Source organism: Mesorhizobium sp. M0060 (assembly GCF_040323155.1).
Taxonomy (GTDB): domain Bacteria; phylum Pseudomonadota; class Alphaproteobacteria; order Rhizobiales; family Rhizobiaceae; genus Mesorhizobium.
Map to the genome: position 1 here is coordinate 224,579 of NZ_JAMYUP010000001.1, position 57,671 is coordinate 282,249.

The 57,671-nt window shown below is 63.1% G+C and carries 48 protein-coding genes and 1 pseudogene (2 of these 49 running past the window's edge); 30 read left to right on the forward strand and 19 right to left on the reverse strand.

From position 1 onward, the window contains the following. The 8 genes from NKJ94_RS01070 to NKJ94_RS01105 form a co-directional block, all read right to left on the reverse strand. Positions 1 to 65: the 5' portion of an ABC transporter permease gene (locus NKJ94_RS01070; RefSeq protein WP_352522545.1), read on the reverse strand. 922 nt of this gene lie to the left of the window's left edge; only the first 65 of its 987 coding nucleotides appear in the window; the start codon lies at positions 63 to 65; the stop codon falls past the left edge of the window. Further along, positions 62 to 1,033, reverse strand: a complete 972-nt coding sequence (locus NKJ94_RS01075) for an ABC transporter permease (RefSeq protein ID WP_352522546.1) — start codon at positions 1,031 to 1,033, stop codon at positions 62 to 64. Before NKJ94_RS01075 ends, NKJ94_RS01070 begins: the two co-directional genes overlap by 4 nt. Continuing rightward, a complete protein-coding gene (locus tag NKJ94_RS01080; RefSeq protein ID WP_352522767.1) occupies positions 1,030 to 2,568 on the reverse strand; it encodes a sugar ABC transporter ATP-binding protein in 1,539 nt (512 codons plus the stop codon). Before NKJ94_RS01080 ends, NKJ94_RS01075 begins: the two co-directional genes overlap by 4 nt. Before the next feature lie 290 nt (positions 2,569 to 2,858). After that, positions 2,859 to 3,917 (reverse strand): ABC transporter substrate-binding protein, encoded by a 1,059-nt coding sequence (locus tag NKJ94_RS01085; RefSeq protein ID WP_352522547.1) that lies wholly within the window; start codon positions 3,915 to 3,917, stop codon positions 2,859 to 2,861. 48 nt (positions 3,918 to 3,965) lie between these two features. Beyond that, positions 3,966 to 4,880, reverse strand: a complete 915-nt coding sequence (locus NKJ94_RS01090) for a sugar phosphate isomerase/epimerase family protein (protein WP_352522548.1) — start codon at positions 4,878 to 4,880, stop codon at positions 3,966 to 3,968. 18 nt (positions 4,881 to 4,898) lie between these two features. Beyond that, entirely contained in the window at positions 4,899 to 6,440 is a 1,542-nt protein-coding gene (locus tag NKJ94_RS01095) for a mannitol dehydrogenase family protein (protein WP_352522549.1), read from the reverse strand. Further along, positions 6,437 to 7,219: an SDR family oxidoreductase gene (locus tag NKJ94_RS01100; RefSeq protein WP_352522550.1), complete on the reverse strand. Its 783-nt coding sequence runs from the start codon at positions 7,217 to 7,219 to the stop codon at positions 6,437 to 6,439. The genes NKJ94_RS01095 and NKJ94_RS01100 overlap by 4 nt, the downstream gene beginning before the upstream one ends. Before the next feature lie 58 nt (positions 7,220 to 7,277). After that, positions 7,278 to 8,192: a MurR/RpiR family transcriptional regulator gene (locus NKJ94_RS01105; RefSeq protein WP_352522551.1), complete on the reverse strand. Its 915-nt coding sequence runs from the start codon at positions 8,190 to 8,192 to the stop codon at positions 7,278 to 7,280. Between the two features lie 200 nt (positions 8,193 to 8,392). Between NKJ94_RS01105 and NKJ94_RS01110 the strand changes: the two genes are divergently transcribed. The 12 genes from NKJ94_RS01110 (at position 8,393) to NKJ94_RS01165 (ending at position 23,158) form a co-directional block, all read left to right on the forward strand. Further along, on the forward strand, positions 8,393 to 9,577 hold the full coding sequence (locus NKJ94_RS01110) for a Gfo/Idh/MocA family protein (RefSeq protein WP_352522552.1): 1,185 nt from the start codon (positions 8,393 to 8,395) through the stop codon (positions 9,575 to 9,577). A gap of 49 nt (positions 9,578 to 9,626) precedes the next feature. Next, positions 9,627 to 10,226: an ANTAR domain-containing response regulator gene (locus NKJ94_RS01115; protein ID WP_352483956.1), complete on the forward strand. Its 600-nt coding sequence runs from the start codon at positions 9,627 to 9,629 to the stop codon at positions 10,224 to 10,226. 2 nt (positions 10,227 to 10,228) lie between these two features. Then, positions 10,229 to 11,467, forward strand: coding sequence for a CmpA/NrtA family ABC transporter substrate-binding protein (locus NKJ94_RS01120; protein ID WP_352522553.1), 1,239 nt, complete (start codon positions 10,229 to 10,231; stop codon positions 11,465 to 11,467). A 357-nt stretch (positions 11,468 to 11,824) separates the two neighbouring features. After that, positions 11,825 to 13,141 carry a CmpA/NrtA family ABC transporter substrate-binding protein gene (locus tag NKJ94_RS01125; RefSeq protein WP_352522554.1) on the forward strand — a complete coding sequence of 439 codons (1,317 nt, stop codon included), beginning with the start codon at positions 11,825 to 11,827 and terminating at the stop codon, positions 13,139 to 13,141. A 73-nt stretch (positions 13,142 to 13,214) separates the two neighbouring features. Next, positions 13,215 to 14,111, forward strand: coding sequence for a nitrate ABC transporter permease (gene ntrB / locus NKJ94_RS01130; RefSeq protein ID WP_352522555.1), 897 nt, complete (start codon positions 13,215 to 13,217; stop codon positions 14,109 to 14,111). A 10-nt stretch (positions 14,112 to 14,121) separates the two neighbouring features. Then, positions 14,122 to 14,919, forward strand: coding sequence for an ABC transporter ATP-binding protein (locus NKJ94_RS01135; protein ID WP_352522556.1), 798 nt, complete (start codon positions 14,122 to 14,124; stop codon positions 14,917 to 14,919). A gap of 396 nt (positions 14,920 to 15,315) precedes the next feature. Continuing rightward, a complete protein-coding gene (locus NKJ94_RS01140) occupies positions 15,316 to 15,513 on the forward strand; it encodes a hypothetical protein (protein ID WP_352522557.1) in 198 nt (65 codons plus the stop codon). A gap of 58 nt (positions 15,514 to 15,571) precedes the next feature. Further along, complete coding sequence (locus tag NKJ94_RS01145; RefSeq protein WP_352522558.1) at positions 15,572 to 16,873, forward strand: MFS transporter; 1,302 nt, start codon at positions 15,572 to 15,574, stop codon at positions 16,871 to 16,873. A gap of 19 nt (positions 16,874 to 16,892) precedes the next feature. Then, complete coding sequence (nirB, locus tag NKJ94_RS01150; RefSeq protein WP_352522559.1) at positions 16,893 to 19,343, forward strand: nitrite reductase large subunit NirB; 2,451 nt, start codon at positions 16,893 to 16,895, stop codon at positions 19,341 to 19,343. Between the two features lie 63 nt (positions 19,344 to 19,406). Further along, the gene (gene nirD, locus NKJ94_RS01155) at positions 19,407 to 19,736 is read left to right on the forward strand and encodes a nitrite reductase small subunit NirD (RefSeq protein ID WP_352522560.1); all 330 of its coding nucleotides are present in this window, start codon (positions 19,407 to 19,409) and stop codon (positions 19,734 to 19,736) included. 3 nt (positions 19,737 to 19,739) lie between these two features. Next, complete coding sequence (locus NKJ94_RS01160) at positions 19,740 to 22,568, forward strand: nitrate reductase (RefSeq protein ID WP_352522561.1); 2,829 nt, start codon at positions 19,740 to 19,742, stop codon at positions 22,566 to 22,568. Positions 22,569 to 22,672: 104 nt separating this feature from the next. After that, complete coding sequence (locus tag NKJ94_RS01165) at positions 22,673 to 23,158, forward strand: hypothetical protein (protein WP_352522562.1); 486 nt, start codon at positions 22,673 to 22,675, stop codon at positions 23,156 to 23,158. A gap of 27 nt (positions 23,159 to 23,185) precedes the next feature. Here the strand turns inward: NKJ94_RS01165 and NKJ94_RS01170 are convergent, their stop codons facing one another. Next, a complete protein-coding gene (locus NKJ94_RS01170) occupies positions 23,186 to 24,217 on the reverse strand; it encodes a hydroxyacid dehydrogenase (protein WP_352522563.1) in 1,032 nt (343 codons plus the stop codon). Between the two features lie 177 nt (positions 24,218 to 24,394). Here NKJ94_RS01170 and NKJ94_RS01175 point away from each other — a divergent pair, with 177 nt between their 5' ends. Both NKJ94_RS01175 and NKJ94_RS01180 read left to right on the forward strand, forming a co-directional pair. Beyond that, complete coding sequence (locus NKJ94_RS01175) at positions 24,395 to 25,831, forward strand: aldehyde dehydrogenase family protein (RefSeq protein ID WP_352522768.1); 1,437 nt, start codon at positions 24,395 to 24,397, stop codon at positions 25,829 to 25,831. Positions 25,832 to 25,877: 46 nt separating this feature from the next. After that, a complete protein-coding gene (locus tag NKJ94_RS01180; protein ID WP_352522564.1) occupies positions 25,878 to 26,459 on the forward strand; it encodes a DUF1349 domain-containing protein in 582 nt (193 codons plus the stop codon). A 38-nt stretch (positions 26,460 to 26,497) separates the two neighbouring features. Here NKJ94_RS01180 and NKJ94_RS01185 read toward each other — a convergent pair whose 3' ends face one another. Continuing rightward, positions 26,498 to 27,250 (reverse strand): SDR family NAD(P)-dependent oxidoreductase, encoded by a 753-nt coding sequence (locus NKJ94_RS01185; RefSeq protein WP_352522565.1) that lies wholly within the window; start codon positions 27,248 to 27,250, stop codon positions 26,498 to 26,500. Between the two features lie 196 nt (positions 27,251 to 27,446). After that, a complete protein-coding gene (locus NKJ94_RS01190) occupies positions 27,447 to 28,376 on the reverse strand; it encodes a TIR domain-containing protein (protein WP_352522566.1) in 930 nt (309 codons plus the stop codon). Between the two features lie 227 nt (positions 28,377 to 28,603). Between NKJ94_RS01190 and NKJ94_RS01195 the strand changes: the two genes are divergently transcribed. Beyond that, on the forward strand, positions 28,604 to 29,875 hold the full coding sequence (locus NKJ94_RS01195) for an O-antigen ligase family protein (protein WP_352522567.1): 1,272 nt from the start codon (positions 28,604 to 28,606) through the stop codon (positions 29,873 to 29,875). Between the two features lie 118 nt (positions 29,876 to 29,993). On the opposite strand, the gene NKJ94_RS01200 is transcribed toward NKJ94_RS01195, so the two are convergent. Both NKJ94_RS01200 and NKJ94_RS01205 read right to left on the reverse strand, forming a co-directional pair. Further along, complete coding sequence (locus NKJ94_RS01200; RefSeq protein ID WP_502895987.1) at positions 29,994 to 31,274, reverse strand: polysaccharide biosynthesis/export family protein; 1,281 nt, start codon at positions 31,272 to 31,274, stop codon at positions 29,994 to 29,996. 113 nt (positions 31,275 to 31,387) lie between these two features. Then, positions 31,388 to 32,065: a sugar transferase gene (locus NKJ94_RS01205; RefSeq protein WP_352522568.1), complete on the reverse strand. Its 678-nt coding sequence runs from the start codon at positions 32,063 to 32,065 to the stop codon at positions 31,388 to 31,390. A gap of 355 nt (positions 32,066 to 32,420) precedes the next feature. Here NKJ94_RS01205 and NKJ94_RS01210 point away from each other — a divergent pair, with 355 nt between their 5' ends. From NKJ94_RS01210 to NKJ94_RS01245, 8 genes are all read left to right on the forward strand, one after another. Then, the gene (locus NKJ94_RS01210; RefSeq protein WP_352522569.1) at positions 32,421 to 32,942 is read left to right on the forward strand and encodes an exopolysaccharide production repressor protein; all 522 of its coding nucleotides are present in this window, start codon (positions 32,421 to 32,423) and stop codon (positions 32,940 to 32,942) included. A 452-nt stretch (positions 32,943 to 33,394) separates the two neighbouring features. Continuing rightward, positions 33,395 to 34,417 (forward strand): glycosyltransferase family 2 protein, encoded by a 1,023-nt coding sequence (locus NKJ94_RS01215; RefSeq protein WP_352522570.1) that lies wholly within the window; start codon positions 33,395 to 33,397, stop codon positions 34,415 to 34,417. Between the two features lie 270 nt (positions 34,418 to 34,687). After that, positions 34,688 to 35,089 (forward strand): hypothetical protein, encoded by a 402-nt coding sequence (locus tag NKJ94_RS01220; RefSeq protein ID WP_352522571.1) that lies wholly within the window; start codon positions 34,688 to 34,690, stop codon positions 35,087 to 35,089. A gap of 142 nt (positions 35,090 to 35,231) precedes the next feature. Next, a complete protein-coding gene (gene exoK, locus NKJ94_RS01225) occupies positions 35,232 to 36,098 on the forward strand; it encodes an endo-1,3-1,4-beta-glycanase ExoK (protein WP_352522572.1) in 867 nt (288 codons plus the stop codon). 61 nt (positions 36,099 to 36,159) lie between these two features. Further along, the gene (locus tag NKJ94_RS01230; protein WP_352522573.1) at positions 36,160 to 37,491 is read left to right on the forward strand and encodes a UDP-glucose dehydrogenase family protein; all 1,332 of its coding nucleotides are present in this window, start codon (positions 36,160 to 36,162) and stop codon (positions 37,489 to 37,491) included. 31 nt (positions 37,492 to 37,522) lie between these two features. Next, entirely contained in the window at positions 37,523 to 38,602 is a 1,080-nt protein-coding gene (locus tag NKJ94_RS01235; protein WP_352522574.1) for a glycosyltransferase, read from the forward strand. Between the two features lie 189 nt (positions 38,603 to 38,791). Beyond that, complete coding sequence (locus NKJ94_RS01240) at positions 38,792 to 39,961, forward strand: glycosyltransferase (protein WP_352522770.1); 1,170 nt, start codon at positions 38,792 to 38,794, stop codon at positions 39,959 to 39,961. Then, a complete protein-coding gene (locus NKJ94_RS01245; protein WP_352522575.1) occupies positions 39,958 to 41,421 on the forward strand; it encodes a lipopolysaccharide biosynthesis protein in 1,464 nt (487 codons plus the stop codon). The genes NKJ94_RS01240 and NKJ94_RS01245 overlap by 4 nt, the downstream gene beginning before the upstream one ends. 222 nt (positions 41,422 to 41,643) lie before the next feature. Here the strand turns inward: NKJ94_RS01245 and NKJ94_RS01250 are convergent. Beyond that, positions 41,644 to 42,696: pseudogene (locus tag NKJ94_RS01250) on the reverse strand (polysaccharide pyruvyl transferase family protein); the annotation flags it as partial. Positions 42,697 to 43,000: 304 nt separating this feature from the next. Here NKJ94_RS01250 and NKJ94_RS01255 point away from each other — a divergent pair. From NKJ94_RS01255 to NKJ94_RS01280, 6 genes are all read left to right on the forward strand, one after another. Continuing rightward, positions 43,001 to 44,173: a glycosyltransferase family protein gene (locus tag NKJ94_RS01255; RefSeq protein WP_352522576.1), complete on the forward strand. Its 1,173-nt coding sequence runs from the start codon at positions 43,001 to 43,003 to the stop codon at positions 44,171 to 44,173. A gap of 11 nt (positions 44,174 to 44,184) precedes the next feature. Continuing rightward, positions 44,185 to 45,180 (forward strand): glycosyltransferase family 2 protein, encoded by a 996-nt coding sequence (locus NKJ94_RS01260; protein WP_352522577.1) that lies wholly within the window; start codon positions 44,185 to 44,187, stop codon positions 45,178 to 45,180. Next, positions 45,180 to 46,130, forward strand: a complete 951-nt coding sequence (locus NKJ94_RS01265; protein WP_352522578.1) for a glycosyltransferase family 2 protein — start codon at positions 45,180 to 45,182, stop codon at positions 46,128 to 46,130. Before NKJ94_RS01260 ends, NKJ94_RS01265 begins: the two co-directional genes overlap by 1 nt. Then, entirely contained in the window at positions 46,120 to 47,070 is a 951-nt protein-coding gene (locus tag NKJ94_RS01270; RefSeq protein WP_352522579.1) for a glycosyltransferase family 2 protein, read from the forward strand. The genes NKJ94_RS01265 and NKJ94_RS01270 overlap by 11 nt, the downstream gene beginning before the upstream one ends. Before the next feature lie 75 nt (positions 47,071 to 47,145). After that, the gene (locus tag NKJ94_RS01275) at positions 47,146 to 48,042 is read left to right on the forward strand and encodes a UTP--glucose-1-phosphate uridylyltransferase (RefSeq protein ID WP_352522580.1); all 897 of its coding nucleotides are present in this window, start codon (positions 47,146 to 47,148) and stop codon (positions 48,040 to 48,042) included. A gap of 147 nt (positions 48,043 to 48,189) precedes the next feature. Next, the gene (locus tag NKJ94_RS01280) at positions 48,190 to 50,610 is read left to right on the forward strand and encodes a polysaccharide biosynthesis tyrosine autokinase (protein WP_352522581.1); all 2,421 of its coding nucleotides are present in this window, start codon (positions 48,190 to 48,192) and stop codon (positions 50,608 to 50,610) included. Between the two features lie 16 nt (positions 50,611 to 50,626). Here NKJ94_RS01280 and NKJ94_RS01285 read toward each other — a convergent pair whose 3' ends face one another. Then, positions 50,627 to 51,391 (reverse strand): metallophosphoesterase family protein, encoded by a 765-nt coding sequence (locus tag NKJ94_RS01285; protein ID WP_352522582.1) that lies wholly within the window; start codon positions 51,389 to 51,391, stop codon positions 50,627 to 50,629. A 181-nt stretch (positions 51,392 to 51,572) separates the two neighbouring features. Then, a complete protein-coding gene (locus NKJ94_RS01290) occupies positions 51,573 to 53,480 on the reverse strand; it encodes a propionyl-CoA synthetase (protein ID WP_352522583.1) in 1,908 nt (635 codons plus the stop codon). A 172-nt stretch (positions 53,481 to 53,652) separates the two neighbouring features. On the opposite strand from NKJ94_RS01290, the gene NKJ94_RS01295 reads away from it, so the two are divergent. Further along, positions 53,653 to 54,450 (forward strand): DUF2259 domain-containing protein, encoded by a 798-nt coding sequence (locus NKJ94_RS01295; RefSeq protein WP_352522584.1) that lies wholly within the window; start codon positions 53,653 to 53,655, stop codon positions 54,448 to 54,450. 284 nt (positions 54,451 to 54,734) lie between these two features. Here the strand turns inward: NKJ94_RS01295 and dhaK are convergent, their stop codons facing one another. The 3 genes in view from dhaK to ptsP are tightly spaced (at most 26 nt apart) and all read right to left on the reverse strand, a layout consistent with a single transcriptional unit that may run on beyond the window. Continuing rightward, positions 54,735 to 55,721, reverse strand: a complete 987-nt coding sequence (gene dhaK / locus NKJ94_RS01300) for a dihydroxyacetone kinase subunit DhaK (protein WP_352522585.1) — start codon at positions 55,719 to 55,721, stop codon at positions 54,735 to 54,737. 26 nt (positions 55,722 to 55,747) lie between these two features. Beyond that, positions 55,748 to 56,170: a hypothetical protein gene (locus NKJ94_RS01305; RefSeq protein ID WP_352522586.1), complete on the reverse strand. Its 423-nt coding sequence runs from the start codon at positions 56,168 to 56,170 to the stop codon at positions 55,748 to 55,750. Between the two features lie 8 nt (positions 56,171 to 56,178). Next, a protein-coding gene (ptsP, locus tag NKJ94_RS01310; protein ID WP_352522587.1) for a phosphoenolpyruvate--protein phosphotransferase crosses the window boundary here: on the reverse strand, positions 56,179 to 57,671 show its 3' portion. Its footprint extends 109 nt past the window's final position; 1,493 of the gene's 1,602 nt are visible here — the last part of the coding sequence; the start codon falls outside the window, past its right edge; it ends in the stop codon at positions 56,179 to 56,181.

Genomic DNA, 57,671 nt, shown 5'->3' on the forward strand with positions numbered 1-57,671 from the left:
CCCATGAAGCGCTTGACGCGGCGGCCGAAGGAAACTTGCGGGGTCATCGTTGCACTGCTGCTCATGATGCGCGGCTCCGCATGATGATGAAGGCTCCGAACATGACGACGGCGACCATGATGGCGCCCTCGACGATCGCGGTGACGTTGGGGTCGATTGCCATGAGCGTCAGGTCGGTGCGCACCAGGCGCAGCACGAAGACGGCAACGATCGGGCCGAGCATTCCGCCCTTGCCGCCGCCGAGGGCGACGCCGCCGAGCACCACCGCCGCGACGCTGGCGAGCAGATAGGGACCGGGGATGGGAGCGCCTATGCCGGTGCTCATGGTCAGTGCCAGCCCGCCCATGGCGGCGAAAAGCCCCGACAGGGCGTAGGCGATGATCCTGGTGCGCGCGACGGCTACGCCGCTGCGAAAAGCCGCGAGTTCGCTGCTGCCGATGGCATAGATGGACAGGCCGAGCTTCGAGCGCCTGAGCGGTATCCAGATGATGCACAGGCAAACGACAAGGAGGACCAGCGCTTTCGGTATCCAGGCAGAGATCTCAGGCAATGCCGGAATCGGGACCGTGCCGACGATGGCCGCCCGTAGCCATTCGGCGACAGCGCCGCCCGGTGCCTGGAGGACGAGCAAGGCAGCACCCTGCAGGACGAAGAGGGTGGCCAGCGTGACGACGATGTCGGGCACCCGGGTGACGACGATCAGCATTCCGTTGACGGCGCCCAGCACCAGCCCCATGGCCAGCACGAACGGCACGACGAACAGCGCATATTCCTCGCTGGCGCCGTCCATCATCGAAGCGGCGGTGACGCTGGTCAGCGCCATCATGGCGCCGACCGAAAGGTCAATGCCGCCGGCGATGACGACCACGGTCTGGGCCGCGACGGCGAAGGCGTAGGGCAACACCGCGCGCACCAGCGAGCCGAAATCGCCGCTGCCGTAGCCCGGCTGTATGAGCTTGGTGATCACGAACAGCAAGACGAACAGGGCGAGCAGGCCGGCAACCCAGCCCTGGTGGCGGATGAAGCGGATCAAGGCGTCACCGCCGGGCTAGAACGGACATCGGCGAGGATGCCGACATCCTGCTTGGCGTCGCGCGGCAGGCCATAGGCGGCGCGCATCAGCGCCGGCTCGTCGGCGAGCTCGGCTGCGAAGACATCGACGACGCGTCCGCCAAAAATGACGATGACACGGTCGCAGACGCGCTGCACTTCTTCGAGCTCGGATGTGTAGAACAGCACCGACTTGCCCTGGTCTGCGAGCTCGCGTAGCAGCTTGTAGATCTCCTGCTTGGTGCCGACATCGATGCCGCGCGTCGGATCGAAGCACAGGATGGTTCGTGCTTCGGCGGCGATCCAGCGGGCGATCGTCACCTTCTGCTGGTTGCCGCCGGACAGCCGCTGCACCTCCCGCTGGGCGCGCGTATCGATCTGCAGCCGCTCGATCGCCTTGACCACCCTGGAGCGCTCCTGCCGCATGTTGATTGGCCCCCAATTGCGCAAGGCGGCGCTGAAGGGCAGCGCGATGTTTTCGCGCACCGAGCGCTGCATCGCCAACGCCTCGGCCCGGTCGCCGGGCACATAGGCGAGGCCGGCGCCGATGGCATCCGCCGGATGCGCGAACTTGACTGGCTGCCCGTCCACTTCGATCGTCCCGCCGGAGGGGCGGATGGAGCCGGCAAGTGCTGCGAAAAGCTCGTCCTGGCCTTGGCCCTCCAGCGCGACAACGCCCGCGACCTCGCCATTCCTGAGATCGAACGACACGTCGTTGAGCTTGGTGCCGACACGAAGGTTGCGGACGCCAAGGCGCGGCCGGCTGGCTGCCGGCGAAGCGGCCTGGTTCGCCTGACGCGCCGCGACGCGGCTCTTTTCGATCCTGGCGCCGAGCATCAGCTCGACGATCTGCTCCTCGACGCCCGGCACGATATCGACGACGCCGACAGTCTCGCCGTCGCGCAGCACCGTGGCGCGGTCGCAAAGTGCCGATATCTCGACGAAGCGGTGCGAAATGAAGATCACCGAGCGGCCGCTGTCGCCTTGGCGGCGGACGACCTCGAGCACGCGTTCGGCAAGGTTAGCCGGCAAAGCAGCGGTCATCTCGTCGAGCAGCAGCACGTCGGGCTCGACGGCAAGTGCGCGCGCCAGATCGAGCACCCGCAGCACGGCAAGCGGGATGTCGCGCGCGGTGTCGCGTATGTCGAGGTCGGGAATGCCGAGCTCGCGCACCCAGGCCCGGAACGGCTCGACCGGCGTGCCGGTCAGGCGAAGGTTGGAGGCAACGTCGAGATCGGGGATGAGCGACGGCTCCTGATAGACCGGAAGCAGCCCGGTGCGGCGCGCATCGGCGGGCGAGCGCACGTCGCGCGTCTCGCCGCGGATCAGGATACGGCCGGCATCGGCGCGGATGGCGCCGGTCAGGATCTTGACCAGCGTCGACTTGCCGGCGCCATTGGCGCCCATCAGCGCGTGAACCTCGCCGGGCAGGACCGACAGCGAGGCATTGCGCAGCGCCGCCACGGCGCCGTAATTCTTCACGACGCCGGTGGCGTCCAGGAGGGGATTGGTGGTCAAACTGCGTGGTTCTCGATTCATGTGGCTCAAATCATTCCGCGCTGGCGCCGCCCCTCACCTGCCTGCCGGCTCCTCTCCCCGCATAGAGACGGGGAGAGGGGGGCTGTGATCGCCGGTTTCGCCAATCGTCACCGTCGCAGGAAGGGCGCCGAAGTTGCGGCCAGCCCCCCTTCTCCCCGTCACTATACGGGGAGAAGTGCCCGGCAGGGCGATGAGGGGCGGCGCCGACTTCGACAATTGGCCGTCTCCGCACAAGTGGGAAACGGTCATGGTCTGCAGCGAAAGCCCGATTATTCGCCCGGACCCTTGCAGGCGACGATCTGGTCCTTGCTGTAGGTGGTCCATTCCGGGATCGAGATCGAGACCGGCCATTCCGGGCTGAGCGACGGATCGGCGGCTCCCTTGAGCTTGGCCTTGCCCTCTTCGGTGGCATTTTCCCAGAGCTGCGGCTCGACCAGCACGGTCTGCTCCGCCGGCTTCTTGCCGTCGAGGATCTGCAGAGCGAGCGTCACGCCGGCGCCGCCGATCGAGCCCGGGTTAGTCACGGCTGCACCGACAAGGCCCTTGACCGAGTTCAGCTGGCCGACGAAGCCGGCATTGTCGGCACCGACCACCGGCACCAGCGGCGTCTGCGACTCGACCAGCGCATCGACGATCACATTGTCGATGCCGGAGGTCCAGATGCCGTTGAACGGCGTTCCGGTGGCGATGAAGTCGAGGATCTGCTGCTTGCCCTGGTCCTGCTGCCAGCCGGTGAAGACCTCGTGCACGACCTTCACATCCGGAAATTCGGCCAGCGCCTTCTTAAAACCCTTGTCGCGGTCGCTGTCGGCGGAGGCGCCGGCAGCGCCGCGCATATAGACGACATCGCCCTTGCCGCCCATCTGTCCGAACAGCCACTTGGCGCCGAGATAGGCGTATTGCTCCTGGTTGTTGGAGATGATGTAGGCCGACGGCTCGGTGACCGCCTGATCGACGGCGACGACGACGATGCCGGCCTTGGTGGCCTCCTCCAGGGCCGCCTTGATGCCGGCCGGATCGGCCGGGTTGACGACGATGGCGTTGACCTTGGCGCTGATCAGGTTGCGGATGTCCTCGAGCTGGCCTGCCGCGTCGGTGTTGCGATGGGCGATGTTCAGCTTGGTCACCTCGCCGGAGGCAAGCGCCTGTGCCTTGATCGCGCAGATCATCTCTTCGCGCCAACCATTGCCTTGCACGGTGTTGGAAATGCCGATCGTGTATTTGCCTTCGGCGGACGAGACGCCCACCGCGGCCATGAAAGCCGCGCCGGCAAGCACCGGAACCATTGCCAGATATTTCTTGTTACGCATGTAAGTCTTCCTCCACATTGACTTTAGGTTCAGTTCGAAAATCGTTTCTGGTCATCAGAAGGGGCGTCATTTCACAAAGGGGCGCAGCACGTCGCGGGCCAGCAGAAAGCCTCGCTTGACGTTGTCGTCGCTCCCTTCAAAGCGCCGGTCCTCATGCTCGATGATGACAGGCCCGTCATATCCGGCCCGGTAGAGCCCGGAAAAGATGATATTCCAATCGACATCGCCGAGCCCCGGCATACGCGGCACCTGCCAGCCTATGCCGGCCGAAAGGATGCCGCGCTCATAAAGGCCGTCGCGGTCGATCATCAGGTCCTTGGCATGCGCATGCAGCATATGCGGGCCGAATTCTCGGACAAAGCGCGCCTGGTCGATCATCTGCCAGACCAGATGCGACGGGTCGAAATTCATGCCGACATCGCCGCCCCAGGCCTCGAGAATGCGGCGCCAGATATAGGGCGAATAGGCGATGTTGTGCCCGCCCGGCCACTCGTCGTAGCTGAAGATCATCGGGCAGTTCTCGAAGGCCAGCTTGACGCCGTTGTCGCGCGCGTGGGCGATGATGGCGGGCCACACTTTGAGCGCCTCTTCCCAGTTGGCGTCGATGGTTTTTGAAGCATCGCCGCCGCAGAAAGTGTTGACCACCGGCACGCCCATATGGCTCGCCAGCACGATCACATTCTTCAAATGATCGATGACGGTGTTGCGGTGCCCGGCGTCGGGATGCAGCGGATTGGGGTAGTAGCCGAGGCCGGAGATCGACAGGTTCTTCTCCGCCAGTCCTGCCGCGATTTCCCTGGCCTGCGAGGCCGAAGTCGAAGCGGCGTCGATATGGCTGGTGCCGGCATAGCGCCGGGCGGCGCCCGAGAATTTCGGCCAGCAGGCGATCTCCAGCGCCTCGAAACCGGCCGAGCTTGCCCAGTCGGCAACCTCGCCGAGGGCGGTGTCCGCAAACGGTGCGGTGAGCAGTCCTAGCTTCATCCTGCCTCCCTTCTCCCACTATGCCGATTGTGCCGGCTGCTTCAACCGCGCGGACGCCGGCAATGCGCAGGCATGGCCGACAAAGCCCATCGGGTCGTTCGACAGCAGGCCGTCGAGCGCGGTGACAATGGTTGTGCGGAAATTCTCGTTCGCGGCGAGGCCGGGGTCGAAGATGGTGTCGATGGCGAGAATGCCGTCCGCTAGGGCTTTTGCATCGGCGCCGACCGCGTCGGCAATTTGAGCGACCTTATCGGCGTAAGGGTCCGATACTTCCCAGCTTCTGCCGAACCTCGCCGAGGCCTTAATCAGATAGGCCATCCAGCCGGCGACCGGAATCGACAATAGGGCGATGCTTTCACCCCGCCGCAAACGCTCGCGGATCGGGTTGAGCAGGCGCTGCACGATCTTCTGCGAGCCATCGGTGGCGATCTGGTGATTGCGATGACGGATTGCCGTATTTCTGAGCCGGCCGAGGCTCTGCTCGACATAGGCCTGTGGCGACACACCGGGCACCGGCGCCAGGGTCGGCAGCGTCTCCTCCACCAGCATGCGGCGAACGAAAGTCCCGAGCAACGGATCGGCGATGGCGTCCGACGTGTGCTCGTGGCCGGCCAGCACGCCGAGAGTAGCAAGCGTCGTCTGGGCGCCGTTGAGCACCCGCATCTTGAGATGCTCGAAGGGCGTGACGTCGTCGACGAAGCTTGCGCCGACCAGATCCCAGCGCGGCACCCTGCCGGCGAACTTTTGCTCGATCACCCATTGCCGGAACGGCTCGCCGACCACGACGGCGGCATCGCGGTAGCCGAAACGCTGCTCGACCGTCTCGATGTCGGCTTCAGACGTCGCGGGCGCGATGCGGTCGACCATGGCCGACGGGAAGGCGACGTTGGCGGCGATCCAGTCCGCCAGGCCATCGCCGCGCCGTGCTGCGATAGCCTGCACGACGTTCGCCAGGATGACGCCGTTGGTCGGGATGTTGTCGCAGGAGAGCAGCGTCACCGGCCGTCCATGCGAGGCCATGCGCAGTTCGAGCGCCCGCGCCAGAATGCCCGGCACGCTGCGCGGCGTTTGCCGATTGACGAGGTCGTGGACGATGTCCGGGTGAGCCACATCCAGCTCGCCATTGGACGGAATGTGGCAATAGCCTTTCTCGGTGACCGTCAGCGTGACCATCTCGATGCCGGCGGAGGCCAGTACGTCGAGCGCGGGGGCCGAACTTTCCTGGCTGTCGACCACCGAGACGATGCTGCCGATGACGCGCGCTTCGACCTTGTCGTCCTCGCGGATCAGGCGCGTGTACAGCCCGCCTTGCCGGCCCAGCGTCTCCGACAGGTTTGGCGGGCGGATGTTGAGACCGACCACGCCCCAGCGATCGAAACGGTGCGACAAGAGATCGTCGGTGTATTCGGCCTGATGGCAGCGATGGAAGGCGCCGACGCCGATATGCGCCATGCCTGGGGTGAGTGCTGTCCGGTCGTAGGACGGTTTTTGGACGGCGGAAGGGAGCCGGCTAAGCAGTGCCGGGCCGAGCGTCTCGTGCGATGCGGAACCAGCCTTCACCGGTTCGCCCCGACGACCCACTGCTCCTGGTCGATCAGCGCGCCGGTCATCGGCCCTGCGGCGTCGGAGAGCAGGAACACGGCAAAGTTCGCCACTTCTTCCGCCGCCAACAGCCGGCCGAAAGGCTGCGAGGCGTTGGCCGCGTCGATCCAGCCTGGACCGTGCCCCAGCGTCGCAGCCTGCATGACGCGTTCGGCCGGCGTGTCGGTCCAGCCGACATTGATGCCGTTGACACGGATGCGGTCGAAGCGGTGTGCGTTGGCGGCGTTGCGGGTCAGTGTCGCCAGCGCGCCCTTGGTGGCGGAATAGACGGCGAGTTCGGGCGAGCCGCAATGCGCGTTGATCGACAGGATGTTGACGATGGCGCCGCCCTCACCTTGCTTGCGCATCTGCGCGATTGCCGCCTGCATCAGGAAGAACGGGGCGCGGGCGTTGACCGCAAAGAGAGCCGCCCAGTCGTCGAGGCTTGCGTCGAGGAACGAGGCCCGGTCCGTCAGGCCGGCGGCATTGACCAGCGCGTCGATGCGGCCGAAACGGCTGACGCATTCTTCGACCAGTCGCGCCGGCGCCGTGGCGTCGGCCAGATCGGCGGCGATGAAGGCCGCCGGCGTGCCCATGCCGGAGAGCGACGCCGCCACTTCGTTGCCGCGCACCGGCTCGCGGCCGGTGACCAGCAGGCCGCCGCCACCGGAACGCGCCAGCGTCTCGGCGATCGCCCGGCCGATGCCTTGCGTCGCGCCGGTGACCAGCACCACCTTGCCGTCGAGCCGAATCTCCATTCCTCCTCCCGGAACAAAGTTTCTATTTTTCCGAATATGAAATGCCAATTCCCGATAGTCAATCGCCCGTGCGGCGCGCGACGACGCCGTGGACGAGCGCCATGCCGACCGCCAGCGACGCGGCAAGCGAGCGGAAGCCGGCAAAATCTGACTCAACCACCTCCAGCCAGGTGTCCGACAGCTCGACCAGCGGGCTGAACGTGCTGTCAGTGATGGTGACGATGTCCGCCTTCCGCTCATGCGCCACGGCGACAAGATCGGGGGTGATCGAGTTGTAGGGGCTGAACGACACCGCCAGCACAGCATCGCGCTCGCCGATGCAGCCGACCTGGTCCAAGGCGGTCGAGCCGACATTGTCGACCAGCACATTGCGCACGCCCTGCTGCGACAAAGTGAGCGACAGATAGGTGGTGACGGGGAAGGCCCGCTTGCTGCCGATCACATAGATCAGGTCGGCCGAAGCCAAAAGGTCGACCATCTTTTCGAAACTCTCGACGTCGAAGCCATTGTCGATGCGGCCGAGCGAGGCCTGCGAGGCGCCGACCATGCCGTTGAGAAAATGCAGATTGGCGTTGGGCTCAGCCGCTGCCCGCTCCTGCCCGTCGCGCGCCCGTCCCTCGGGCCAGGATGCTTTGACATGGTCCTTGAACAGGCCCTGGAAGTCGGAGAAGCCGGCATAGCCGAAGATCTGCGCGAAACGCACCAAGGTCGAAGGCTGCACACCGGCCTGCTCGGCGACCTGAACGATCGTGCCGAGCGCGACGTCGCTCGGATGCTGCCACAGGAAGATGGCGACCTGGCGCAGGCGCTTCGGGAAATGCACCGTGCCGGCCGAAAGCACGGCACGCAATTCCTCATAGGTCTGCGGCTTGGTGTAGCCGAGCGCGGCAAGCGAGCGGCCCTGTTTCTTCGCCATGGTCTCGTTGCGGCCGACGATCTCAGCACGACCCGGTGAGCTGCGTGCTCCGCTCATGGTACGAACGGGAAGGCGATTGCGACCATGCGCTGCTTCGTCATCCGAACCTCCTCCAGTTCAAATCGTTTTCACGCTAGCCCGCCATGATCGTTTTACAAAACGAAAATTGGAAATAATGTTCGAAAACGGTGACGGGTTCCTATGGGCCGGCGCACCCCGCAAAAAAGACCGTTTCCACGGGAGGGAGTTCTCAACTCATGGTCTACGCAATTGCCGACGGGTCGACACGCCAACGCTTGCGGGTCGGCATGGTGGGTGGCGGCCGCAACGCTTTCATCGGTGCCGTGCACCGGCTGGCCATGCGCCTCGACGACCAGATCGCGCTGGTTGCCGGCGCGCTGTCCTCGGATCCCGAAAACGCGGCCGCGTCCGCTGCCGAGATCGGCATCGCGCCTGAGCGCAGCTATGCCGACTACCGGGAGATGGCGCGCGCGGAAGGCGCCCGTCCCGACGGCATCGAAGCCGTCGTCATCGTCACGCCAAATTATCTGCACGCGCCGATCGCGACCGCCTTCCTCGACGCCGGCATCGACGTCATCTGCGACAAGCCGCTGTCGACGACGCTGGCCGACGCCGAGGCGCTGGTGAGCCTGGCGCGCGCCAAAAACCGCAAATTCATCGTCACGCTTAACAACACCGGCTACGCCATGGTCCGGCAGGCGCGCGAAATGGTGGCGGCCGGCGAACTCGGGCGGATCGTCTCCGTGCATGCCGCCTATATCCAGGACTGGCTGACCTTGCCGATCGACGCGGAAGGGCAGAAGCAGGCCGAATGGCGCACCGATCCGGCACGCGCCGGGCAGTCGGCTGTGCTCGCCGATATCGGCGTGCACGCGTTCAACCTGGCGAGCTTTATCTCGGGATGCCAGGCCGAGGAAGTTTCGGCCGATCTCTTCACCGCCGTGCCCGGACGCCGGCTCGATGACAACGCCCATGTGCTTGTTCGCTGGTCGGGCGGCGCGCGCGGCACGATCTTGGCAAGCCAAACCTCGCCCGGCCACTACAACGACCTCTGCGTCCGCATCTATGGCGACAAGGCCGGGCTCGAATGGTCCGGCACGCGGCCGGAAGAGTTGCGCTTTTCACCCTATGGCGAGGAAACGCGCACGCTGGTGCGCGGCGGCCATGGCGCATCCGCGGAAAGCCGGCGCGTGTCGCGCATGCCGGCAGCCCACCCGGAAGGCTATATCGAGGCCTTCGCCAATCTCTATTGCGACGCCGCCGACATCATTCGCGCCCACCGCTCGGGCGTCGCGATCGATCCGGCACGTGCTGCCCAAGTGCCCGACGTCATCGACGGCGCCCGCGGCGTCAAGTTCGTCGCGGCGGCCGTCGCTTCCAATTCCTCGGGCGGCGCGTGGACGCCGGCTTTGTTTCCGTGAATCTCGCCATGCCGCATTGCACAATCGCGTCGCCTGCGCAAAATGCGGCATGATCCGCAAATCCCTCACTGTCCTGGTGATCGATGAAAACCACATCCGCGCTTCCATAATCGAAGCAGGACTGCGGGAGGCTGGGCATCAGCAGGTCACGGTCATCCATGACGTCGCCGGCATAGCGCGACGGATCGCCGAGATCGAACCCGACGTGATCGTCATCGATCTCGAAAATCCCAACCGCGATATGCTCGAAAACATGTTCCAGCTCTCGCGCGTGGTGAAGCGGCCGATCGCCATGTTCGTCGACCGCTCGGACCAGGCCTCGATCGAAGCCGCGGTGGAAGCGGGAGTCTCCGCCTACGTCGTCGACGGCCTGCGTCAGGAGCGGGTCAAGCCGATCCTCGACATGGCGATCAGCCGCTTCAATGCGTTCTCGCGCATGGCGCGCGAACTGGAAGAAGCCCGCAGCGAGTTGGAGAGCCGCAAGGTGATCGATCGCGCCAAGGGCATCCTGATGAAGTCGCGCGGCCTGTCGGAGGACGCGGCCTACACGCTGCTGCGCAAGACCGCCATGAACCAGAACCGGAAGATCGGCGAAATCGCGCAGAGCCTGGTGACGGCGGCAGGCCTTCTGGATCCCGAGGAGAGTTGACGATGGCCGCTGAGCACCGGATCAATGCTGGCTTCATGCCGCTCTTCGACAGCGCTGTCCTTGTCGCAGCGAAGGAAATCGGCTTCGCCCTGCGTGAAGGCATCGACCTGACGCTCAACCGGGAAACGTCCTGGGCCAACATCCGCGACCGCATCGCCATCGGCCATTTCGATCTGGCGCATATGCTGGGACCGATGCCGATCGCCTGCAATCTGGGGCTGACGCCGCTCGCCTCCGATACGGTCGTGCCGTTCTCGCTCGGCCTCGGCGGCAACTGCGTGACGGTTTCGAACGCGGTCTGGGTGGGCATGGCCGCGCACGGCGCCCGACCCGACCTTGATCCGGCGCGGGCCGGCAAGGCCTTGGGAGCATTGATCCGCGAACGGGCGAACGCCGGCCGCGATCCGCTGCGCTTCGCCGTCGTCCATCCGCATTCCGGGCACAATTACGAACTGCGCTACTGGCTCGCGGCCTGCGGCATCGACCCGTCGCGTGAAATCGAAATCGTCATCGTGCCGCCGCCCTTTATGGCGGACGCGCTCGCCGCCGGCAGGATCGACGGCTACTGCGTCGGCGAACCCTGGAACAGCGCCTCCGTCGTCGCCGGCACCGGCCACATCGCCACGGTCAAGGCGGCCATCTGGAAGACCAGCCCGGAGAAAGTCGTCGGCGTGCGCAAGGCGTGGGCGGAAAAACAGCCGGCCGCACTTTCGGCCCTGCTACGCGCGCTTCATCACGCGGCGCGCTGGTGCCAGGATCCGGCAAACCGCGGCGAACTCGCGGCCTTGATGGCGCAGCCGGCCTTCCTCGGGCTTGCGCCGGCGCTGCAGATGCCGATCCTCAGCGGACATCTTGCGCTCGGCGGCGGCGCCGAACTGAGCGTCGGCGACTTCTTTCTGCCCTTCAACAAGGCGGCGAACTTCCCGTGGAAGAGTCATGCGCTGTGGTTCTATACGCAGATGGTGCGCTGGGGGCATGTCGCGCACACGCCGGAAAACCTCGCTATTGCCCGCGACTGCTACCGCCCCGATCTCTACCGCTCGGCGTTGAAGCCGCTTGGCGTGGCGCTTCCCGGTGCCAATGCCAAGGTCGAGGGCGCGCTGAAGGCCGCGACTCCGGTCGGTTCGGCGGGGGCAAGCCTGGTGCTCGGACCCGACGGTTTCTTCGATGGCCAGATCTTCGATCCCGACGAGATCGACGCCTACATTGCCGGCCAGAAATTGGCGCGCGCCGAAGCCTGATTATTTCCGCGCCATTCTTGTGCACTGCACAAAAAATGTGCGTGCAACTGCGCTAATGAACAATCTTTGGCTTGCTCGCCCAGCGGGCCGGCGCGCCGACGATTGTGGCATGTCATTGATCTCATTGATGTTTGTCATCCATTCAGAAACTGGCACGGTTCCTGCTTTGCAATAGGCAGACTCTTCTCGGGTCACGGAATAGGCGTCCAATGGCGGGCGCTACAGGCAAAGCTGCCGCTCAGGTCAACACGCGATCCCGGATGGACGGACGCGCGCGGCCTGGCCGGCGGCTTTTTGTTTTGACCGAACACGCAATCGACGGCGCTGATCCCAAGCAGTGCCCAACCGGAGACGACGATGACGAAACGCATTAAGAGCCATTCCGCCCAAACGGCGATCAGCCGCCGCGATTTCCTGAGGATCAGCGCTGCCACCGCGACAACGCTGGCGGCGGCGCGTGCGCTGCTGCCCTCCGGCGCCTACGCCGCGGCGGCCGCGCCGGAAGTCACCGGCGCTAAGCTCGGCTTCATTGCGCTGACCGATGCAGCACCGTTGATGATCGCCAAGGAGAAAGGCCTGTTCGAGAAATTCGGCATGCCCGATGTCGAGGTGCTCAAGCAGGCCTCGTGGGGCGCGACGCGCGACAATCTGGTGCTCGGCGGCGAGGCCAACGGCATTGACGGCGCCCATATCCTGACCCCGATGCCTTATCTGATGCACACTGGCAAGGTGACGCAAAACAAGCAGCCGCTGCCGATGGCGATCGTGGCGCGGCTCAACTACGACTGCCAGGGCATTTCCGTCGCCCAGGAATATGCCGGCACCGGCGTCGACCTCGACGCCTCCAAGTTGAAGGACGCCTTCGCTGCGAAGAAGGCCGCAGGCAAGGAGGTGAAGGCCGCCATGACCTTCCCGGGCGGCACGCACGATCTTTGGCTGCGCTACTGGCTGGCCGCCGGCGGCATCGATCCCGACAAGGACGTCTCGACCATCGTCGTGCCGCCGCCGCAGATGGTCGCCAATATGAAGGTCGGCAACATGGACGTGTTCTGTGTCGGCGAGCCGTGGAACGAGCAGCTCGTCCACCAGGGCGTCGGCTTCACCGCCGCCACCACTGGCGAGCTATGGAAGGGCCATCCGGAAAAGGCGCTCGGCCTGCGCGCCGAATTCATCGACAAGTACCCGAACGCCACCAAGGCGATCCTGATGGCCGTCATGGAAGCCCAGCAATGGTGCGAGGCCAAGGAAAACAAGGACGAGATGGCCGCCATCATCGGCAAGCGGCAGTGGATGAACGTGCCGGCAGTCGACATTATCGGCCGCCTCAAGGGCGACATCAACTACGGCAATGGCCGCGTCGCCACCGGCACCGATCTCTACATGAAGTTCTGGAAGGGCGGCGTGTCCTATCCCTTCAAGAGCCACGACAGCTGGTTCCTCGCCGAAAACATCCGCTGGGGCAAGTTCGCGCCGACCACCGACATCAAGGCGCTGGTCGCCCAGGTCAATCGCGAGGATCTGTGGCGCGAGGCGGCCAAGGATCTTGGCGTCGCTGCGGCCGATATCCCGGCCTCGTCATCGCGCGGCACCGAGACCTTCTTCGACGGCAAGGTCTTCGATCCGGAGAACCCGTCCGCCTATCTCGACAGCCTGAAGATCAAGGCGTCGGCCTGAGCCCGACATAGATGCGCGACAGGCGTTGGCAACGCCGCCGGTTGTGCACGTGCCGCCAAGGAGTTTTCGAGAAATGTCTATCCAAGCCATCGAGGACCGCAAGGTGAAGCCGTTCCCCGCGCCGGCGAAGCCCGCCGAAATCCTCGCCTTCACCGCCAAGGCGCGGCGTCGCTTCGACCCGGCCGCGATCGCCGGCAAGCTGGCCAGCACGCTGGTGCCACCGGTCATCGTTATCGCCATCATGCTCGTCATCTGGCAGGTCGCCTGTTCGTCGCCGACCGCCAGCCTGCCGCCCCCAAGCCAAGTATGGAACGAGGCCTATGACCTGATCGCGCACCCATTTTTCGACAATGGCCCGCAGGATATCGGGCTCGCCTGGCGGGTGCTGATCTCGCTGCAGCGCGTTGCCATCGGCTTCGGTCTGGCGGCAATCGTCGGGGTGGCGCTCGGCGCGCTGGTCGGCCAGTCGATCTGGGCCATGCGCGGCCTCGATCCGGTGTTCCAGATCCTGCGCACCGTGCCGCCGCTCGCCTGGCTGCCGCTGTCGCTGGCCGCGTTCCGCGATTCCAGCCCATCGGCGATCTTCGTCATCTTCATCACCTCGATCTGGCCGGTGATCATCAACACCGCCGTCGGTGTCCGCAACATCCCCGAGGATTATCGCAACGTCGCCCGCATTCTCCGGCTGAACCAGTTCGAATTTTTCGTAAAGATCATGGTGCCGGCAGCCGCGCCTTACATCTTCACCGGCTTGCGGATCGGCATCGGGCTGTCGTGGCTCGCCATCGTCGCCGCCGAAATGCTGACCGGCGGCGTCGGCATCGGCTTCTTCATATGGGACGCGTGGAACTCGTCGCGGCTGCCCGACATCATCGTCGCGCTCGCGTATATCGGCGTCACCGGCTTTTGCCTCGACCGCCTGGTCGCGGCAGTCGGCGCCTTCGTCACCCGCGGCACAACGGCAAAGTGAGGAAAGCGCCATGACGGCCTATCTGAAGCTCGACCACATCGACAAATCCTTCGCCCGTGGCGGCCATGTCAGCGACGTCCTGAAGGACATCCGGCTGACCATCGACAAGGGTGAATTCGTCTCCATCATCGGCCATTCCGGCTGCGGCAAGTCGACCTTGCTCAACCTGATCGCCGGGCTGACCAAGGTCTCGGCCGGCGCCGTCCTGCTCGAAGACAAGGAGGTCGATAGTCCCGGCTCGGAACGCGCCGTGGTCTTCCAGAATCACTCGCTGCTGCCCTGGCTCACCGTCTACGAGAACATCAACCTCGCGGTATCCAAGGTCTTCGGCGGCACAAAGAGCCGGGCCGAACGGCATGACTGGATCATGCGCAATCTCGATCTCGTGCAGATGGCGCATGCCAGGGACAAGCGCCCGGCCGAGATTTCCGGCGGCATGAAGCAGCGTGTCGGCATTGCGCGCGCGCTCGCCATGGAGCCGAAGATTCTTTTGCTCGACGAGCCGTTCGGCGCGCTCGACGCGCTGACCCGTGCGCATCTGCAGGATGCGGTGATGGACATCCATTCCAGGCTTGGCTCGACGACGATCATGATCACCCATGATGTCGATGAGGCGGTGCTGCTCTCCGACCGCATCGTCATGATGACCAACGGTCCGGCAGCGACCATCGGCGAGGTGCTTGCCGTGCCGCTCGCCCGGCCGCGCCGGCGCATCGAGCTTTCCTCCGACCGCACCTTCCTGCGTTGCCGCGAGGCGGTGCTGAAGTTCCTCTACGAACGCCACCGCTTCGTCGAAGCTGCGGAGTAAGGCCATAACCGGAAAACTCGTCATCATCGGCAATTGGCAATCTGCATCGGCAATTGGCAGTCTACCGCATTGCACAAATATTATGCTGCTGTGCAAGGCATTCTGACTAATCTTTGATCCGCTGCCGGGCTTGGTCAAAAGTCGCGCGGCTGCGGTTAACATTGATTTCATTCGATAATTCAGAGCGCTGTCGAATTGGCACGCTTCCTGCTTTTCAGAATGTAGGTCCGCAAGGGCCAAGTGACATGGCGTCCAATGGCGGGCGCCCCAGGCAAAGCTGCCGCTCAGGTCCACACGCGCTCCCGGAACCCCGGACGCGAAGACCTGGCCGGCGGCTTTTTTGTTTTGACGCAATCGACGGCGCTGGTCCCAAGCGGCGCCCAACCGGAGACGACGATGACGAAACGGATCGGAACTGGCGCGTCCCTCGCGGACTTCACACGCCGCGATTTTCTGGCCAGCAGCGCGCTGACGGCGGCGCTGTTCACCGCCGCGCTCCTTCTCTTTCCCGCTGGCGCCAAGACTGACGGCAAGGGTCTCGAAGTGACGGCGCAAAGATCGGTTTCAACCAGTTCGCCGATGCCGCGCCGCTGACAGTCGCGAACGAACAGACAAGGGCGGTGACTCCCACGCCGCAAACCGGAGCCAGAAAATGACCGCAAATCTCCCAGCCGCGCCCAGCCAGGACAGTGCTCCCCGGCAGGCGCTTGTGATGTCCACCATCGCCTTCACCGTCTGCTTCGCGGTGTGGACGATCTTTTCAATCATCGGCGTGCGCATAAAGCAGGAGCTGGGGCTGAACGAGACGGAGTTCGGCCTGCTCGTCGGCACGCCGATCCTCACCGGCTCGCTCGTGCGTATGGTGCTCGGTGTCTGGACCGACCGTTTTGGCGGACGGCTGGTATACACCGCGACCATGCTTGCGGCGGCGGTCGCGACCTTCCTGCTCGCTTTTGCGCACACCTACGGGCAGATGCTGGTCGCTGCGCTAGGCGTTGGGCTCGCCGGCGGTTCCTTCGCCGTCGGTGTCGCCTATGTCTCGCGCTTCTTCCCGGCCGGCAAGCAGGGTACGGCGCTTGGCATTTTCGGTGTCGGCAATGTCGGCGCCGCGGTCACCAAGTTCCTGGCACCGTTCGTGCTTCTCTCCTGGGGCTGGCAGTCGGTCGCGCTGATCTGGGCGGCAGCACTCGTCGTCATGGCCGCCGTCTTCTGGTTCACGACCGGCGACGATCCGGTCATCCGCGAGCGCCGCGACGGCAAGGCTGCACCCGCGAGAAGCTTCTTGCAGGAATTCGCGCCGCTCAAGAACCTGCAGGTCTGGCGTTTTGCCTTCTATTATTTCTTCGCCTTCGGTGCATTCGTGGCGCTGTCGCTGTGGCTGCCCCGCTACCTGATCGGCGTCTACGGCTTCGGGCTTGCGACCGCCGGCATGATCGGCGCGGCCTATTCAATTCCGGCAAGTATTTTCCGCGCCTATGGCGGCGTGCTTTCCGACCGGATCGGCGCCCGCACCGTGCTCTACTGGACCTTCGCTGTCAGTGCCGTCGCGACTCTCGTTCTGTCTCTCCCCTCGGCAGACTACGTCGTGCGCGGTATCAGCGGGCCGATCACCTTCCATTTCGAGATCGGCCCGCTCGCCTTCATAGCCGTTGCCTGTGTGCTCGGCTTCTTCATGAGCCTTGGCAAGGCCGCCGTCTACAAGCACATCCCGGCTTACTATCCGCAGAGTGTCGGCGCGGTCGGCGGCGTTGTCGGCATGATTGGCGGGCTCGGCGGCTTTATCCTGCCAATCGCCTTCGGCGCGCTCAACGACCTCACCGGCGTCTGGTCGAGCTGCTTCATGCTGCTCTTCGTCATCGTCGCCACCTGCTTTGCCTGGATGCATTTTTCCATCCGGCGGATGGAGCGCACGGCGTCTGCCGAAGCTTCAGGCCTTTCCTACGCGGCTGAGTGAGACCGGAGTGGATCAGGACATGACCGAGAAACTCGTCATCATCGGCAACGGCATGGCCCCTGGGCGGATGCTGGAGCACCTCTTCGAACAGGCGCCGGACCACTACCAGGTCACCATCTTCAACGCCGAGCCGCGGGTCAATTACGACCGCATCATGCTGTCGCCGGTTCTATCCGGCGAGAAGGCCTATGAGGAAATCATCATCCATGGCGACGGCTGGTACATCGCCAATGGCATTACGCTTTACAAGGGCCACAAGATCGTCGCCATCGACCGGACGGCAAAGACCGTCACCTCCGACCACGGCGTCACCGAGCCTTATGACAAGCTCGTCATCGCCACGGGCTCGGTGCCGTTCATCATTCCGGTGCCCGGCCACGATCTGCCGGGCGTGCTCACTTATCGCGATCTCGACGACGTCCAGGCCATGCTGCTTGCCGCCCAGTCGCGGGCCAAGGCCGTGGTCATCGGCGGCGGCCTGCTCGGGCTCGAGGCGGCCGCGGGCTTGAATTCGCAAGGCATGGACGTCACCGTGCTGCATGTCATGCCGACGCTGATGGAGCGTCAGCTCGATCCGGCCGCCGGCTATCTCCTGCAGCGTGCCGTCGAGCAGCGCGGCATCAAGGTCATCACCAAGGCCAACACCCAGACGATCACCGGCAACGGCAAGGTCGAGCGGGTGGAACTTGCCGACGGCACTGTCATTCCCGCAACGCTCGTCGTCATGGCGGTGGGCATCAGGCCGAACGCGGCCCTGGCAAAAGAAGCCGGCATTGCCGTCAATCGCGGCATCGTCGTCGACGCCGGCATGCGCAGCAACGACCCCGACATCTACGCAATCGGCGAATGCGCCGAGGTCAACGGCCAGGTCTATGGGTTGGTCGCGCCCCTTTACGAAATGGCGCGCGTCGCTGCCAGCCAGCTGGCCGGCGACGAGGCTGCCGCCTTCGTCCATTCGGACACGCCGACCAAGCTCAAGGTCACCGGCATCGACCTGTTCTCGCTCGGCGACTTCGCCGAGGGCGACGACCGCCAGGAGATCGTGCTGCGCGATGCCGCTGCCGGCGTCTACAAGCGCCTGGTGCTTAGGGATGACCGCATCATCGGCACCGTGCTCTATGGCGAGACGGCGGACGGCGCCTGGTTCAACGACCTCAAAAAGAAGCAGACTGACATATCTGAAATGCGCGACACGCTCATCTTCGGCCAGTCCTACCAGGGAGGCGCCCCGCTGGACCCTATGGCGGCCGTTGCAGCCTTGCCGGATGATGCGGAAATCTGCGGTTGCAACGGCGTATGCAAGGGAAAGATCACCGGCGCGATCACGGCCAAGGGCCTGACCTCGCTCGACGACGTGCGCGCCCACACCAAGGCGTCGGCGTCCTGCGGTTCCTGCACCGGGCTGATCGAAAAGCTGATGGTGCTGACCATCGGCGACAAGTACAACCCGGCGGCGGTCCAGCCGATGTGCGGCTGCACCACGCTTGGCCATGACGAGGTCCGCCGGCTGATCAAGGCCAAGAGCCTGAAGACCATTCCGGCCGTCATGCAGGAGCTGGAATGGAAGACCTCCTGCGGCTGCGCCAAATGCCGGCCGGCGCTCAACTATTATCTCGTCTGCGACTGGCCCGACGAATACGCCGACGACTACCAGTCCCGCTTCATCAACGAGCGCGTCCACGCCAACATCCAGAAGAACGGCACCTATTCGGTGGTGCCGCGCATGTGGGGCGGCGTCACCAATGCCGCCGAATTGCGCGCCATCGCCGACGTCGTCGACAAGTTCGATATCCCGATGGTCAAGGTCACCGGTGGTCAGCGCATCGACATGCTCGGCATCCGCAAAGAAGACCTGCCGGCAGTGTGGGCCGATCTCGGCCAAGCCGGCTTCGTCTCCGGCCACGCCTATGCCAAGGGGCTGCGCACGGTAAAGACCTGCGTCGGCTCGGATTGGTGCCGCTTCGGCACGCAGGATTCGACCGGCTTGGGCATCCGCATCGAGAAATTCATGTGGGGCTCGTGGACCCCGGCCAAGGTTAAGATGGCGGTATCGGGCTGTCCCCGAAACTGCGCCGAGGCGACCTGCAAGGATGTCGGCGTCATCTGCGTCGATAGCGGCTACGAGATCCATTTCGCCGGTGCCGCCGGTCTCGACATCAAGGGCACCGAGGTGCTCGGCCTGGTCAAGACTGAGGACGAGGCGCTGGAGCATATCGTGGCGCTGACGCAGATGTATCGCGAGCAGGGCCGCTATCTCGAGCGCATCTACAAATGGGCCAAGCGCGTTGGCATCGCCGAGGTCAAGCGCCAGATCATGGACGATGGCGAGAAGCGTAAGGCCTATTTCGACCGCTTCGTCTTTTCGCAGAAATTCGCTCAGGTCGACCCGTGGTCGGAACGCGCTTCCGGCAAGGACAAGCATGAATTCCGGCCGATGGCTTCGGTCGGTTTTGCGCAGGCGGCGGAGTAGGCGCGTGTTCCCGAAAAGTGGAAACCGGTTTTCGGTCAAGAACACGCGCAAAGGATGAGACAGATGAACTGGGTATCAATCGGCACGCTCTCGGACATCCCGCGTCGCGGCGCGCGCTGCGTTGCCACGCCGGAAGGCAAGATAGCCGTCTTCCGCACGGCCGACGATCAGGTCTTCGCCATCGACGACCATTGCCCGCACAAGGGTGGGCCACTCAGCCAAGGCATCGTCCATGGCACGGCGGTGACGTGTCCGTTACACAATTGGGTGATCTCGCTGGAAACCGGCAAGGCGCTAGGCGCCGACGAGGGCGTGGTGCGCACCATTCCGCTGCGGATCGACGGCGAGCGTCTGTTCATTGCGCTGGAAGCGCTCGCCAGCCGCGCAGCCTGAGCCATGGAGATTGATGAAGCGCGCGAGGTGAGGACCACCTGCCCCTATTGCGGGGTGGGCTGCGGCGTGCTGGCGAAGGTCGCTGCGGACGGCGAGATAACCGTTCGCGGCGACCCGGACCATCCGGCCAATTTCGGCCGGCTCTGCTCGAAGGGTTCGGCGCTGGCCGAGACCATCGACCTCGACGGCAGGCTGCTCCATCCGGAAATCCACGGTCGCCGCACCGACTGGGACGAGGCGCTCGACCTGGTCGCGTCGACCTTCTCGCAAACCATCACCGAGCACGGCCCCGATGCGGTCGCCTTCTACGTCTCCGGCCAGTTGCTGACCGAGGACTATTACGTCGCCAACAAGCTGATGAAGGGGTTTGTCGGCTCGGCCAATATCGACACCAATTCGCGCCTGTGCATGGCCTCGTCGGTCGCCGGCCACCGCCGCGCCTTCGGCTCCGACACGGTACCGGGCAGTTACGAGGATCTGGAGCTTGCCGACCTGATCGTGCTGGTCGGCTCCAATCTCGCCTGGTGCCATCCGGTGCTCTACCAGCGCATTGCCGCGGCCCGGGAAAAGCGGCCCGAGATGAAGGTGGTGCTGATCGACCCACGGCGCACCATGACATCAGATATCGCCGACATGCATCTGGCGATCGCGCCCGATGGCGACGTTGCTTTGTTCACAGGGCTGCTCGCCTACCTCGGCCAGCACAACGCACTGGACCGCACCTATATCACGGCGCACACGACCGGCTTCGGGCAAGCTCTTTTCGCCGCCTCGGCGCTCGACCTTGCCGGCATCGCCGCGGCCACCGGCCTTGGTGAGGATGAACTGGCCCGCTTCTACAGCCTGTTTGCCGCGACGGCGAAGACGGTCACCGTCTACAGCCAGGGCGTGAACCAGTCGTCTTCGGGCACCGACAAGGTCAACGCCATCATCAACTGCCATCTTGCTACCGGCCGCATCGGCCAGCCCGGCGCCGGGCCGTTTTCGGTGACCGGCCAGCCAAACGCCATGGGCGGCCGCGAGGTCGGCGGCATGGCCAACATGCTGGCCGCCCATATGGAGATCGAAAACTCCGAGCACCGCGACCGCGTGCAGCGCTTCTGGAACGCCCCAACCGTCGCCGAAAAACCCGGCCTGAAGGCGGTCGAGATGTTCCAAGCGGTGGCCGACGGACGCATCAAGGCGCTGTGGATCATGGCCACCAATCCGGTCGATTCGATGCCGGATGCCTATGCCGTCGAAGCGGCGATCAAGGCCTGCCCGTTCGTCGTTGTCTCGGACGTGCTGGGCGAGACCGACACGGTACGCCACGCTCATGTCCGGCTGCCGGCGGCGGCATGGGGCGAGAAGGACGGCACCGTCACCAATTCGGAGCGCCGCATCTCGCGCCAGCGGGCTTTTTTGGCGACGCCCGGCGAGGCGAAGCCCGACTGGTGGATCATCGGCGAAGTGGCGAGTCGGATGGGGTTCGGCGAGGCGTTTTCGCATACGTCGCCGGCCGATATCTTCGCCGAACACGCCGCGCTCTCGACATTCGAGAATGGCGGCGCCCGCGACTTCGATATCGGCACCTATGCAGGTGTCGACGGAAATGCCTATGAAGTGCTTGCTCCGTTCCAGTGGCCAGCGCCGGCCTCACCCTCCCCCTTGAGGGGAGGGTCGGCGCGCGCGTTGAGCGAAGCGAAACAAGCGGGACGGGGTGGGGTCGGTGGTGAAGTCTCGACCTCTCAGAGCCGCCTCAACGAGGTGGAGTCCAGTCGTGCCGACAAAGCTGGACGTCAACTAGAGGGTGGCGTTCAAGCTGAACATAGCTCAGCCAGCACCCGCTTCTTCGCCAACGGCGGCTACTACACGCCCGACCGCAAGGCACGCTTCATTGCCATCCGCCCAACCGCACAAACCCGCACCAGCCCGGACTATCCCCTGGTGCTCAACACCGGGCGCGTGCGCGACCACTGGCACACCATGACGCGGACCGGCAAGAGCCCGCGCCTGTCGCAGCATATGGCCGAGCCTTTCGTCGAAATTCACCCGGGGGATGCGCAGCACTTCGGCATCGGTGATGCCGACATCGTCCGCGTATCGTCGGCTTATGGCGAGGTGCTGGTCCGCGCGCTGGTGACAGTGCGCCAACGCCAAGGCTCTGTGTTCGTGCCGATGCACTGGACGGACCAATTTTCCGCCCGTGCGCGTATCGATGCACTGGTCGCGCCCATCACCGATGCGATTTCAGGCCAGCCGGCCTCCAAGAATATTGCTGGCCGGATCGAGCGGTTCGCCGCCACGGCCTTCGGTTTCGCCGTGCTTGCCGAACGGCCCGCCTCCATCGACGCCGAGTATTGGAGCCTCGCCCGCTGCCCCGCCGGCTGGCGCCTCGAAATTGCGCTGCAGTCCGGCCGCGACTGGACCGGGTTTGCCGCCGCGCTGTTCGGCCCGGAAGGGGAAACGCTCGCCTATCACGACATCGCCGGCGGGCACCATCGCTTCGCCCGTTTCGCGGGCAGTCGGCTGGTCGGCGCGCTCTATCTTGCGCCCACCCCGGTGGCGGTGTCGCGCGGCTGGGCAGTGGAGCAGCTCGGCACGGACCACGCCGATCGGCAGGCGCGGCTGGCGATTGTCGCCGGACGGCCGGGCGGCAACAGCGTTGACCGCGGCGCCATCGTCTGCGCCTGTTTCGGGGTCGGCGCCAATCAGATCGCGGAAGCGGTGCGCGGCGGCTGCACCAGCGTCGCGGCAATCGGCACCGTCCTTCACGCCGGCACCAATTGCGGCTCCTGCCGCGCCGAGATCAAGACCATCATCGACGGCCGGCGTCTTCAAGCTGCGGAGTGAATGCGCCGAGGAACTCTGCCGCGCCGCTGCATGATGCTTACTAGCAATTTACAAACCATGGGCTACCAACGTCCTGACTTCGATTCGTTCGGAACGGGAGCCTCATGAGCAAAGCCCTGACCTCATTCGCGCTGGTCGCCGTGCTGACGGCCATGCTGATGGCGCTCAGCCTGGTCGTGGCCAGGCATGGCTATCCCTATGGCGCGATCGGCGCCAAGCGCCTGAGCGACGTCGTCGATGCGGGGACGTTCATTCCGCTCGCGGCGGTCTACTTTTTCAGCGCACTGCTGATGATGGTTCTGCCGATCAGGCTTGCCGGCATCGTCCTGACGCATGCCGCCGATGCGATCTTCTGGGCGGTGATCGTGTTGTTCGCGGTCATCATTGGATGTCTCGCCGCCAGATTTGCTTTCGGTCAACGCGATGTGCTCTCGGCACTGCTGAACTGGCGCTTCCTGTTTGTCGCAGCCGTCGTCGGATGCCATCTCTTCATCAACGAGCTGCGGCGCAACATCCTGTTGAGAAGCCTGTTCTTCGTCGTCTTCGCCGCAGCGACACTGGCCTGTTTGTTTTGGTCCTTCACGGTCTGAGCATGTGCGACCATCGGGACAGACGGCTTAATTCTTGTCGACCGGCTTTGAACGCATCCGCGAAACGGTCTCACGCTCGGCCCGTTTCGAACGCATCGGCGGCAGGCCGCGATCGATCAGGTCCATGTCCTCCAGCACCATGTCGCCCATGCGCTTGAAGGCGATGTCGAGCGCGCCGGCCCGGTGGGCGGAGCGCAGGAACCCCGGCAATGTGCGGACCGGGTGGTCCCGGGCCAGCGGCTCCTCCGGGAAGACATCGCTGGCGGCGACGATATGGCCGCTGCGGACCGCATTCATCAGCGCCGGAAAATCGACGACGCCGGCCCGGCTGAGCAGGATGAAAGCGGCTCCCTTGCGCATCTTCGCGAACGCCTCGGCGCCGAGGAAACCCTGGTTTTCGCTGGTCACCGAAGCGACGACGAAGACGAAATCGCTGTTCGACAGAACGTCGTCGAGCGAGGCCGGCTCGACGCCGTTGTCGATCAGGATCGACGGCGGCAGCCACGGATCGAAGACTTTCGTCTGCGTGCGAAAGCCCGACAGCAGCCGGTTGAGCGCACGGCCAAGATCGCCGAAGCCGATAATGCCGACATCCGCGCCGGAAAGAAGCCGCGCCGTCCGGTTGCCGTCGCCGCCCCACAGCTCCTTGCCCTGACGGAAAGCGAGGTCGGCGTCGACGATGTCGCGGGCGAGGTTGAGCGCCATGGCAAGGCCGAGCTCGGCCACCGGCTCGGCAAACACCAGGCCGGTGGTGACGACATGGATGCCGCGCGAAAACAGCGTCTCATACGGCATGTTCTTGATGAGGTTGCTCTCGACATTGAAGACGCAGCGCAGCGCCTTCATTTTCTCCAGCGTCTCCGGCGTGATCGGCGGCTGGCCGACGATGTAGCGGGTCTCGGCAAGCACATCAGCCGGCAAGGCTGTGACACCTTCGGACGATGTTTCGACGATGCGGTATTTCGATCGAAATTTCGCCAGCGCAGCCGGCGTGAAGATCAGGTCGAGTGTGCGTGGCTCCGGTGCGCTGATCACCAGCGGCAAGGCGTTGTCGGACATGACATTTTTCCTCCCGTGCGATCCGCGTCGCAGCACATTAGAATCATCTTCTCCCGCCTCGACATCTATCACATGCCTGTCGAGGAGGAGAAGTTTGCCCGCCTTCGGCCTTGCGGTGTGGCGGTCGGTGGTCCAGATAGGCGGCGATCGAAGGACGACAAGGAAGACAGCGACATGATCCCGTTTCGAAAGAACCTCATCGATGGCGAGTGGGTGGGCGATGCCGGCTCCCGCAACATCAACCCGTCCAATCTCGACGACGTGGTCGGCGAATATGCGTCGGGGGGCGCCGAGCAGGCTCGGCAGGCCATCGCGGCGGCGAAAGCGGCATTTCCGGCGTGGTCTCGATCGGGTCTGCTGGCACGCCATGCTGTGCTGAGGAAGGCGTCGGACGAGATCATCGCGCGGAAGGATGAAATCGGCCGGGCGTTGGCGCGCGAGGAAGGCAAGACGCTGGTCGAGGGCATCGGCGAGACCGTCCGGGCAGCCCAGATATTCGACTTCTTTGCAGGCGAGACGCTGCGCCTTTCGGGCGAACTGGTTCCGAGCGTGCGGCCCGGCGTCGGCGTCGAGATCACCCGCGAAGCGGTCGGTGTGGTCGGCATCATCACGCCATGGAATTTCCCGATCGCCATCCCGGCCTGGAAAATTGCTCCGGCGCTGGCCTACGGCAACACCATCGTCTTCAAGCCGGCGGAACTCGTTCCGGAGAGCGCTTGGACCATTGTCGACATCCTGCACCGCGCCGGCCTGCCTAAGGGCGTGCTCAATCTGGTCATGGGCAAGGGTTCGGTGGTCGGCCAGGCCATGCTCGACAGCCCTGACCTCAACGCTATCACCTTCACCGGCTCGGTCGGCACCGGCAAGCGCGTCGCTGCCGCCAGCGTCGAGCACATGCGCAAGTTTCAGCTCGAAATGGGCGGCAAGAACCCGTTTGTTGTGCTCGACGATGCCGACCTTGCCGTCGCCGTCGATTGCGCCATCAACGGTGCCTACTTCTCGACCGGCCAGCGCTGCACGGCGTCGTCCCGCCTGGTGGTCACGGACGGCATCCATGACCGCTTCGTCGAGGCGCTCAAGGATCGCCTGGCCAAGCTGGTCGTCGGCGATGCTCTCGACGCGAAGACCCAGATCGGGCCGGTTGTCGATCAGAGTCAGTTGAAACAGGATGAAGATTATATCGCCATCGGCCGCCAGGAAGGTGCCGATCTGGCCTTCGGCGGCGAGCGGCTCGATCGCGAAACCCGCGGCTTCTATCTGCAACCGGCGCTGTTCACCGAAACCACCAACGCCATGCGCATTTCACGCGAAGAGATCTTCGGACCGGTCGCCAACGTCATCCGCGTCAAAGACTATGACGAGGCGCTGGCGGTGGCCAACGACACGCCGTTCGGGCTGACGTCGGGCATCTGCACATCCAGCCTCAAGCATGCCACGCATTTTAAGCGCAATTCGGAAGCCGGCATGGTCATGGTCAACCTGCCGACGGCGGGCGTCGACTTCCACGTGCCTTTCGGCGGGCGCAAGGGATCGAGCTACGGCCCGCGCGAGCAGGGCCGCTACGCCGCGGAATTCTACACCACGGTGAAGACCGCTTACACGTTTGCCGGCTAATCAAGGCGGCACTCACCCGGGATCAGCCAGGCAGGCGAGCAAGTCGATGACATCTGAGAATACGGACCTGACCTGGCTCAATCCGCCGCCGCATCACGAATTCGGCGACAGTACAGTGCATGTGCGGACCGGCAAGGAGACCGACTTCTGGCGCGAGACGTTCTACGGCTTCTGGCGCGACAACGGCCATTTCCTCTATCGTGAGGTCGAGGGCGATTTCAGCGCCGAAGTCACCGTCAACGGGCGCTATGAAGTGCTCTACGATCAGGCCGGGTTGATGGTGCGATTGAGCGAAACGCACTGGATCAAGGCCGGCATCGAATACACCGACGGGCTGATGTATTTTTCCGTCGTCGTCACCAACGATGCCTCCGACTGGTCGCTGGCCAACATTCCCGCCGATCCGGACGGCGTCAGGATCCGCTTGACCCGTCACGCCGAGACGATCCGCGTCCAGTATCTGGACGCGTCCGACAAGCAGTGGAAGCTGGTGCGGCTTGCCTATTTCCCGCCATCGAAAACGGTCGATGTCGGCATGATGTGCTGCTCGCCGCAGCGCGAGGGCTTCGAGGTCACATTCAGCGATTTTTCGATCGGCCCGCCGATCTCGCGTGAGCTTCACGACTGAGGCTTCGCGCCCGGGAGCGGCTTGCCTTGCCGCTCGCCTCAGTAGGTCGCCCGGCCGCCGGAGACGTCGAAGACGGCAGCCGTCGTGAACGAGCATTCCTCGGACGCGATCCAGCAAATCAGCGCCGCCACCTCCTCGACCTCGCCGAACCGCGCCATTGGTATTTTCGATAGCATGAAGTCGATGTGCTGCTGGCTCATCTGCTGGAAGATCGCGGTGCGCACGGCTGCCGGCGTGACGCAGTTCACCGTCACCTTGGTCTTGGCCAGTTCCTTGCCGAGCGATTTAGTCATGCCGATCACCGCCGCCTTGGAGGTACTATAGGCCGAGGCGTTCGGGTTACCTTCCTTGCCGGCAATCGAGGCGATGTTGACGATCCTGCCGTAATTGCGTTCGAGCATATGCGGGACCAGCGCCCTGTTGCAGAAGAAGACGCCGTTGATGTTGATGTCGATGACCCGGCGCCAATCCTCCACGGAATACTCCCAGGTCGTCATGTTCGGCCCCGTGATGGCAGCACTGGTGACAAGGATATCGACCGCGCCAAGCACTTCGATCGTCTCTCCGGCGGCGGCTTCGACCGCTACGGGGTCGGCGACGTCGAGGGTCACGCTGTGCAAACCTGGAAGAATGGCCTTGGCCTGCTCGATCTGGGCGGCATCGCGATCCCAGACCGAAACACGCCCGCCTTCGTCAACGATCCTTCGCGCGATGGGTAGGCCGATGCCTGAGGCGCCGCCGGTAATAACAGCAGATCGTCCGGCAAATCGTCCCGCGAAACTCATCGGCATGTGATCTTTCCTTGCTGGCTTATCCGGTTAGGCGTTGGCCGGTCGCCATCGGCGGGAATGTGAAGTCAACGGCGGACAAGTGCAAGTCGACATCTGGAGCCTCCGAGCGGGTTCATAGTGGGCCAGAAGGAGCGGTTTAAAGGCGTCGCAGGGTCAAGCACCGGACGGATCGGAGCGACTTCCATGCGCACCGGGTTCAGACGTTCTTGATCGATTTCCAATGGCTCAGTCGCTCCGCGATCAACTCCACGCGCCGCTGATTGTCGCGCCCGTCCAGGATGCTCAGATCCTCCGGATCGGCGCGCAAGTAAACACCGGAGGTGCGCGCGTTCAGTTTTGGCGGCGTGTCCGCTCGCGTGGTGAAGTACCCGGACGCGCGATCGGCGGACTCCAGCCGGATCTCTCCTGTCCCGAACAACTGCGACGCGTTCGCGTCCAAGGGCCGTTCTCCATTCCAAAAGTAGAAGATGCCGGGAGGCTCCTTTCTCTCCTTCACCGCTTCGCTCCAGTATCTGGCCGATAGGCTGCCATTCTCTTGCCATGAGCGGCCGGCTAGCTCCAGCGCACCATCGCGGTCTCGCGAAATCCGCAAGAGGCTCACGGCGGAAGGCTCCCTCACGCTGCGCTCCGTCAGGGAAAACTGCCACCAAAGGCCCTCGATGCGGGCGACGCGACGCTCATTCTCGATGGCTTTCCGCAGCTTTTGGTTGACCGCTCTCATCTCCGCGCCGGTCGTCGCTTCGCCGTACCGTACAGAGGTGAGGCCGAGCAGATCGCTTGGAAGCTTGGAGCCATTGGCATGGAGGATAAACGTCCGGCGCATTCCGAGAACTCCGCCAAAAAGGCCGGCTTCGAAGACCACATTGTCTCGCGGTGAAGCTTGAGCTGACGCCGCAGCAGGCGAAGCCGGCTGGCTCGCACTGGTCCAGTCGTCCTGAGCGAACACAAAAGCGGCGAAGTCGACTTCACGCGTAAGCTCGAGGAGGCGCTCCAGGGTGGTTGTCCCGGGATTGAAGGACGTCGTCCAGGGCTCCACGTTCGCGATGTCTTCGAGGCCGCGAGTCAGCGCCTGCAGCAGTTTCTTCTGCTTTCCTGACGAACCCAGGAAGATTCGAGGTTTGTCCATCCGTGTCCCCTCCGCCATGTGACCAGCGTCTGCAAATTATTTCTCTTTCCGTCCGCTGTTGGCAAGCCCTGGGCGCCACCTGTCAGCCGGCCGGCATGGCACGCGGTCGACGCCGTCTTTGGGTGACAAATGGCGAGAGTTGGGTTATATTGCGCTGCACAATAATCGCTCGCGTATGGCGCGTCCACGACTGCGTGGAACTACAAGGACGGAAAACCGCTACCGAGATGAAGATCCCAAAATCTCTGTTGATCGATCCGGACAAGAACACGGCCTATGGCAGCTTTGCCGTTGCCGTCTCGATCTGGGCGTTCTCCTACTCAACCATTTTCGGCCAGACCATGATCCTGGCCTATTATGCGGTCTGGCTGCCGCTCATCCTGGTCGACTACCGGAAGATATTAAGGCACGCTTCCAGCGCCTGGCTTCCACTGGCGTTTGCGACCTATGTCTGCTTCTCGGTGTTCTGGTCGGCAGCTCCCGGCACCACGGCAAGGACGGCCATCCAATATTGCTCCCATATCGCCTGCGCCTACATTGCCGCGCGCACCGTCAGCGTCCGGACCTTGACCATAGGCGCCCTGATCGGGATCTTTGTCGTCCTGCTCTACTCGCTCAAGGTCGCGAGTTATTCCTACGACGTTCTCGACGGGACATATAATTTCGTCGGTGCATTCAGCTCCAAGAACCAGATCGGCTTTGTCGCATCGCTTGGCATCTACTTCTGCGTTGTCTACCTGGCTTTTCTCAGGCGCGGCCGCATAAGCTTTTTATTGATCGTACCGATCGTCCTTCTCTCGGGCTATTTGCTGGTCGTGTCGCATTCGGCCACGTCAATGGCATCGACCCCGGCAGTCCTCGCTCTGGTCGCCCTGCTTTCCATCGGCAAGCTGCTTTCGCTTCGCCACCGGCGGGTGATTTTCGTGATCGGTGCGGGCGGGCTGGTCGCCTGCACTGTGATTGCCCTGAATCTCGGGCTCATGGATTTCGTCCTTGGCCTCTTCGGCAAGGATTCGACGCTCACCGGACGGACCTACCTCTGGCAGCAGGGCTGGAACGCCGCGCAGCAATCGCCCATCCTCGGTGTGGGCTACGCAGCCTATTGGGTGCAGGGTTTCTCCGAAGCCGAGCGCCTATGGAACGAATTCTATATCGCCGCACGAAGCGGCTTCCACTTCCACAACACCTACATCGAGACCTTGGTGGAACTCGGCTTCGTCGGTGCGACACTGCTTTCGCTGATCATCCTGCGTACGCTCTGGGGTCACGTCTCGGCGCTGATATTCAGGACATGGCAAGCCGAGTCGGTGATTCTCGCCGGCGTGATGGTGCTTCTATTCATACGGTCCTTCGTCGAGGTCGAGACCCTCAATCCCTACATCATGGGATCGTTCCTGCTGTATTACAGCTACTTCAAGCTGGTTAAGGTGCCGGCCGTCGCCCGTTCCCGGTGGGCCGCGGTAAACCATCTCGAGGAGCCGGACGCCGTGCGAAGCTAGAGCCGATCCGAGCTGTTCGTTGCCCGAAGGCTGTCTTGTTTTCTGATCCATAAAGACCAAGCCCAAAACCCCGCAGACCGCTGTCTGCGAGGTGGGTGCTTCACTCCGTGGAAGAAAGCTACTGAATGGCCAAAGGCGCCGGTTTGACCTTGATTACGTCCCCTGGCAGCACCGGCGTGTCTTCGCCGGCGGTGATTTCGCTGGTCTTGCCGTCGACCACCCGCACCAGGGAAAACGACATGGCGGGTGGTTCGTTGTTGCCATAGAGTTGCGGCATGGGGTTGCCCGACAGGGCTTCGGACATCAAGCCCTTTTCCATATTCAGCTTTAGCGTCGTTTGGTTGAGATCGGCCTCTGTCTGTTGCCGGTCGGTCGCGAGGCCGGCATTCTGGGTGTTCTCCAGGTCGATGGCGTCCTGGGTAGCCTTGCTGATCGACTGCTTGGCCGTGAGGATAGCCGTGTCGTAATCCAGGATCTGGCCTTCGAGGTCGGCGATCGTTTGCTGCGAGTTCAAAACCCGCGTGTTGACGACCAGGCCCTTTTGCGCCAGCGAGCCGATGCCGTTGAGCTGTTCCTTCGCCAGATCGACCTGCTTCTGCTGGTTGACGATCTTTTTCTGCAGCGAATCGATCTCGCTCTGCAGCAGCGTCTTCAAATCATCGAGCGCCTGCAGGCGCAGCTTGAGCTTTTTCTGGTCGGCCGCCAGGATTGCCATCTCGTCGGCAACGATGCCCGGCAGCTTCGGATCGTCGGCAACTTCCTTCGGCACGTCGAATGCCGGTTTGTCCGCCAGTTCCGCTTCGATGCGCGCGCGCCTGACGATCAGCCGGACCTGCTGGTCCTGAAGCACATCGAAATCGCCCTTGGCATTGATCAGGTCGCGGTCGAAGCGCTGGCCGCTATCCGGGTTCCGCCGGGCTCCGCCGGCAATGCTCATCGCCTTCAGCACGGTCAGCCCAGGCACGCAAGGATACTGGCCGGGCGATTGCACCTCGCCGGAAATGTAGAACGGCCGGTACTGCGCCATTTCGACGGAAGCCTCCGGCCTGTCGGCCAGAGCGAGCTTGCGCTGCAGCGCCTCGCCGAGCGATGCCGCGATCTCCGAAGTCGTCTTGCCGGATGCGGGCATCTCGCCGACGAAGGGCACCGACAAGGTTCCTGCCGGCCCGACCGTGTATTCTCCATTGATGGCCGACCAGTCACGGAACGTGCCTTCGACGGTCTGCCATTCCGCCACGCGGATGGTCAGCTTGTCCTGTGAGCCAAGCCGATAGTCGTCGGCGGCGGCAAACTGGGGCAGGGCCAGCGACAGCGCGAAGCACGTCGCTAGAAGCCGCACGCGGCGCGTGCGTCTGGTGAGAAAGCTGGTGCGAGAGATTTCGAAGGTGTCTGCTTTCAATGAACGGTTCCGATCCGATTTGCCCCGCCCGATGAGCTGCCGATGCTTGAAACCCGAGTTCGGGGCCTGAATTCTGGACAGTCGCTCCTCGATCCATGGCCGGCATGCGGCCGTCAGTAGCAGCCTCGCGACATCCAGACCGCAGGTACTGTCTTGATGATGATGCGAATGTCTTCGAACATCGACCAGTTCTCGACATAGTGCCGATCGAACGCGACGCGGCTGTCGTAGGAAACATCGTTGCGTCCGCTGACCTGCCAGAGTCCGGTCAGGCCGGGGCGCGATTTCAGGTAATAGACAGCCGAACTGCCATAGATCTCCAGCTCATCACGCACCACGGGACGAGGCCCGACCAGGCTCATATCTCCCTGCAGGATGTTGATGATCTGCGGCAACTCATCGAGGCTGAGCTTCCTCAGCACCGCTCCGACGCGCGTGATCCGCGGATCGTTCTTCAACTTGCGGGTCGCCATCCATTCGGCGTTGGCCTCCGGATTCGCGGCAAGATAGGCAGCAAGCACCCGCTCGCCGTCCGGAACCATGGTGCGGAACTTGAGGCACGGGAAAATCCGTCCTCCGCGGCCGATCCGGCTATGACCATAGAAAATCGGCCCGCCATCGGAAAACCTGACAAGCAGCGCTATCATCACGAACAGCGGGCTGAGAGCAACCAGACCGATCAGTGAACCGGCAATATCGAAGCTGCGTTTGAGCAGGCCGCCGATCGGTGGCGGAAAATCGATGCCGGCCTGCGAAAAATCCGCGTCGGCCGGCTTGGCTACGTCCCTCATGCGTAAACTCCATACGTTGAACGGATGGTTTACCGCACGATACCAAAAAAATGTTGCAGCGCAACACACAATTTCCCAGCCGGCTGTAATAGTCGCGTCATGAACTGACTAAATAATAAACGCATCCTGCACAAAATTTCGCCTTTATGTCACAAAAGAGACCGACGATGGGCAACTTTGAAAAAACTAGTCCATTTTTGAGGCGCCTTTTAGGCGATTCGCTCTTGAGACCCTGTTATCGAGCTTTGACGTCATTTAGAATCGCCCGATATGGCCTGACATTATGGTAAAATACTAGATAATACTATTAATCTTACTGGAGCGAGTCCATATCCGGCAATCATTGGTGACAGCTATGTGTGCATTGCACCATGGCGGAGTCGATCCCGAGGATTCGCTTAAAATTATTCGTGGCTGCCCTTGCCGCCTATTGCACACCTTAATAGAGTTGCAAATTGTTTCTGTCGGAGTATGGACAGATTGGGCAAGGTCGGAAGCAACCGGCCACAAGCGGGCAACCTTAATAAGCTCGCAGAGTTTAAGGGAGGTGCTCGGGGTGGGCTTATCGACAATTTTTCCCGAGCCGGTTGACGGGCTATCGGGTATGTCACTGCCAAAGTTCATTATCGGCATGGTTTTTGCACTGGCGATCGTGGTCGTCTGGTCCTATTTGGGCGGCGCCTCGCTCGGCACGACGCTTTTTCGCGTCATCGGCTGCGCCATAGTCATCCAACTCGGTTATTTTCTGCTGATCTTTGCCATGGTCGCAAGAAATGCCCCGACCCCGGCCGACAAAATTCGCGACGCAGAACGAAAGCTGAGTTCGAACGAAGCGGCCGAAGGCGAGAAATTCAGCGCCAGGAGAGGCCTTCACTGATTTCGGGCCTTGGCCGCGGTCAGCGATGTCGATGTAACCTGCGGTTACGCTGGCCAGCCCTCTGACGAACTGCTCGCCTCAACAACACCGGCGTCGGCATCCCTGTTCTTTCAATTCCTTGATACTCCGGGCCTCGACGCGCTCGCTCTCCGTCGCCGCCGTCCAGTCGGCGAGGATCAGCAACTGGTTCCCGCCGGTCGAGCGCTCTGATGGAGCGTGTAGGAACGGCTCTGCCAAGCGGCGCATTTCGGGAGCCATCCCGATTGAGGCTCGCCGCCTGCCCAACCGCGCCATGACACCCAGCAAATGAAAAACTGGACGGCGCCGATGATTTTGGCGATGCTTGCTTCGCACTTGCAGCATAGGCATTTGGCCGATGCATGTCAGACGGGTGGTGAGGCATTGAGCGGGGAGGGCGAAGAAATCCGCAACGACTTCTGCAATCGAGAGGCATGTCCATGACATCATCCCAGGTCTGCGTGATCATCGCCGCCCGCAATGCGGCGCGGACAATCCCGGCTGCCATTGCATCGGCCTTGCGCGAGCCGGAGGTTGCGGAAGTCGTCGTCGTCGACGACGCGTCCACCGACGATACCGCGAAAGTCGCCCACGCAGCCGACGACGGCACGGGCCGCCTTTCGGTCATCCGCTTCGACGTCAATCGCGGCCCCTCCTTTGCCCGCAACGCCGCGATAGCCGGCTCCAGGTCGCCGTTCATCAGCATTCTGGACGCTGATGATTTCTTTTTCGAAGGCAGGTTTCACAGACTGTTCGCCAGCACCGATTGGGATTTCGCGGCAGACAACATCATGCTTGTCAGGGATGACGCGGCAACCGACGTCTCGAAAATCGTCGCTCCACCGTTTTCGCCCGAGCCGGAATTCCTCGATTTCGAAGGTTTCATCGACGCCAACATCTCCAGGCGCCGTGTGCAACGAGGGGAACTGGGCTTCCTCAAACCCGTGATCAGCCGCGCCTTCCTCGATCGGCATGGGCTGCGCTACGACGAGAAGCTGCGCCTAGGTGAAGACTACGAACTCTACGCGCGTGCGGTTGCGCATGGCGCGCGCTTCAAGGTCATCAAATCCTGTGGCTACGGCGCGATCGTGCGCGCCGATTCGCTGAGTGGACGGCACAAGACCCAGGACCTGAAGCATCTGGCCGATGCGGATCTGGCACTACTTGCGATCGACAGTTTGCCGGAGGGATCGAAGGCTGCGCTGAAACGGCACGAGCGGCACATACGCGACAAATACCGGTTGCGGAAATTCCTCGATGTGAAGGCCGAGCGCGGGCTGGCACCGGCTGCGGCCTACGCCTTGGCCGGTCCGTCCAACCTCATGGCCGTCGTCCGCGGCGTTGCCGCCGACAAGCTGGATGCGTTGTTTCGCCGCGCCGGCCTAGCCGCGAAGCGTCAGCATGTGCCGCCGCTGCGCTTCCTCATGGCCGGAAGCAGCACGGCCAGCGAACGCTAGGCTCGTCAACGTGGCGATCCCGGTAGCCATGCCCTTACCCTTCGGTCGGCTCGCCCCATTTCGACGAGATTTATGAGTTTACGATCTAGGTGGTTGCCTATGCGCTCGGGGAATGGCAATCTATGTTGCGGTGCAGCAATTTTGGACGGCCAACCGAACGGGCCAGACACATCCCCTGTCAGAGGAGCTGGACGATGCAAGAAATGTCTTTTGAACGTGGACGGGCGCCAAGGCCGGTCACCAGCTCGACGATGAAGGGGCGCTGACTACATGGCCTCGATCTTCGGCTTCAAATCGAGAGATCCGGCGCGCGACAGGCAGACCGACACCTCGCGCCTTGATCGTCTGGCAAAGCTGCTCGACCAGATCGCCGCCGAGGTCGAGGCGGAGAAGAGCGGACTAGAGAACCGCTACAGGACAACGGCCACGAATGCCGCCTTCCTGGTCGAGGCAATGGAGAACGGAGCGGTCTCCTCCCGCAGGTCCTCCGAAGTCGGCGAACTGACCAAGTCGATCCTGAATTGCGAGCGGCGCATCGCGGCGCTCTCGCGCCAGAAGCAGATGATGAACGAGCTCCGTCATTCGCTGGATGCAATCTTCGATGAGAATCGGCAGAACGCTCCAAACATAAGGATCGATTTTGCCAAACCCGCCGGTCCCGGCACAGGTTGAGCGAACATCCTGGGTCGGCGCCATACGCAATGGTTTTGGGCACGCGACAAGGAGCTTAGGGGCGACAGAGGTCAAGATCAGCTTGTTTCGCAATGGTTCGAACGATCGCTTTGGGGGTGCACAGCACAAAGGTGAGTTTGATATGAACGCAGATCCTAAAAGCACGTCCACCCCGCCAACCAGCGGCACCTCGTTCACACGCCAGATGCGAGGCAAACTGCGGCGACTCTGTCCAGACAGGGCGTTTCTGCTGGTCGTTCTCGGCAGCCTGATTGTGGGCTTGGCGCCCGCCCGTTCCCAGGATCTCCCGACCGCGCCGTCTTTTGTCGATGATTTCACCAGCATCAGTCGCGCGCGCTGGTATATTTCCGACGGCTGGACGAATGGCAAGCATCAGAACTGCACCTGGTCCAAGAGCCTGATCGGGCTTTCCGACGGCATGCTGACGCTCGGTTTCGAGAAGCGCAAGCTGAAGGATCGCGAATTCGCCTGCGCCGAGATCCAGACCAAGCAGCGCTTCGGCTACGGCACCTACGAGGCGCGGATGAAGACCGACACGGGCTCAGGCGTCAACGCGGCATTCTTCAGCTTCGTCGGCGATGCCGACAAACAGCCGCATGATGAGATCGACTTCGAGGTGCTGACCAAGGACACGTCCAAGGTCCAGGTCAACGCCTACATAGCCGGCAAGGGCAAGAACGAGAAGCTGGTCGACGTCGCCGGCGGCACCGACAAGGCCTTCAACGACTACGCCTTCGTTTGGGAAAAGGACCGGCTGCGCTGGTACGTCAACGGCAAGCTTGTCCACGAGATCACCGATCCCGCGAAGCTGCCCACTCATTCGCAAAGAATCTATTTCAGCCTGTGGGGCACCGATACGCTGAAGGGCTGGATGGGGCCGTTCTCGGATCCGGGCCGCAAGCTCACCATGCAGGTGGACCGCGTCGCATTCACCGCACTTGGCCAGCCCTGCCAGTTCCCGGAATCGCTGGCATGCAAGACGAACTAAAAACGCATCTGAACCGGCCGAGCCGAAGGCGGTCCGAAGCTTTGAACAGGAATGAAATCGAATGAATTTGACTGTCTTTGGAATTGGCTATGTCGGTCTTGTACAGGCGGCGGTGCTTGCCGAAGTCGGCCATCAGGTGGTCTGCGTCGATATCGATGCGAAAAAGGTCGAGCGGCTCAACCAGGGCCATATCCCGATCTTCGAGCCCGGGCTCGAAAACATGGTCAAGGAGAACCATGCCGCCGGCCGCATCACGTTCACCACCGACGCCGCCGCGGCGATCAGGCATGGCCAGATCCAGATGATCGCCGTTGGCACGCCTCCTGGCGAGGATGGTTCGGCTGACCTCAAATATGTGCTGGCCGTCGCCGAGGCCATCGGTCGTGAGATGGACGCGCCCAAGATCGTCGTCGGCAAGTCGACCGTGCCGGTCGGCACCTGCGAAAGGATAAAGGCCAGGATCGCCGAGACGCTGAAGGCGCGCGGGCGCGAGGATCTGGCTTTCGACGTCGCCTCCAATCCGGAATTCCTCAAGGAAGGGTCCGCTGTGAGCGACTGCATGAAGCCCGACCGCATCATCGTCGGCACCAGCAACGAGGACACCGAGGCGGTGATGCGCGAGCTCTACGCCCCGTTCAACCGCAACCACGAAAAGATGATCGTGATGGACGTGCGCAGTGCCGAGTTCACCAAATACGCGGCCAATTGCATGCTGGCGACCAAGATCAGCTTCATGAACGAAATGGCCAATCTGGCCGAGCAGCTGGGCGCCGACATCGAGGAGGTCCGCAAGGGCATCGGCAGCGACCCGCGCATCGGCTACCACTTCATCTATCCGGGCCTCGGCTATGGCGGCTCGTGCTTCCCGAAGGACGTGCGCGCCCTGATCAGGGCCGCCGAAGCCGTCAAATTCGACGCCAAGCTGCTGCGCGCTGTCGAGGAGCGCAACAACCAGCAGAAGTCGGTCCTGTTCGAGAAGGTGGATAGCTATTTCAAGGGCAATCTCAGGGGCAAGACCTTTGCGCTGTGGGGCCTGGCCTTCAAGCCCAATACCGACGACATGCGCGAGGCCCCGGCCCGTACGCTGATGGAAGCGCTCTGGGCCGCCGGTGCCAATGTGCAGGCCTACGATCCGGAGGCGATGCAGGAATGCCAAGCGATCTACGGGTTGCGCGACGACCTGCAGCTGTGCGGGACCAAGGAGGCTGCGGTACGAGGAGCCGACGCGCTCTTGATCGTGACCGAGTGGAAGAGCTTCAGCGCGCCGTCCTTCGATGCGTTGAAGGACGCGCTGACCACGCCCGTCATCTTCGACGGCCGCAACATCTACGACCCCAAGGTCATCGCCCGCCACGGCATCGAATACCACAGCATCGGCAGAATGGCGGCGTGACGATAGGGCGGTCCAGCAAGGAGCCAGGTCCATGAAAGTTCTGTTTGCAGGCGGCAACGGCTACACGCCGCAGTTCAGCGGTGGCGTTCAGTCGAGCACGCACCATCTGGTCGAGCAGCTGCGCGAGCACGGTCATGACGCCTCCGTTCTGGCGGCGCTGTTCGGTGATGGCATGTTCGGTTTCAAGGCGCGCGCCAAGATGAAGCTGCTTCGCCAGCGTGCGGTCATCGACAGCTATCCCGGCTATCCGGTCGTGCGGGCATGGTTTCCCTGGGAGGCGGCGCGCTTCGCGGTCGAACGGCTCGATCCCGATGTCGCTGTCGTGCAGTGCCACAAATCGGTGCCGATCGGAAAAGCGCTGCAGGCGCTCGGCGTGCCGCTGGTGGTCTACCTGCGGAATGTCGAATTCCACGAATTGGCCGGTGACCTGCGCGAATTGCATTCTGCGCTCTATATCGCCAACTCCGAATTCACCGCGCGCACCTATAAGGAAAAGTTCGGCATCGATTCGACCGTAATCCCGCCGACCATCAATCCCGGGCTCTACAGCACGCCGACGACCGGTGAATTCGTCACACTGATCAATCCTTACAATGAAAAAGGGTTCGAACTCGCCGTGCGCATCGCCGGCCAATGCCCCGAAATTCCGTTCCTGTTCGTCGAAAGCTGGAAGCTCGACGACGACCACCGGGCGCAGATCGAACAGGTTATCGCGCCGCTGCGCAACGTCAGGCTGGAAAGCCGCACCAGCGATATGAAGACGGTCTATGGCCGCACCAAAATCCTGCTGGCGCCCAGCAAATGGGAAGAGGCCTGGGGGCGGGTGGCATCCGAGGCCCATTGCAGCGGCATTCCGGTCGTCGGGTCCCGGCGCGGCGGCCTGCCGGAAGCGATTGGCGCCGGCGGCGTGGTCCTCGATTATGACGCACCGCTCGACGACTGGGTCGCCGCGGTCAGGCGGCTATGGAGCGACAAGGCCGAGTACGACCGGCTGTCGGCGGCGGCGCAGCTGTTTTCGGAGCGGCCGCAGATGAACCCCGACATTCAGTTCGCGACCTTCCTCGGCGTTCTCGACAACGCCAGGCAAGGCGCGCTGGAGCATGCCGCCTGATGCATTTCGCCCAAGAGCATGCATGTCGCCCAAATGCCTGCCTTTGCGCCTGACCCAGGGGTGCGAGCGGCTTTGGGACAACGACACGCACAACAGCAGACGCTTGAAGCGCCTCGCACGACGGCGACGGGCTTCAATCTCTATCCGCGCGAGCAGATCTCTGACCGGCCACGAAAGATCGTCCCCTCGATGAAGATTTGCTTCGTAGTTGATAAGTTTCCGTCATTGTCGGAGACCTTCGTCCTCGACCAGATAGCCGGGTGCCTCGAGCGCGGGATGCAAGTGGGCGTCGTCTGCAACGAGACGTCCTTCGGCAAGGATCGCAACATCGACGATCACCGCTGGCAGGCGCTGCCTGGGAAGGTCGTCTGCTGGTGGGGCGGACTAGGGCGCTTTCGCCCGACGCTCAGGAGATGGTCCGGCAGGTTCTGGGATAAACTCTCGACCGCCATCGACATCGCCTTCGCGCGCAAATTGCAGAACGCCGACGTGATCATCGCGCATTTCGGCAATAATGGCATGCGCGTCGCCCGCGCCATGAAACGAGGCAGGATTTCAGCTCCGCTGGTGACCATATTCCACGGCCGCGATGTCGGCGAACCGCTGCATGACAACACGCTCACGCGCTACAAGGTCGTCTTCGAAAAGGGCGTTCTCCAGCTGCCGGTGAATGCGTTTTTCCGCGACGCCCTGATCGGGGTCGGCGCGCCGCCCGCGCAGGTTAGGGTCCACCATATGGGCGTGCGGCCGGGTGAGATCGACTACCACTGGCGCTCCTGGGACCGGGACGGGCTGTCCTTCATCTCCGTCTGTCGGCTGACCGAAAAGAAGGGCATCGAATTCGCCCTTCGCGCGCTCGCCAACCTGCCGCGGCGCGACTGGGTCTATACGGTGATTGGCGGCGGCGAATTGCTGGAGGAGTTGAAGAAGCTCGCCTTAAATCTCGGCATTGCCGACCGGGTGACTTTCCTCGGGCCGCGCCCGCACGCCGAGGTCAAGCAGCGCCTGCGCGATGCCCATGTATTCCTGCTGCCCAGCGTTGCTGCGCAGGACGGCGATCTCGAGGGTATTCCGGTGGCGCTGATGGAAGCTATGGCCGCCGGGCTGATCGTGGTCAGCACCTATCACTCGGGCATCCCCGAGCTGATCGAGGATCAGGAGACAGGCTTCCTCGCACCGGAGCGAGACGTTGCGGCGTTGGCCCGCAAGCTTGTCTGGGTGGCCGAGAACCCGGAGAAATGCGAGCGCATCGCACGTGCGGCGCGGCGCAAGATCGAGCAGGATTTCAACGCGGACGCGCTTAACGAACGTTTTGCGCAGATCGTCGCGCAGCTGGCCGAAGCCAGGCACCCTGCATGAACGCCAACCCGCCCCCCCAGTTCGGTCGCGTCGCCCTGCGCGGCGGCGTGGTGACGATCGGCGCGCAAGGCTTCAAGATGGCGATCCAGTTTCTCTCGGTGATCGTGCTTGCCCGTCTGCTCGTCCCCGAGGATTTCGGTCTGGTGGCTTCCGTCGGGCCGATCGTGGCCTTTGTCGGGCTGCTTCAGAACCTTGGCCTCCAGCAGGCTGTGGTCCAGCGCAAGGATATCAGCGCAGAGCAGCTCAACCAGGTATTCTGGATCAGTGCGTTGGTTGGGCTGGGCAGTGCCGTGGTGGTGGCATGCCTGGCGCCCGCCATCGCTGCCTTCTATGGCGATCAACGTATGGTCGGGATTACCATCGGCTCTGCCTTGCCGCTGCTTCTTGGTAGCCTCGCCGCGGTGCCGCTGGCGTTGATGAACCGTCATTTGCGCTTTGGCCAGCTCGCGCTGAACGACGTGATTACCGCCGCAGCCGGACTTGCGACTACCGCAGTCGCAGCCTATGCGGGGCTGGGCTATTGGTCGCTGGTCATCGGCCCGGCGGTTTCTGCCGTTGTCGCGCTGGCGGCGGCATGGCAGGTGGCGCGCTGGACGCCGTCGCGGCCGGACCTGAAGGTCGATACCGACATATTGTCCTTCGGCGCCAATCTGACCGGCTTCAACCTGGCCAACTTCTTCTCGCGCAATCTCGACAACATCCTGATCGGAAAATATTCGGGCCCGATCGAGCTCGGTTATTATGACCGCGCTTACAAGCTCCTGCTGTTCCCGCTGCAGAACATCAACCAGCCGCTGACACGCGTGATGGTGCCGCTGCTGAGCCGCATCCATGAGGACAAGGCGCGGTTTCGCGCCATCTATGTGCGAACCAACTGGATGCTGGCGGCCGTCACCATGCCCGGCATCGCGGCGCTGACACTGACGTCGGACCAGGTGGTGGGGCTTCTCTTCGGCGAGCGCTGGACAGCGGTGGCGCCGATTTTCGCCTGGCTGGGCATCGCCAGCCTGATCCAGTCCGTCTCAAGCACCACCGGATGGATCTTCATCTGCCAGGGCAAGACGAAGACCATGTTCCACTGGGGCATCTACTCGTCGCTGACGACGGTCGCCGCCTTCATCATCGGATTGCACTGGGGCGCCGTCGGCGTTGCGGCGGCCTATGCAATCAGCGGCTACGTGCTGCGCGTCCCGGTGCTTGCCGTCCTGGTCCACCGGGTCGGCCCGGTGACCGCAGCCGACTTCCTGATCATGCAGGGGCTTTTCATCGTGTCGTCGCTGCTTGCCTGGTCCGTGTACCGGTGGCTGCCGGCATCGCTGACCGGCCAGTCAGACCTGCTCGCGGTGGTCTTGGCGGTTGCCCTCAACTATTCGATCGGCCTGATCCTCATGCTTGCCCTTCGCCAGTCGCGCAGCGCCCTGTTCACCACGCTTTCCAGCGCCATGCGCAACGCCCGCTAGGCGAGCGAGCACCGGTCTCAAAAGCTCACCTGCCGACATCGCCGACGCATGCTCCTCAAGCACTGCCTGAAGGCTCGTCCTGCGATAGAGGTCGAGATTCGCGGTAAGTCTGCCGAGCTTCTCGCTCGCTTCCTCAGGCGTCACCGTGTCGATATCGAGCAGCAGGTCGGCGACGCCGATCCGCTTGGCGAGTTCCTTGGTCTTGAATTCATAGGCGATCGGCAACACCGGCGTGCCGACGCAGAGCGACATGATCATCATGTGCATGCGCGTTGCGACGACGAAGTCGAAGCCTTTCACCAGCGCCATCAGTTGCTCCGGCGTGTGGAACGAAGCGTCCACGCTGACGTGCTTGGCGATCTCCGGATCGAGCTCGGCAACGATCGCTCGCGCCGTCTTGGAATCGTCGTGGGCGTATTCCAGCACTCCCTGGCAGGTGGAGACGAAGGTGACCTCCTTGGCGTGGTCCCTGACGAGGATAGTCGCGATCTCGCGGATTGAGTCGATATAGCGGCGCATACCGCCCTCGCCGTCGCTGACATAGTTCCAGTGACGGACGGAAATGGCGACGCGGCCGGTGACCGCCGCCGACTGGCCGGAGGCCAGAAAATTTCCGATCCTGTCGGTATCGGCCAGGGCAAAGACGGCGTCGGCCACGACGTGGCATTTGCCGGGGTCTTTCACCATGTCCACAATGTGACCTCTCGAACGCTCGTCGCGCAGCAGGATGAGCGGGCTCCGGTCGAAGATCGGGCTCAACTCCTGGCGATTGTAACTTTTGTTGAACGGGCCAAGCGATTGCGTGAAGAAGACCGGGTCCTTGCCCAGAATCGCGTCGATCCGGAATTGATTGAGCCGCCGCTCCAGATTGTAGGTCTCGACGAGATAGGTTCCGCCTGTCGTGACCACGAGGTCGGCGTCTTTGTAGATCTCGAGACCACGGCGATTGCTTGAGCTGAAAAAACTCCGGAGAACGCCGCCGGTGCCGAACCGGCGCAGGGCATTGAGTACGAGCCGATTGTAGATCGGCTTGAACAGGTTCTTCAGCCCGCTGCCGTATTTGTAGCGGAACAGCGATTCCGACAGCAGCTTGTGGAATTCGAGATCAGGATACTCTTTCTTCGTGTAGAGCCTTGCCGCCACCTCCGGCTGGCTGTCGAAGACGTAGAACTGGATATCGTCTTGCACGATCGTCTTGAAAACATGGCGGATCGCCAGGAGAATCGCTGCATCCCCGGTATTCAGGCAGACAGTGTTTTCAACCGCGATCTTCATGGAATGACCTCATTTCGTGAGTAGGTCCCGTGATTCCATCGACGGGTGCCAAAGGGGGCGGATTGCGGGCGGATTGGCCGAAAATGCTGCACGCCAAGGATGGTCCTCGCGTCATGATTATTGACGCGCAGCCCATTGGTAGGCAACGCGCGGTCCATGCGGCCCAAGCAGAGCGAGATTAACCTATCGATTTTGCAGCGCAACAAAAAATGTGGATCTTTGCTACGCTGCAACCAAAAATGTTGCGATGCAGCAAGAGCTGTACTAGCATTGTCACGGGCGGGCCAACAGCGGTCGAGTTTTCATGCTGCATGTCTTGTACTTGGTACACGACGTCTCCGACCCGGCAGTGCGCCGGCGGATCATAATGCTCAAGGCAGGCGGCGCCCAGGTTACGCTGGCGGGCTTTCGTCGAACCGCGAGCCCGGTCGCTGAGGTGGAGGGCTTGCGGCCGATCGATCTCGGCCCGACGCGTGATGGCCGGTTCGGCCAGCGCCTGGCGGCGGTCGTGAAGGCAGCAGTCTCGACTGGCTCGAAGCTGGGCTCGATGCAACGGCCGGACCTCATTATCGCGCGCAACCTGGAAATGCTGGCGCTTGCCCGGCGCGCCACGTCGGCTTTCCAGGCTACGGTGCCGATCGTCTACGAGTGCCTCGACATCCATCGCCTGCTGCTTCGCGATGACCCGCTGGGCTGGGCGATGCGCGGTGCGGAACGCTTCCTGGCCAGAGATGTGAAGCTTCTGGTGACCAGCTCGCCGGCTTTCATCGCCAACTATTTCAAGCCGTTCGGGCAGATTGCCGCGCCGGTCGAGCTGCTCGAAAACAAGTATTTCGAGCCAGCCGCGGCTTCGCTGGATGACCGCATGACGGCGGAGAATCCCGTTGCGCCGCCTTGGCGGATCGGCTGGTTCGGGGCGCTCCGCTGCCGCCGATCCCTGGAGCTTCTGGCCGCATTTTCGCGCCGTCTCGACGGCCGCTTCGAAATCGTCCTCAGGGGCCGGCCGGCCCTGTCCGAATTTCCCGATTTCCACGGTTTCGTCGAGTCCGAACCCTGGCTCTCGTTTGGCGGGCCCTACCGCAATCCCGAGGATATGGCGGCGATCTACCGCCAGGTTCACTTTTCCTGGGCCATCGACTTTTTTGAGCAAGGCCTGAACTCCGAATGGCTGCTGCCCAACCGGCTATATGAGGGCTGCCGCTTCGGAGCCGTTCCGATTTCGATGGACAACACCGAAACCGGCCGGTTCCTCGACCGGCAAGGCATCGGCGTTCTTTTGGCCGAAGCCACGCCCGAGGCGCTCGAAGCTGCCGTCGGCACGATGCAGCAGCATCGGTTCGAAACATTGAGGGCGCGCGTTCTCGCCCGCAATCCGCGCACCTGGAACCACGATCGCGCCGATTGCCGGGCGTTCGTCGAAAAGCTCCGCGGCCTGGCCGCGGCACCCGGTCCATATGCTGCCGAAGCATTGGCATAGAAGGACTGCCGATGACGCAAACCGAGACCCTTCCATCCTGTATGATCATCGTTCCGTGCCTGAACGAAGCGGCCCATATCGGCGCGTTGCTTCAGCAGCTTCGGCCTGCGGCCGAGAGACTGGGCGCCGCGATCATCGTTGCCGATGGCGGCAGCACGGACGGCACCAGGACGATCGGCGCAGACATCGCCGCAAAAGATCAGCAGGTGATCCTGCTTCACAATGAAAAGCGCTTGCAGAGCGCGGCGATCAATCTCGCCGTCGCCAGATTCGGGGATGGCGTCGACTATCTCATTCGCATCGATGCGCATGGCGGCTATCCCACGGACTATTGCGACCGGCTGGTCGAAGAAGCGCAGGCCACCGGCGCGGATTCGGTCGTCGTCTCGATGCTGACCAGCGGCAGCGGCATGGTGCAGAAAGCGGCGGCAGCGGCGCAGAACTCCAGGCTCGGCACCGGCGGCTCCAAGCACCGGCACCTTTCGGCGGGGGAATGGGTCGATCATGGCCATCATGCACTGATGCGGATATCGGCCTTCACGGCGGTCGGCGGCTATGACGAGACGTTCAGCCACAATGAGGATGCCGAACTCGACTATCGGCTCCGCCAGGCCGGCTACCGCATTCGGCTGACCGGCAAGACGCAAATGGTCTACTATCCGCGCTCCTCGCTGAAGGGCCTCTATTTCCAATATCTTGGCTATGGCCGTGGTCGGGCAAAGAACGTTCTCAAGCACCGCATGATCCCGAAGATCCGGCAGATGGTGCCGCTTCTAGTGTTTCCCGTGGTTCTTCTCGCCGCCTTCTCCTTCGTCCACTGGCTGGCGGCCGTGCCGCTTCTGCTGTGGGCGTCGGTCTGCCTCTTCTACGGCCTCTGGACCGCCGTCAGCCAGCGAAAACCCGACATTGCGCTTGCCGGGATCTCGGCGATGGTCATGCATTTCGGCTGGTCGGTCGGTTTCTGGCTGCAACTGCTCGCACCGCGACCGCAGCGCGGGGTAGCGTGATGGACCCGGTCAAGAAAAATCGAAACATCGATATCTGCGTCTGCACATTTCGCCGGCCGGAGCTTGCCGACACGCTTCGCTCCATAGCGGCCATGGATATGCCTGCGGGATTCGACGTCGGTATCATCATTGCCGACAACGACGATACGCCGACGGCCGAACCGCTGGTGACGACCCTGGCTGGGGAGTTGAAACTGCCAGTCACCTACCGACACGCCCCGGCCCGCAACATCTCGATCGCCCGCAACGCTTGCCTCGATGCCAGCGCATCGGATTTGGTTGCTTTCATCGACGACGACGAGACGGCCACCGCCGGCTGGCTTGCCGAACTGGTGGCGACGGCGGAAGCAACTGGTGCTGCGGTCGTGCTCGGGCCGGTGCGGGCCCGTTACCGGCCGGATGCGCCCGACTGGATGCGCAGAGGCGATTTCCACTCGACCTTGCCGGTCTGGGTGAGCGGCGAGATCCGCACCGGCTACACCTGCAACGTCCTGCTCGGGATGGGCGCCGACAGCCTGCGCGGCCGGCGCTTCAGCCTGGCACGTGGCCAGACCGGCGGCGAAGACACCGAATTCTTCGACCATATGGTCAAGGCCGGCGGCCGCATCGCCTTTTCGCCCGAGGCTTGGGTCGACGAAGTGGTGCCGCCTGCCAGGGCGGCATTCGACTGGCTCGGCCGCCGCCGGTTCCGCGTCGGGCAGACGCACGGTCATCTCCTGGGGCGCAACGCACGCGGCCTTGCCCGGCTCAAGCAGGTCGGCCTTGCCGCGGCAAAGGCCGCCTACAGTTTCTTGTCGGCAATTCCGGTCGCCATCGATCCCGTGCGCCGGAACCGCAGCGTGCTTCGCGGCATTATGCATGTCGGCGTCGTCAGCGGCCTCGTCGGAGTTCGTGAAATCCGCCAATACGGCCTGTCTTCGCCGCAGCAAGGGGGCAAGCGTGCAGCCTGATGTGAGCTTCGTCATTGCCGCCTACAATGCCGAGGCGACAATCGATCGCGCGATCGCCAGCGCCGTCGCCCAGCGCAATGTCAGCGTCGAGGTTATCGTCGTCGACGACAGGTCGGGCGACCGGACGCTCGATCTGGCGAGATCCTATCCCGAAGACCTCGTACGCGTTGTCGCCCTTGCGCAAAACCGCGGCCCTGGCGGCGCCAGGAATGCCGGCCTTGAGCTTGCCCGCGGCAGGTGGGTCGCGGTCCTCGATTCCGACGACGCGGTCTATCCTGGGCGAATCTGCACGATGATTGAACGCGCTGAGAAAGCAGGCGCCGAGATCGCGGTCGATAATCTGCAGGTCGTTCGCGAGGACGGCGTTGCCGAAGAGACGATGTTCCCGGCCGACTATCTGGAAGGGCTCGGTGAAATCTCGCTGGCGGATTACATCGCCGGCAACGTAGTCTTCGAATCGAGATTCAATCTCGGCTATCTCAAGCCGATCTTCCAGCGCCGATTCCTGAACGAAAACGGGCTGCGTTACGATGAAAGCCTGATCATCGGCGAAGACTATATCCTGCTGGCCAATGCTCTGGCCGAAGGCGGCAAATGCGTGGTCGAGCCGACGACAGGCTATGTCTACCACATCCGCTCCGGTTCCATTTCCCGGGTGCTCGAGCTTCATCATGTCGAGGCGATGCGCAGGGCCGACGCCATCTTCGCCAGAACCCATTCCATGGATGCTGCGGCCGCGGCGGCGTTTGCCAGGCGCGCTCGCAGCCTGCGCCGGGCGGCATCATTCCTGTCGCTGGTCCAGCACATCAAGGCGCGGTCCCCGCTCAAGGCGATATGGACGGCGCTCAGCGATCCGGCGGCGGTTCGGCATATGAGCATGCCGATCGCCGTCCGGCTACGAAGGGTAGCGGCACAGTTTGCCGTAGTGGCGGGGAGGTGAAGGGCTGCAGGCGAATGAAGACAGTTTTCGCCGCCTGCGACAGGTTGAAATCGATCTCCTCAGAAGGAACATGCAATGAAAAAAGTCAGGAAGGCAGTCATACCGGTGGCGGGGCTTGGAACGCGGTTCCTGCCGGCGACCAAATCCATGCCGAAGGAAATGCTGCCGGTGGTCGACAGGCCTGTCGTGCAATATGCGGTGGATGAGGCGTTCGAGGCAGGCATCGAGCACATCGTCTTCGTCACCGGCCGTAACAAGGCGGTGATCGAGGACTATTTCGACCTACACCCTGAACTGATCGGAACCCTGGAGCAGAGCGGCAAGAAGGCGCAGCTCGAATCACTCGAGAGCCTGCTTCCTGTCGCCGGCGCAACGAGTTTCATCCGCCAGCAGTCGCCGCAAGGCCTCGGCCATGCCGTGTGGTGTGCGCGCGAAGTCATCGGCGACGAGCCCTTCGCATTACTTTTGCCGGACATGGTGTCCTTTGGAGCGCGCGGCTGTCTCGCCGAAGTCGCCGATCTTTATGCACAGACTGGCGCAAACGTCATCGCCGTCGAGCGTTGCGATCCGACCGAGACCAGCAAATACGGCATTGTCGGGCGCGGCGCGGATGTCGGCACGGGCTTCGAGGTGACGGCCATGGTCGAAAAGCCGGCTCCGGCCAACGCGCCGTCGAACTTCTACATCAACGGCCGCTACATCCTGCAGCCCGAGATATTCTCGCTGCTGGGCAGCCAGCAACGCGGCGCCGGCAACGAGATCCAGCTGACCGACGCAATGGTGCGCCTCGCACAGACGCAGGCCTTCTTCGCCCAGCCTTTCAACGGCCGCATGTTCGACTGCGGTTCGAAGGAGGGCTTCATCCACGCCAATGTCGCTTTCGCGCTGGCGCGGGAGGACATGAAGGGCCCGATCTTCGAGATGCTGCAGGAATTCGTCCGGTCGCATGAGCGTCGGGAAGAAGCCGCATAATGTCCATTTTTTCGAGGCATTGGGTGCGGCCGATGTGGCAGGACAGGCCGTTGGGCCACGCGCATCGCGCACTGTCCGGCGCAAGGTTTGCACCCTTTGTCCCGATCTTCGAGGCGGTAGCGCCTGCAAACTAGAATTGGACCGAAGATGAACTATGCCAATTTTCCTGTCGACAAGAGGACGCCATTGCCGACTTCGAGTGCGGCAAACGCCGAAGACTTCATCGACATCGAGCGCCTGCTTGGCATGGCCGCACGGCAGGCGAAAGTGGTTGCCGCCTGCGCCGTCATCGGTCTCTTTCTCGGCGTGCTCTATTTGCAGACCACGCCTCCTACCTACGTGGCGACGAGCAGCGTGCTGATCGACGAAGGGTTGAACAAGGTCGTCGACGACATTTCGGCGGCGTCGGTCAGCATGCAGACCGACTCCGCCGTTCTGAGCCAGATCGAAATTCTACAGTCGGCCAGGCTGGCGGGGGTGGTCGTCGACAAGCTGAAGCTCGATCAGAACGACGCTTTCATGAACCCTCCGACATCGGCCCTGTCGAAGGCCGCAAATTTTGTGCGTGGTATCATCCAGTCTGTCCGCCCCAAGCGCGCCGCGACCACAACCGATGTCAGTCAGCTTGATGCTGCGACGCGTGACGCGATCACCGCATCGTCGTCGCCCCGCGACTACGCAATCTTCAAACTGCAAAACCAACTCGATGCCGAGCGGATCGGCCGAAGCTTTGTCATCAGCATCTCCTTTCAGGCGACGGATCCGGCTCTTGCGACCGCCATCACCAAGGCCTACGCCGACGCCTATCTCGCCGATCAGCTCGATGCCAGCTTCGATGCGACCGAGCGGGCGGCGGTCTGGCTGCAAGGCCGGCTGACCGAGCTTCGTGAGAGCTCGCAGGCGGCCGCACTGGCGGTCGAAAAGTTCAGGGCCGAACATGGATTGGCCGTCAATGACGGCCAGCTGATCAGCGACAAGCAATTGTCCGATCTCAACACTCAGCTGATCGTCGCGCAGGCCGATACCGCACGTGCCGGCGCCCGCTATCAGCAGTACAAGTCGATCGTCGAAAGCGGCTCGGACAACGCGTTCAAGGACGCCGCGATATCGAACGACCAGCCGAGCAGTTCCGTCATCACGACGCTGAAAAACCGCTATCTCACTGTCGCCAAGCGGCAGCAGGACGTCGAAGCCAATTTCGGCCCGCAACATCCGCAGGCCGTCGCGCTTGCCAAAGAGAAGGCCGACATATCGGCGCAGATTTTCGGCGAGCTGAAGCAACTGACCGAAAGCTACCGCAACGAATACGAGGTCGCTCTGGCGCGCGAGACCGCGCTCCGCGCAAATGTCGCCTTGGCGGCAGGCAAGAGCTCCATCGACAACCAGTCGCAGGTCAAGCTGCGTGAACTGGACCAGAAGGCGACGGCGCTCTCGACGCTCTATCAGACATTCCTGAACCGCTATGAGGAGGCCGCACAGCAGCAATCCTTCCCGGTCGGCAAGATCCGGGTCATCTCCGACGCGACGATGCCACAGTCGGCCGCGACACCGCGGACGGCCATCGTGCTGGGGCTTTCGCTGGCGCTTGGCATAATGATGGGGGCCGGGGTTGGGGGCCTGAATGAATTCAGGGAACGGTTCTTCAGGACCGGCGAGGATGTGCGCGATCGCGTCGGCCTCAAATTCCTCGGCTACCTGCCGGTCATCGGCAAGGCTGGCAAGGACGACCAGCGCGACGGCGGTCAGCCCGACGTCAAGGTCGCCGAATCCAAGACCGCCAAGTCGTCCAAATCCCAGTCCTCCAAAACATTGTCGGCAGCCGAAAAACGTGCGCGCATGCGGGTCACCGTCGATGCACCGGCATCGATGTTCTCCGAGACGCTGCGCAACGCCAAGATCGCCTTCGACGTGGTGATGGAAGGCCAGGGCAGCCGGGTCATTGGCGTGGTCTCGGTGCTTCCCGGCGAAGGGAAGTCGACGGTGGCGGCCAATCTTGCCGGGCTGCTGGCCGCCAACGGATCGAAAACGCTGCTGATCGACGGCGACCTGCGCAACCCCGGCCTCAGCCGCAGCCTTGGCATGGAGGCCGAGCAGGGCCTGATGGAAGCGGTGGTGAGCGGGCGGACCTGGCAGTCGGTCGGCAAGATCGACCGGCAGACCAAGCTGGCGATCATCCCGGCCGTCCTGCGTGGCCATTTTTCGCATACCAGCGAGCTTCTGTCTTCGGCCGGCATGCGGCGCTTCATCGACAACGCCAAGGAAACCTTCGAATACATCATCGTCGATCTGCCGCCGCTCGGGCCCGTCGTCGACGCCAAAGCCTTCGCTCCGCTTGTCGACGGCTTCGTGCTGGTCACCGAGTGGGGACGCACGCCGCGTGCAATGGTGCAGTCGGTGCTGAGCTCGGAGCCCTATATCGCCAAGAAGATCATTGGTGCGGTCCTGAACAAGGTTGAACTGAAGAAACTGGCCAAGTATGGCTCGATCGGCGGCTCCGAAAAATTCTTCGACAGATATTCGAGCTATTACCTGGAAAAATCGGCAGCGCGCACAAAGGCGGCTGCCTGAGCGACGATATCGCGCTCTAGGAAAATATCAGTCTGGCGCGTTTGTCGGCGATCCTGACGGCGGTCAGCCGGCCGCTTTGGAAGGCGCCGGTGTCTATGCCAAGCCGGCGTCCCTCGAGCTTCGGAACCTCGACCGGCGTATGCCCGTGCACCACATAGCGGTCGAGAAGATGCGCGGCTTCGAAGAAGTCCGAACGGATATTCAGCAGGTCGTCCTCGTCTTGCGCGGCGAGGTCGATGCCGGGCCTGATGCCGGCATGAACGAACACGAATTTCGCCGAACAGACCATGACCGGCAGCGCGCGCATGAAGCTGATGTGGTCGGCTGGAATGATTTCCCGAATGCGCTTGTCGACCTCCTCGCTTGAACCGTAGAGATCGGCCATGCGCGACGGGTCGACGCCGTAGGAAAACAGCGTTTGCAGGCCGCCTATCGCCAGCCACGACTCTCTCGAAAGGATCCCGTCGAGGTAGTTCAGCATCACGACTTCGTGGTTACCGGCAAGGCAGATGCGCTGGAAGCCTTGGAGTGGCGGCGCCAGCAGATGATCGAGCACACGCGCCGACTGAGGCCCACGATCGACGTAGTCGCCGAGCATGATGATCAGCTTGCGCCCTTCGAAAGACGCAGAATCGAGCCGGATCTTCTGCTCCAGGGAGCGAAGCTCCTTATAGCAGCCATGCACGTCGCCGATCGCATAGACGACTGTGTCCCGGATATCGATCTCGAGCCGCTGGCGCGCCGCGGTCCGGGGCTTTCTCGATGGCTGGAACAGGGTCACGAATGGCGTCTCGTATGGCTATGAATGCGCCTCGATCTCGAAACAACATGGCGACGCAGCGCGTGGATACCACGTCTGGCACCGATCGTTCCATACCGGAGCTTCGGATGCCGACGGGATGCAGCGCGACGCGACCGGAAACGTCCGGCCGCGGATGATTTGCGCCGTCGGGTTTGAGTCCTTACAGGCCGATACCGCGGCCCTTCAGTGCGGCGGTGATCTCGTCGAGGATGGCCGGATCGTCGATCGTTGCCGGCATGGTCCATTCCTCCTTGTCGGCGATCTTCTGCATGGTGCCGCGCAGGATCTTGCCGGAGCGTGTCTTCGGCAGGCGCTTGATCGTCACCACCGTCTTGAAGGCGGCGACCGGACCGATCCGTTCGCGCACCAAGGCGACCACCTCGTTTTCGATCATACCGGCGTCGCGGTCGACGCCGGCATTCAGCACGACGAAGCCGAGCGGAACCTGGCCTTTCATAGCATCGGCAATGCCGACGACGGCGCATTCGGCGACGTCGGGATGCGCGGCCAGAACCTCCTCCATGGCGCCGGTCGATAGCCGGTGGCCGGCGACATTGATGATGTCGTCGGTGCGAGCCATGACATAGAGATAGCCGTCCTCGTCCATCATGCCGGCATCCGCGGTCTTGTAGAAGCCGGGGAATTCCTCGAGATAGGCTTGGCGAAACCGCTCGTCGGCGTTCCACAGCGTCGGCAGGCAGCCGGGGGGCAACGGCAATCTGACCACGACATTGCCGAGCGCGCCGCGCTTCACCTCATGGCCTTCATCGTCGAGCACGCGGATGTCGTAGCCGGGCATCGGCACGCCGGGCGAGCCGTATTTGACCGGCAGCAGGCCCAGTCCGGCGGGGTTGATGGTCATCGGCGAGCCGGTCTCGGTCTGCCACCAATGATCGACTACCGGCACGTTCAGCTTCTGCTCCGCCCATTTGATGGTTTCCGGATCGGCGCGCTCGCCGGCAAGGAACAAAGTGCGGAACCTCGACAGGTCGTATTTCGGGAGGAATTCGCCCCTTGGGTCTTGTCCCTTGATGGCGCGGAAGGCGGTTGGCGCGGTGAACAGCGCTACGACAGCGTGCTCGGCGATCACCCGCCAATAGGTGCCGGCATCGGGCGTGCCGACCGGCTTGCCCTCGAACAGGATGGTCGTGCAGCCATGCAGCAGCGGGCCGTAGACGATGTAGGAATGGCCGACCACCCAGCCGACATCGGAAGCCGCCCAGAACACTTCGCCCGGCTTGACGCCGAACTCGTTTTCCATCGACCATTTCAGCGCGACCATATGGCCGCCATTGTCGCGCACGATGCCCTTCGGCTGGCCGGTCGTGCCCGACGTGTAGATGATGTAAAGCGGATCGGTGGCAAGCACCGGAACACAGTCGACATTGGCGCCGGCGGCCCGCTCGCGCGCCACGGCGTCGGCATAGTCGATATCGTGATTTTCCCTGAGCTCGCAGCGCAGCTGGTCGCGTTGCAGGATGAGGCAGGTTTCGGGCTTGTGCCGCGACATCTCGATCGCCTTGTCGAGCAGCGGCTTATAGGCAACGACGCGCCCTGGCTCCAGGCCGCAGGACGCGGAGATGATCAGCTTCGGCTTGGCATCGTCGATGCGGGTGGCGAGCTCATGCGACGCAAAGCCGCCGAAGACCACCGAATGCACGGCGCCGATGCGAGCGCAGGCGAGCATCGCGAAGGCTGCTTCCGGCACCATCGGCATGTAGATGATGACGCGATCGCCCTTTTGAATGCCGCGATTCTTGAGCACCGAGGTAAGCGCAACCACCTCGCGCTTCAACTCGGCATAGGTGAATTTCCTGATGGTCCCGGAAATCGCGCTGTCATGTATCAACGCGATCTGGTCGGCACGGCCGCCCGCCACATGGCGGTCGACGGCATTGAAGCAGGTGTTGCATGAGGCACCATTGAACCACCGGCCATAGACGCCGGCATTGGCATCGAAAACGGTCTCAAAGGGCGAGAACCAGTCGATTGCGCTCGCTGCATCGGCCCAGAATTTTTCCGGGTCGCGTTTCCAGCCGTCATAGACCTCGTGGTAGCGTGACGCCATCCAGCTTCCTCCCCAGAAATGTTTGCTGCCGTTGAAATAGCGTATGCTGCTTTCTGTAACCATGTATTTGTGCTTTTCGTTTGCCGTCGTTCTAGTTTGACGGCAAGTGCAGGGGTCCTCGTGGTCTACGGGCTGATATCGGCCGAATTTTCGACATTGGGGGCAGGGCGCGATGAAACTGCGATACGAGCTTGGATTTGCTGTCGTTGCGACGCTGGCCCTGATGATTGCTTCAGCTGCTCAGGCCGGCGATGCGGCGGCACGGCGCATCATCGGCTTTTCGCCCGACGGCAACTATTTCGCCTTCGAGCAATACGGCACGCTCGACGCCGGTGCTTCGGATTCGGGCTGGTCGGAGATCGAAATCATCGACACCCGCACCGATGAGTTCGTCGGCGGCAAGCCGATCCTCATCGTCGACGAGATGGAGGATGCGACGCTGACGCTTGCGCAGGCGAGGGCACAGGCCGCCGAGCAGGCGGCGCCCTTGCTGGCCAAATATGCCATAGCGCCGCGCGGCGAGCGGACTGCCTTCGACAAGTTCACCTTTCCAGACGACATGGTCGACTACAACGACATTGCGCGTCTCGAGCAGGTCTCGCAGAAATGGCTTTCGCCGACCCATGACGAGCTTGGCATCTCGACCTTCCAGCTCGACCAGATCCTTGCCGACAGCACGGCGGATTGTTCAGCGAGTTTCGACGGGGCGCAGCAAGGCGAGACGACCGGCAAGGCGCTCGGTTTCCGCCTGACGCTGCAGGATCAGGACGGTAAGCCGATCAAGGTGCTGCACGAGGACAAGGCCGTACCCGGTCCGAGGAATTGCCCGACGTCCTACAGCCTGTCGGAATCCTACGCCTTCACCCCTGACGGCAAACCAGGCGTGCTTGTCGTGCTCGTGCAGCGCTTCAGCCAGGGATTTGAAGGGCGTGACCGCCGTTTCATCGCCGTGACCGGGCGGACGCGTTGAAAACGGCGCGCTGAACAGTCCTGTACCCGAGTTGCCCGCCTAAAGCGGCAGCGCAGCGAGCATAAGTCCGACACCGCCGGCGATCAGCAAGGCGGCTGCAAACATCTTCCCATGACGCTCGAACCCCGTCGGCGCCCGATCCCAATTGTAACGCATGCGCAACTCCCCAAACCCCGCCGATTCCTTATCTTACCTTGGGTGAGGAGGGCAACTGTCTGACGATGCGCGGCGTTGCCGATGTCGATCTTGTCACCGACTATTTCTGAGATATCCCCGCCATGGCGCTACATACCCCAACGCAGCGCGGCCGTATGCACTGGTGCATCCCACAATGCAGCGGCCTCATCGTCGAGCATGCTCAGCGTGATCGAACAGCCGGCCATGTCGAGTGAAGTGACATAGGAGCCGACCAGCGAACGGGCCACCGTCACGCCGTGCTTCTCGAAGATTTTGCGGGCGCTGTTGTACATCAGATAGAGCTCCATCAGCGGCGTGCCGCCGAAGCCGTTGACGAAGAGCAGTGCCTGACCCCTGGCGCTGTCGCCCAGATCGCCGAGGATCGCGGTGCAGATCTCCTCGGCGATGGCGTCAGCGCTCTTCAACGTGTCGCGCCGCCTTCCCGGTTCGCCATGGATGCCGACGCCGAACTCCATCTCGCCGTCGCCGATGTCGAAGGTCGGCTTGCCCGCCGCCGGCACGGTGCAGCTGGTCAGCGCCACGCCCATCGAGCGCGTCGCGCCGTTGACGCGCTCGCCGAGCGCCTTCAACGGCTCCAGTGCCATGCCTTGCTCGGCCGCGGCGCCGACAATCTTTTCCACCACCAGCGTGCCGGCGACGCCGCGCCGGCCGGTGGTGTAGGACGAGTTTTCGACCGCGACATCGTCATTGGTCACGATTTGCATGACGCCCTCCGAGATTTCAGCGGCCATGTCGAAATTCATCACGTCGCCCTCGTAGTTCTTGACGATGAACAGGCAGCCGGCGCCCGTGTTGACGACTTCAGCCGCCGCCATCATCTGGTCCGGCGTCGGCGAGGTGAACACCTGGCCGGGGCAGGCGGCATCCAGCATGCCATGTCCGACGAACCCGCCATGCAGCGGCTCGTGACCCGAGCCGCCGCCGGAGATCAGCGCCACCTTGCCCGACTTGAGCAGCTTGCGGCGGACGAATTTGTGTTCGTCGCCAAGCGCCAGGATATCGGCATGCGCGGCAACGAAGCCGTCGAGGCTCTCGGTCAGCACCGTATCGACCGAATTCAGAAATTTCTTCATGGCTGTCCTCCCGAAATAGCCCAGCGTCAGCTGCCCCTGCCGGCAATGCTGGTGATCTTCTGGATGAAATCATTGACCGCCCGGTCGAGCGCCGCGTTCTGCTTGTCGTCGCCGAAATCGGGAACGATTAGCGAGACATGCCGTGTCTTGCGCATGCCTGACGCCACCGACATCCTTCCCGGATGCGCCAGATGGTAGGCGGCAAGAAAATGATCGCGTTCGGCCGGGCTGAAATGGCAGACAGAGAAGATAGCCGGCAAATGCTTCGACGGGATCGGCGTCGAATAGGCCGGGCTGGAAATCTGCGTGACGAAACTGCGATGCTTGCCCAGCGCGTCGGCGAGGCGCTGGCGCATGCCGGACGGGCGCTGGTCGATCACCTGCGACAGGATTGTCTTGTAGGCGCGGATCGCCTCTTCGGGGCCGGATTGAGACGCCTTGTCTGCCATGCCGGCGCCTAGATCGACATGTCCGCGATGGCCGCCTTGGCCATGGCGAGTTGGGCGGGAGCGACGGAGAGATCACGCAGGCCGGCTTCGAGCAGCGCCGGGATCGAGGCTGGGTCGCCGCCGGCATCGCCACACAGGCTGACCGGGATCTTGTGCTCGCGGCCGAAGCCGGCAACCGAGGCGATCAGCCGGAGAACGGCACGGTGCCTGACGGAATTCAGATGCGCGACCGACGCATTGTCACGAGCGGCGGCCATCACATATTGGGTCAAATCGTTCGATCCGATCGAGAAGAAAGCGGCCCTGGCGAATGCCTCCGGCGCAATAGCCACCGAAGGCACCTCGACCATGATACCAAGCGGCGGCATCCTTTGCTCGATACCGCGTGCGGAAAGGCCGGCCTGCTCTTCCGCGAACAGCGTCGCGGCGCGCTCATACTCTTCCGGGACGGCGATCATCGGGAACATCACCTTCAGATTGCCGTGCACGGCGGCGCGTAGCAAGGCGCGGATCTGCACGCGAAAGACCTCCGGACGCGCCAGCGACAGCCTGATCCCTCGCAGGCCGAGGAAGGGATTGGTTTCCTCGACGGTGAGGCCCGGCACAGGCTTGTCGCCGCCCGCATCGACTGTGCGGATGGTCACGGGTCTGTCGCCTGCCCATTCCAGCACCTTGCGGTAGGCGCGATATTGCGTCTCCTCGTCCGGCAGCGTCTTGCCGAACAGGAATTCGGTCCGCATCAGCCCGACACCGTCGCAAGTCGCGACATCAATGCTGTCGACATCGGATGGATCGGCGATGTTGACCTGCACCCGGACCGCTACGCCGGTCTTCGTTGCTGCCGGCCGCGTCAGATAGGCTGCCGCTTTGTCGCGATGCGCCGCGAACGACGACGATGATCGCCGGAATGCATCGATCTCCGCTTTCGACGGCGCCAACACAATGCCGCCATGCTCAGCGTCGAGCAGCGCGATTTCGGCAAGGTGAGCCGGCGAAGCACCGAACCCGGCCGGCCCAAGACCCACTACCATGGGTACGCCGCGCGATCGCGCCAGCATGGCGACATGGCTTGCGACACTTCCGGCTTTAAGCGCTATGCCGCCGCCGGCACTCCAGTCGGTTTCGAGGAAGCGCGTCGGTGCGATATCCTCGCCGTAGAAGATTGCACCCGCCGGGGCGGCAATGTCGCCGCCCCCGGTCAGCGCGCGCAGCACCTGGTCGCGTATATCGCGCATGTCGGCGGCGCGAGCCCGGAAATAGTCCTCATCGGATGTTTCGTAGCCGGCTATCTCGGCGTCGAGTGCTTGCCGCCAGGCCCTATCAGCGGCTGTGCTCTCGGCAATGTGCGAAAAGGCCGGACCGGTCAGCGCGTCGTCCTCCAGCATGGCGAGCTGGAATTCGAGGATCTCGGACGCCTCGCCGTCACTGGTTTCGATCAATGCGGCGAGCCGGCCTGCGGCAATGCCGATGGCGGTCTCAAGCGCCGCCTTCTCGTCCGCGG

What these genes read in the sequence shown, in the direction of transcription:
- NKJ94_RS01235 (WP_352522574.1), top strand. Translation starts at nt 37,523, where the DNA reads ATGAAAGTTCTGTTTGCAGGCGGCAACGGCTACACGCCGCAGTTCAGC.
- NKJ94_RS01110 (WP_352522552.1), top strand. Translation starts at nt 8,393, where the DNA reads ATGGTCTACGCAATTGCCGACGGGTCGACACGCCAACGCTTGCGGGTC.
- exoK (WP_352522572.1), top strand. Translation starts at nt 35,232, where the DNA reads ATGAACGCAGATCCTAAAAGCACGTCCACCCCGCCAACCAGCGGCACC.
- NKJ94_RS01115 (WP_352483956.1), top strand. Translation starts at nt 9,627, where the DNA reads ATGATCCGCAAATCCCTCACTGTCCTGGTGATCGATGAAAACCACATC.
- NKJ94_RS01245 (WP_352522575.1), top strand. Translation starts at nt 39,958, where the DNA reads ATGAACGCCAACCCGCCCCCCCAGTTCGGTCGCGTCGCCCTGCGCGGC.
- NKJ94_RS01215 (WP_352522570.1), top strand. Translation starts at nt 33,395, where the DNA reads ATGTCCATGACATCATCCCAGGTCTGCGTGATCATCGCCGCCCGCAAT.
- NKJ94_RS01160 (WP_352522561.1), top strand. Translation starts at nt 19,740, where the DNA reads ATGGAGATTGATGAAGCGCGCGAGGTGAGGACCACCTGCCCCTATTGC.
- NKJ94_RS01295 (WP_352522584.1), top strand. Translation starts at nt 53,653, where the DNA reads ATGAAACTGCGATACGAGCTTGGATTTGCTGTCGTTGCGACGCTGGCC.
- NKJ94_RS01145 (WP_352522558.1), top strand. Translation starts at nt 15,572, where the DNA reads ATGACCGCAAATCTCCCAGCCGCGCCCAGCCAGGACAGTGCTCCCCGG.
- NKJ94_RS01205 (WP_352522568.1), bottom strand. Translation starts at nt 32,065, where the DNA reads ATGAGGGACGTAGCCAAGCCGGCCGACGCGGATTTTTCGCAGGCCGGC.
- NKJ94_RS01265 (WP_352522578.1), top strand. Translation starts at nt 45,180, where the DNA reads ATGGACCCGGTCAAGAAAAATCGAAACATCGATATCTGCGTCTGCACA.
- NKJ94_RS01135 (WP_352522556.1), top strand. Translation starts at nt 14,122, where the DNA reads ATGACGGCCTATCTGAAGCTCGACCACATCGACAAATCCTTCGCCCGT.
- NKJ94_RS01255 (WP_352522576.1), top strand. Translation starts at nt 43,001, where the DNA reads ATGCTGCATGTCTTGTACTTGGTACACGACGTCTCCGACCCGGCAGTG.
- NKJ94_RS01100 (WP_352522550.1), bottom strand. Translation starts at nt 7,219, where the DNA reads ATGGAGATTCGGCTCGACGGCAAGGTGGTGCTGGTCACCGGCGCGACG.
- NKJ94_RS01090 (WP_352522548.1), bottom strand. Translation starts at nt 4,880, where the DNA reads ATGAAGCTAGGACTGCTCACCGCACCGTTTGCGGACACCGCCCTCGGC.
- NKJ94_RS01180 (WP_352522564.1), top strand. Translation starts at nt 25,878, where the DNA reads ATGACATCTGAGAATACGGACCTGACCTGGCTCAATCCGCCGCCGCAT.
- NKJ94_RS01185 (WP_352522565.1), bottom strand. Translation starts at nt 27,250, where the DNA reads ATGCCGATGAGTTTCGCGGGACGATTTGCCGGACGATCTGCTGTTATT.
- NKJ94_RS01125 (WP_352522554.1), top strand. Translation starts at nt 11,825, where the DNA reads ATGACGAAACGCATTAAGAGCCATTCCGCCCAAACGGCGATCAGCCGC.
- NKJ94_RS01290 (WP_352522583.1), bottom strand. Translation starts at nt 53,480, where the DNA reads ATGGCGTCACGCTACCACGAGGTCTATGACGGCTGGAAACGCGACCCG.
- NKJ94_RS01120 (WP_352522553.1), top strand. Translation starts at nt 10,229, where the DNA reads ATGGCCGCTGAGCACCGGATCAATGCTGGCTTCATGCCGCTCTTCGAC.
- NKJ94_RS01190 (WP_352522566.1), bottom strand. Translation starts at nt 28,376, where the DNA reads ATGGACAAACCTCGAATCTTCCTGGGTTCGTCAGGAAAGCAGAAGAAA.
- NKJ94_RS01305 (WP_352522586.1), bottom strand. Translation starts at nt 56,170, where the DNA reads ATGGCAGACAAGGCGTCTCAATCCGGCCCCGAAGAGGCGATCCGCGCC.
- NKJ94_RS01085 (WP_352522547.1), bottom strand. Translation starts at nt 3,917, where the DNA reads ATGTGGAGGAAGACTTACATGCGTAACAAGAAATATCTGGCAATGGTT.
- NKJ94_RS01220 (WP_352522571.1), top strand. Translation starts at nt 34,688, where the DNA reads ATGGCCTCGATCTTCGGCTTCAAATCGAGAGATCCGGCGCGCGACAGG.
- NKJ94_RS01230 (WP_352522573.1), top strand. Translation starts at nt 36,160, where the DNA reads ATGAATTTGACTGTCTTTGGAATTGGCTATGTCGGTCTTGTACAGGCG.
- ntrB (WP_352522555.1), top strand. Translation starts at nt 13,215, where the DNA reads ATGTCTATCCAAGCCATCGAGGACCGCAAGGTGAAGCCGTTCCCCGCG.
- NKJ94_RS01275 (WP_352522580.1), top strand. Translation starts at nt 47,146, where the DNA reads ATGAAAAAAGTCAGGAAGGCAGTCATACCGGTGGCGGGGCTTGGAACG.
- NKJ94_RS01210 (WP_352522569.1), top strand. Translation starts at nt 32,421, where the DNA reads ATGTGTGCATTGCACCATGGCGGAGTCGATCCCGAGGATTCGCTTAAA.
- NKJ94_RS01260 (WP_352522577.1), top strand. Translation starts at nt 44,185, where the DNA reads ATGACGCAAACCGAGACCCTTCCATCCTGTATGATCATCGTTCCGTGC.
- NKJ94_RS01165 (WP_352522562.1), top strand. Translation starts at nt 22,673, where the DNA reads ATGAGCAAAGCCCTGACCTCATTCGCGCTGGTCGCCGTGCTGACGGCC.
- NKJ94_RS01140 (WP_352522557.1), top strand. Translation starts at nt 15,316, where the DNA reads ATGACGAAACGGATCGGAACTGGCGCGTCCCTCGCGGACTTCACACGC.
- NKJ94_RS01280 (WP_352522581.1), top strand. Translation starts at nt 48,190, where the DNA reads ATGAACTATGCCAATTTTCCTGTCGACAAGAGGACGCCATTGCCGACT.
- dhaK (WP_352522585.1), bottom strand. Translation starts at nt 55,721, where the DNA reads ATGAAGAAATTTCTGAATTCGGTCGATACGGTGCTGACCGAGAGCCTC.
- NKJ94_RS01105 (WP_352522551.1), bottom strand. Translation starts at nt 8,192, where the DNA reads ATGAGCGGAGCACGCAGCTCACCGGGTCGTGCTGAGATCGTCGGCCGC.
- NKJ94_RS01195 (WP_352522567.1), top strand. Translation starts at nt 28,604, where the DNA reads ATGAAGATCCCAAAATCTCTGTTGATCGATCCGGACAAGAACACGGCC.
- NKJ94_RS01170 (WP_352522563.1), bottom strand. Translation starts at nt 24,217, where the DNA reads ATGTCCGACAACGCCTTGCCGCTGGTGATCAGCGCACCGGAGCCACGC.
- NKJ94_RS01240 (WP_352522770.1), top strand. Translation starts at nt 38,792, where the DNA reads ATGAAGATTTGCTTCGTAGTTGATAAGTTTCCGTCATTGTCGGAGACC.
- nirB (WP_352522559.1), top strand. Translation starts at nt 16,893, where the DNA reads ATGACCGAGAAACTCGTCATCATCGGCAACGGCATGGCCCCTGGGCGG.
- nirD (WP_352522560.1), top strand. Translation starts at nt 19,407, where the DNA reads ATGAACTGGGTATCAATCGGCACGCTCTCGGACATCCCGCGTCGCGGC.